Raw genomic sequence first — 56,073 nt, forward strand, 5'->3', positions numbered from 1 at the left:
CGGCGGTGCTGGGCGACGGCAAGGTGCGGGTGCGGCGCGAGACGGCCGGCCGCAAGGGCAAGGGCGTGACGGTGGTGCTGGGGCTGCCGCTGACGGCGGCCGAGCTGACCGAGACCGCCAAGAAGCTCAAGGCCGCCTGCGGTACCGGCGGCACCGTCAAGGACGGGACGGTCGAGATCCAGGGCGACCACGTGGACAAGGTCATGGCCTGGCTGACGCAGGCGGGGTATGCGCCGAAGAAGGCGGGCGGGTGAGGTCAGCGTGCGATCGCGCGGAGCAGCGAGGTGACGACGAAGCTGGCCTCGCGCTGTCGTAGTACTCGTCGATCTTCGGCGTCCGCATCCGCCTCGATTTCGAATCGAGCCACCGCCACGGGGCCGTCCTTGAGATGCCCTTCCGCGTGCGGATCGTCGACGAAGTGATGCGCCAGCAAGCGCAAGGCGTCGCGCACAGCATCGCCGTGGGCGCCGCCCATCGCTCTGCGGAAGTCTTCGGCCGCGAGATCCATGGCCTTGGCGTGCTCCAGGCAATAGACGAGGTCATGCGCATCCTTGCGCTCCCAGCGCTGATGGAAGGCGAACGCCTTCAAGGTCGTGAACGCCACCAGGTCCGCATGCTTGAAGGTCTGCGTCACCACGCCATTCCCGTTCAACGTGTCGGCGGTGATCGACATCGTTTCGAAGTGATCGAACACGATGGCTGAATGCGGAATGTTGATCGCACTGATGTTGCCTTCCGTCGGCAGGGCCTCGACACGCTTCTGTCCCGGCATGTCGGCCAGGAACTCCAGCTGTAGCAGGGCGTGGCCCACGCGCACTTCCCATCGCCAGTTGATGCGCTGACCCTTGTCGTTGATCCCCCGCTCGAAACCCAGCTTCTTGAGGTTGTCCTCGAGCGAGCGGTAAGCGTCGACGGTCGCGAGCAGGGACGTCTCCACGACGACATCGACGTCCTGCGTCCCCGCATGTTCAGGGACTTCCGGTGGACGGCCCTTGACGAGATAGCGCGGTGTCAGTCCGCCCACAAGCACGATGGAATCGGCCCATGGGCCGAGTCCGCGCATGAGCGTGACGAGCACGCGCTCGCAGTCGATGGTCGTTTGAACGCCGTAGGCATCGGCGGTCTGAGGCTTGTTCACGAAAAGCTCCTTGCTTCAGAAGCCCAGCACTTGCTCCCGCAGAAAGCGGCCTGCGTCCGGGCCGCGGCCGGACGCGACCATCAAGTCGACGTAGGTCTGAACAGGGGAGGCGCAGAGGACCTCGCCTCGCCGCTGTACGAAGGGCACGCCTGCGGGTTCGACTTCCACCACGTGCAGGTTCGCGCCTTGATCCACTTCGCGGATGTCGGTGCGCATGAGCAGATCCGCCAGCCAGTCGGAGGTTGCGCGCACAGTCGTGATCGACCACGCCGTCAGGTACGGCGCATAGAACGAGGCAGCCGCCTCGGCGGTCAGCGCATAGGCGGACGGCGAGGCTTCGATCGCCGTGGAGGACTCGTTGATGAGCTGCAGAAGTCCATCTCCTTTTCGCCCCGGGACGAAGAACTTGCGGACGCGACGCTGCGCGAGCTGCGCTTGCTCCTGGGCGACCCAGGCGTCGAGCAGGGACGCCGGCTTGTCCAGGCGTCGGACCTTTGCAGGGCCGAGCCCTTCAGAGATGACCACCTCCTCCTGCTCAAGGTGCGTGAGCAGCTTCGAGACGTTGGCGGTCGAAATGCCGCTCGCCATGGCCAGTTCCTTGACCGAGCACCAGCGGTCCGGCGCAAGCAGCAGCGCATGGAGCACTGGCGTCCGTGCCGCCGTGAAGAGCTTCAGACGAGGGAGCCGACGTGCACTCGGTGAGGCAGGGGCATCGACGATCACGTAGGCCTCATCGAACGGGAGTCGAAGCTTGCCGTCATCGGCATGGCTGCCGATGCCTGCTTCCAACAGAAGCGCCCGGGCGGACTCCGAGAGGTGATTGGCGCTGACGACCACACGCGTCGAACTCGGCTTGGTCGACGCCCAGCGTTCGATCAGTCCGCGCGCTTGCCGCGGGTAGACCTCGGACTTCACGTCGACCACCAGCGACAACGGCTTGCCGCGAATGCGCAGGTCGATGACGGCGTCGTGCTCGGCGGCGCGCGGAGCCGCTTTCACCTCGACGCGTGTCACATGCGGCAAGCCTCGCAGGGCGTCGACGAGCACCGCTGCTCGCTGTCGCGCCTGCTCTGATCGCCAATCGGAGTGGCTCATATTTCCAATTTACCGGTTATTTCCTGGACTGGAAATATCTGGAGTATGAGAAATATCGATGCGATTGGCAAGGCTCTCGGTCAACCGTTTTCGTACGGAACAGCTTCGGCTTGGCGCCCACCATGCCGCATCCGAGGGGCCCCCGTGGACACAGCGGCCCAAACCGCGACGTATGCACGCGTGCCGCGCCGCTGCGAGGCCTAAGGTGAGCTCATCGGATCCGGCCTCCCACGGGTCCGCGGAGTCCAGCCATGAGTCCATCCCAATTCAGCGCGCTCCAGGGCGACCTGCCGCTGCGCGGCCAGTCCCGCGACCGCTTCCTGTTGCGATTCGAGTCGCTCTTCCATCCCGGACGCGGCCTCTCGTTCCCCTGCGACGAGTTTGGCCATGTCGCGCTGGACCAGCTCAGCGACCACGCGCGCGAGAACTACCTCTTCGCCCGAGCCGTCGTCGGCCACGAGTACGCCACGCCGGTCATCCAGCGCAGCGACGAGTGATCAGCGCGCGGCGAGCGTCGCCGCGTCGTACTGCCATGGCGTTCATGCGGCGGATGTTAGGCGCCGGGAGTGCGGGACAATGCGCGTTTTCCGAATTACCCCAGCGTGAACCGTCCATGAGCGACTCCACCCGCCCCGAACTGCCCGATCATCTGTCGATCGACCCCCGCAGCCCCCACCACGTCGCCGCCGTCTTCGAGCACGACATCGGCATCCTCTTCAACGGCAAGGAGCGCAAGGACGTCGAGGAGTACTGCATCTCCGAAGGCTGGATCAAGGTGCCGGCCGGCCGCACGCTGGACCGCAAGGGCCAGCCGATGATGATCAAGCTCAAGGGCAAGGTCGAGGCCTTCTACAAGTGATGGCACAGGCCCGGGCCCGAACCCGGGCCTGAGTTCGAGCCCGAGCCCGAGCCAGGACTCCGGCTCAGGTTCGCGGCCAGCTGATGGCCACCCACAGGCCGCCGCCCTCGCGATTGCCCATCGCGATGCGGCCGCCATGCGCCTCGACGATCTCCCGCGCGAGCGCCAGACCCAGCCCCGTCCCGCTGCGCTTGGTCGAGTAGAAGGGCAGCAGCGCCTGCGACAGCTGCGTCTCCGTCATGCCCGGCCCGCGATCGGCGATCGCGATGCGCCAGTCCTCGCGCGGCGCGCTGACCGACAGCGTCACCTCGTCCGCCGCGCCGCCCGATTCGTGCGCGTTCTTCAGCAGATTGATCAGCGCCTGCTCCAGCTGCGCCGCGTCGAAGCGGCCCGGCGAAGCGGGCAGCTCGCCCTCGAGCCGGAACCGGAAGTGCGCGCCCAGCGTGTCGATGAAGGGCAGCCACTCGACGCTGGTCAGCACCGGCGCCGGCAGCTTCGCGAAGCGCGCATAGCCTGACAGGAAATCGTGCAGATGGCGCGCGCGATCGCCGATGCTGGCGAAGACGCCCGGCACCCGCTCGTGCTGCCCGCGCCGCGCCAGCTCCGCGCCGCTGTGCGCCAGCGACGAGATCGGCGCCAGCGAGTTGTTCAGCTCATGGCTGATGACGCGGATCACGCGCTTCCAGCTCGCGACCTCCTGGCGCGACAGCTCGCGCGTCATGCGTCGAAGCAGCCGCAGCCGATGCGGCTGTCCTTGCAGACGGAAGTCCCGCATGGACAGGTGGTAGCGCTCCTCCTGACCGTCCTGCGTGACGCTGAACAAGCCGTCCTGCGCGCCCGCGAAGGCCTGGCGCAAGTCGTCCGGCGCGTCGTCGAGCAACTCCATCAGCGTCCGGCCGGCCAGGCTGCGGCCCTGATCCAGCAGCTGCCGCGCCGCGATGTTGGCGTAGGCGATGCGCTCCTGCGCGTCGGTCAGCACCAGCGCCACCGGCGTGTTCTGCACGACCGTATCGAGCAGCAGCTCGCGCTGCGCCAGATGGCGACGCTGCTCGCGCAAGGCCTGGCCCAGCTCGCTGTGCAGGCGCATCAGGCTGGACAGCTCCGACAGCCCGCCCGGCGCGTCGCCGACGATGGCGCTGCCGAACTCGCCGTCCCGATAGCTGAGCACCGTGCTCTCCAGCGCGCGCAGCAGCCTCATCAGCGGCGCCAGCAGCGCGCTGGCCAGCGCCCAGGCGATCGGCAGCAGCAGCAGGAAGGTCAGGCCGAGCGCGGCCCAGCTCCAATGCGCGGGCGGCTCATAACCCAGCGCATGCAGCAGCGCGGGCATGGGCCACACCGTGAGCCACGCATGGATGAGCAGCCCCATCGCCGCGCCCGCCACCAGGAACAGCGCCAATCGCAGCCGCAGCGAGCGGCGCCAGTGCGCGTGGCCGGTCAGGCCGCCCATCAGGCGTCCAGCCCGTAACGTTCCATGCGCCGGTACAGCGCTTGACGCGACAGCCCCAGCGACTGCGCCGCGCGGCTCACCACGCCGGACGCGGCCTCCAGCGCGGCCAGCACGACCTCGCGGCTGGGCTCGTCCAGGTTGCGCGCGGCGGCGTTCAAGGTCGAGGCCGCTGGCAGCGCCAGATCGGCCGCGGCGATCACGCGGCCAGAAGTCAGCAGCGCGGCACGTTCGATCGCGTTCTTGAGCTCGCGCACATTGCCCGGCCACGCGTGCGCGAGCAGGGCCTCGCGCGCGTCGTCGCCCAGCGTGGCGCGCCCGGCCAGGAAGAACTCGGCCAGCGGCAGGATGTCCTGCGGGCGCTCAGCCAGTCCCGGAAGCGCCACTTCGATGACGTTGAGCCGGTAATACAAGTCCTCGCGGAAGGTCCCGGCGCGCACCATCGCGCGCAGGTCCGCATTGGTCGCCGAGATCACCCGCACCGTGGTCTGCCGCGTGCGGCTCGACCCCAGGCGCTCAAAGCGGCCCGTCTCCAGCACGCGCAGCAGCTTGACCTGACCGGCCAGCGGCAGGTTGCCGATCTCGTCCAGGAACAGCGTGCCGCCGTCGGCGGATTCGAAGCGGCCCTCGCGCGCCCGCGCCGCGCCGGTGTAGGCGCCGCTGTCCGCGCCGAAGAGCTCGGCCTCGATCAGATCGCCGGGCAGCGCGCCGCAGTTGACCGCGACGAAGGGCCCGTCCGCGACCGCCGAGTTGCCGTGCACGATGGCCGCGATGCGTTCCTTGCCGCTGCCGTTGGGACCGGTGATCAGCACCGGCGCCGCCGAGCGCGCCACTTGGCAAGCCAGCTCCACGCAGCGCAGCAGGGCCGGGGATTCCGCCACCAGACCGTCGAGCCGGTAGCGGTCGCGCAGCGCGTCGCGGCGCTGACGGTGCTCGTGGCGCGACTGGCGCAGCTCGCGGCTGTTCTCGCCCAACTCCAGCAGGTTCTCGACCGTGGCCAGCAGCTTGGCGTCGTCCCAGGGCTTGGCCAGATAGTCGGCCGCGCCCGCCTTGACCAGCGCCACCGCCTGCTCCAGCTGCGTCCATGCGGTCAGCAGGATGATGGGCAGGTCCGGGTGGCGGTCGCGCAGCTGATGGAAGAGCGCGCGGCCTTCCTCGCCCGAGGTCGTGTCCGCGCTGAAGTTCATGTCCTGGATGACCAGGTCCACGCGGCGCTCGGCGAGCTGGCTCAGACCCTCGGCGGGGGAGGCGGCATAGAGCGGCTCGATGTCGTGCAGCGAAAGCAGCAGCGACAGCGCCTCGCCGACGCCGGCGTGGTCATCGATGATCAGGACGGTTCTCATGGGCAGCGCAGCATAGCGCTCTCCTCAGCCGCCGCGCAGCGCCACCACCGGCGGCAGCGCCGCGGCGCGCCGGGCCGGCGCCAGCACCGCGATCTGGCCCAGCGCCCACAGCACCACCGCGCCGATGGGCAGGTAGACGAAGGGCAGCCGCGGCAGCTCGTAGTTGCGCATCAGCAGCAGGCTGATGCCGTAGGCGCCGACCATGCCCAGCACGATCCCCGCGCTGGACAGCAGCAGGTTCTCGGTCTGGAAGTAGCGCAGGATCTGGCCGCGCGTGGCGCCCAGCGCGCGCCGCGTGCCGATCATGCGCGTGCGCTGCTGCACCCAGAAGCTGGCCAGCCCGACGATGCCGAAGGCCGTCACCACCAGCAGGCCCACGCACACGCCCGCCAGCAGCATCACCATGGAGCGGTCCTGGCGGTAGTAGTTCTGGCGCTGCTTGAGCAGGGTCTCCTGATCGCGCACGACGCGGCGCAGGCCGGGGCTGTTGCCCAGCAGCTTGGCCGAGGCCGCTTTCATGACGACCTCGGGATCCGCGCCCGGCGCGACGCGGATGAGGAAGGTGCCGCCACGGAAGCTGGGCTGGACCGGCATCAGCATCGTGTACTGCGAGTTCTCGTCCTCCGAGCCCGGATTCGGCGAGGGCAGCTCGGCCACCACGCCCACCACCCGCTGCGGCTGCTGACCGTAGACGTACAGGGCCTTGCCCAGCGCGGATTCCCCGGGCCACAGCAGGTCCGCCATCCGCTTGTTGATGATCACCGCCGGCACGCGCGGATCGGGGTTGGCGTCCAGCGACGACCCCGCCACGTACTCCTCCGGCATGAAGTCCCGGCCCGCCACCAGCTTCAGCCCCGCCGTGCGGATGAAATCCGGACCGGTGGTGTAGTGGCCGGCGACCACGCGGCTGCGGGCCTGCTCGCCCGCCTCGGTGCGCACGCCCGAGTTGTTGGAGCTGCGCCCGTAGGCGTACTGATTGGTCAGCGTCGCCGAGGCAACACCTGGCACCTGGAGCAGCGCCGCGAGGTCGGACTTGGTTTGCGGCTCCGGATTCTCGACGCGGGTCATGCTGGACAGCGAGACCGTGATGAGCTCGCTCTCGGCCATGCCGGTGTCGGCGTTGATGCGCTCCACGCGCTGGAAGATCAGGAACAGCGCGTTGCAGACGATGGCGCAGGTCAGCGCGATCTGCAGCACGATCAGTCCCGCGGCGGTCTTGTGACGCTTGAGCGTCGAGAGGATGGGCAGGATGTCCATGAGGGTCTCCTCACTGCGTCTTGAGCTGGATGGCGGGCGTGATCTGGCACGCGCGCCAGGCGGGCAGCAGCCCGGCGAGCAGGCTGGCCAGCAGCGACACGCCCAGCGTGGTCGCCAGCATCGACCAGTCCAGCCGCGCCAGCTGTGCGTAGTCCGAGGGGCTCTGGCGCACGAACCACAGGCCGCCCCAGGTCAGCAGCAGGCCCAGCAGACCGCCTGCGATGCCCAGGCTGCCGGCCTCCACCAGGAACTGCAGGAAGATCTGCGAGCGCGGCGCGCCCAGCGCGCGGCGCACGCCGATCTCGCCGCTGCGCCGCAGGCACTTGGCCAGCAGCAGACCCACCGTGTTGGTCAGGCACACGATCAGGAAGCCGAAGGCCAGCCAGACTTGCAGCTTGATGTCGCTGGGCACGACCTTGCGGATGCTGAGCCAGTCCATCACCGCGCTCAACTTGGGATTGGGCGGACGCTCGAAGCGACCGGCCTGGCGCTGCAGGTCGGAGTACTGCGTCAGATAGGTCTTGTAGTCCGTCACCTGCTGCGGCGTGTCCAGCTGCACCCAGTACTGCAGCCAGGCGCAGGACGCGTTGAGCGCGCGCGGGTCGACGCCGTCGGTGCGGCCCCAGCAGTTCATGTTGCCGGAGGCGCCCAGGCGCAGCGCGAGCGAGGTCGCCAGCGGGATGTAGACGTCCGCGGCCTTGGCGTACTCGCCCAGCGTCAGGTCGAAGTAATGCGGGGCGGGGCGCCAGGGCGCGAGCACGCCCACCACGGTGAAGTCCTTGTCGCGCAGGCGCACCGTCTTGCCGCGGCTGTCCTGGCCGCCGAAGAGCTTGTCGTTGAGCGTGCTGGAGATCACCGCCACGCGCGCCTCGGCCGTGTCGTCCGCGGCGGTCCAGGCTTGGCCGTAGCGGAAGGGGGGCTCGAACATCGCGAAGAAGTCCGACGAGGTGTAGCGGCCGCCGGTGAAGAAGGGCGGTTGCGCGGCGTCGCCGGAGCCGGCCGGATCGATGGCGATGAAGGCCCCGGTCATCGCGACCTGGCGCACGGCGCGCTTCTCGCGCAGCAGGGTCTCCGCGTCCAGGCGCGTGAGCTGCAACGTGGGCTCGTCGCCGGGCTTCCAGTCGCGGGTGGACTCGGCGTCCAGCTGCACGTTGAACAGCTTTCCACTCTTGTGCGGGATCGGGTCGCCGGACATGACGTGGAACAGCGTCAGCGTCGTCATGCAGGCGGCCACGCCCATCGCGATGGACAGCAGCATCAGCGCCGTCAGCCCGCGATGCGCGCGGAACGCCCGGAAGCCCAGTTCGAGGTAGTAGGTCAGCATCTCAGGTCCTCCGGTCTCAGCGATCGAGTCGGGCGGTGGTCATCGCGGGCGTCGCCGCCGATGAAGGGGACGTGGTCGGCGTCGTCGACGATGTCGAAGAGGCGGGAGCGGTCGGCGCGGTGGGAGGCGCGACGAGCAGGGTGTTCACCGCCGCGAGCTGCGGCTCGGCCAGTGCGCCGGCCGCCTGCTGCAGCAGCAGCTTGGACAGCACGTAGCGGTGGCGCGCCTGCTCCCAGGCGTTGCGCGCGTTGCTCTGCGTCTGGATGGCCAGCAGCAGATCGGTCATCGTGCGCAAGCCCAGGTCCAGCCCGCTGCGGGTCGAGGCCAAGGCCTTCTCTGCCGCCTGAACCGCGGCGCCGGCCGTGCGCATCTGGCTCAGCGCGGACAGCACGGCCTGGTACTGCGCCTGCGTCTCGCGCGTCATCGCCCGGCGCGAGCCTTCCAGGTCCTCGCGCAGCTGCTCGCGCTGGTAGATGGCCTGGCGCTTCTGCGACTCGACCGCGCCGCCCGCGAAGATCGGGATGGTCAGCTTCAGGCCGATGGTCGAGTTGTAGCGGCCGGCGTCCTGCGGCGCGACCGCGTTGCCGGCCAGCCGCTGGCCATCGAGCCCCACGCTCAGCGTCGGCAGATGCGCGGCGCGCGCGGCGGCCACGCGCTGATCGCTGGCGGTGACGCCCAGCGCTGCGGCCTGCAATGAGGGGTTGTCGCGCAGCGCCTGCGCGACCCAGGCCTCGGGATCGGCCGGATCCGGCATCAGCATCGCCAGCTCCGGCGCGAGCGGACGCAGCGCTCCCGGCATGCGGCCGGTGATCTGCGCCAGCGCCTGACGGGCGTCGGCCAGTTCCTCGCGCACCTGCGCGGTGTTGCCTCGGGCGAGCTCGTAATAGGCGCGGGCCTGCTCGACATCCAGCGCGGCGGACAGCTGCGCCTCAAAGCGCGATTGCGCCTGCGCGACCTGCTGGCCGTAGACGTCCTCGATGGCCTGCGCGGTCTGCAGCGCGGCCTGCGCGGTGAGCACGCCGAAGTAGGCGCGCGCGACGCGGGCGCACAGGTCGGCCTCGGCGGCGCGCACGCGCGCGTCCTCGGCATCGACCAGCGTGCGCGCGGCGTCCCAGCCGCGCAGCCTGCTCAGGTCCACCAGCACCTGGCTGAGGCTGTGCGTCACCTGGTGCAGGCGCGAGCCGTCGTCCTGGTTGCGCAGTTCCGCGAGCTGAGCGCTCCACTGCGGCAGCAGCGCCGCGCGGGCCTGGACGGCGAGCTCGCCCTGTTGGCCACGCACCGCGCGCGCACCGGCGAGCACGGGGTCGGCGGCACGGGCCTGGTCGTAGATCTCGAGCAGGTCCTCGGCGCGCGCGGCGGCCGGGAAGCAGCAGCCGGCGCAGATCAGCGCGATCGCGGTCAGCCAGGGCAGCGAACGCATCCGCGCGGAAGGGAAGGGCAGTCTCATGATGTCCTTGTCGGCGTCGCGCTCAGACGGCGGTGGGCGCGGCGGCGCGCAGCATCGCGGCGTCCATGTGCAGCTCGGCGGCGATGTCCACGACCTGGCCGTCGATGACGTGCACGTTGCGCTGGGCGCGCGCGGCCAGCTGCGGATCGTGGGTGACCATGACGATGGTGGCGCCGTCGCGGTGCAGCTCCTCCAGCAGGTCCATCACGCTGCGCGCCATCGCGCTGTCCAGGTTGCCGGTGGGCTCGTCGGCGAGCAGCAGACGCGGCCCTCCCGCCAGCGCGCGGGCGATGGCCACGCGCTGCTGCTGACCGCCGGACAGCTCGGCCGGATAGTGGCGCTCGCGGGCCGACAGACCGACGCGGGCCAGCGCGTCACGCGCGCGCTGCTGGCGCTCGGCGGCCTTCATCCCGCGATAGCGCAGCGGCACCTCGATGTTGTCCAGGACGTTGAGGTCGGGGATCAGGTTGAAGGCCTGGAAGATGAAGCCGATCTTCTCGTTGCGCATGCGCGAGCGCTGCGTGTCGTTCATGCCGCTGACGTCGACGCCGTCGAGCTCGTAGCGGCCGCCGGTGAAGGCCTCCAGCAGACCGGCGATGGTCAGGAAGGTCGTCTTGCCCGAGCCCGACGGCCCGGTCACGGCGACGAACTCGCCCTCGCGCACTTCCAGGTTGAACTCGCGCAGGGCGTAGGTCTCGATCATCTCCGTGCGGTAGACCTTGGACAGCGATTGCATCTTGAGCATGGGGTTCCTCGCGGCGTCGGGGGATGGGACGGGTGGGACGGATGGGGGGATGAAGGTCATTGGCTGAGCGTCACGCGCTCGGCGGCGTCGAAGGCTTGGGCGCCGGAGATGACGACCTTGTCGCCCGGCTTGAGCCCCTCCAGCACCTCGACCTTGGACAGGCTCTGCGCGCCGAGGCGGATCGCCCGCTTGACCGCCTGGCCGTCCTCGACGACGTAGGCGAAGCGGCCGCCGCCTTCCTCGACGAAGCTGCCGCGGGCCACGGTCAGCACCTTGTCGCGCTTGTCCAGCAGCACGCGCACCGACAGGCGCTGGTTCTGCCGCAGCTGATCGGGCGTGGCGCCGTCGAAGCGGATGCGCGCGGCGACCTCGTTGTTGACGACCTCCGGCGAGACCGTGCTCACCAGACCGCGCCACTGCCGGCCGTTGCCGGAGATCTCGCCGGGCATGCCGATGGCCAAGTCGCGGGCGAAGCTCTCGGGCACCTGCATCTGCACTTCCAGCGCCGTCAGGTCGACGACGGTGAGCAGCCCGGCGCCGGCGGCGACATTGGCACGCTCGGCCACCAGCAGCTGACCGACCTGACCGTCCACCGGAGAGCGCAGTTCCAGCTCGGCGACCTGGCGCTCCAGGTCCTGCACCAGCAGCAGCTGGCGCTGCAGGGCCTGCTGCTTGGCTTGCAATTCGAACTTGAGGCTGTCGTCCTTCAGGCCCAGGCCGGCTTCGGCGTGGGCGGCGGTGATGCGTGCCTTCTCCAGCGCGTCGCGCGCTTTCTCGACCTGCATGCCGGCCACGGCGCCGGCTTCGAAGGCCTTGGTCTGGCGGGCCAGATCGTTGCGGGCAGTCTGCAGGTCGATGCTGGCGTTCTCGTAGCTCGAGCGCAAGGCCGCGCGCTGCTCGCGGCCGTCGACCTCGGCGCGCAGGGCCTCGGTGCGCAGCGCGTCGGCGTTGCTGCGCTCCTGGGCGAGTTTGGCGCGCAGGTCGGGGCTGTCGATCTCGCCCAGCAGCTGATTCTTGGCGACCTTGTCGCCGGCTTTCACCCGCAGCACCAGGTTGCCGCCGTGCAGCGCGTAGACGGTGGGGCTCATCGCGGCGACCACCTTGCCCTCGCCGGCGACGTCGCGCACCAGGGGGCCGATCTCGACGGCGGCGATGCCCAGCCGCGCCAGGCTGACGGAGTTGCCGCTGCCCATCATCCGCTGCACGGCGGGCGCGGCGGCGAAGGCGGCGACCAGCAGACCCGCACCAGCCAGCGCCAGCCACAGGCGGCGGCGTCCCTGGGGGCGAACGAGCGGGCGGTCCTGGCCGGAGGTGTCGCGAATCATGAGGTGTCCGAGGGGGCGAGTGGAATCGGGTGCTCTGATCGCAAGCGCCGTGCCAGTCCTTGCCCTCCACGAATTCCCTTTGAAATCAAGACCTTGACGCGGAGGCGGGGCGGGCTGCGAGTGTCCGCGGACAGTCGGTCGGACAGTCGGCCGGACAGTCGGCCGGACAGTCGGCCGGACAGTCGGCCTGACTGTCTGGCGGACAGGCCATGAAAAGGGGCGCTCGAGGCGCCCCTGGGTCCGGCCGACGGTGGGGCGCCGAGGCCCTACTTGCCGAAGCTGTCCCGCAGCCCGGTGATCTTGTTGAACACCGGCGCGTCGGCGCGGTGGTCGACGCGATCGGAGACGAAGTAGCCATGACGCTCGAACTGCACTTTCGTGTCCGGCGCCGCGTGCCTGAGCGAGGGCTCCAGATAGCCGCGCACGACGCGCTTGGCGTCGGGGTTGATGAGCTCCAGGAAGTTGCGCTCGCCGGCGTCGGGCTGGGCCTCGGTGAACAGGCGGTCGTACAGGCGCAGCTCGGTGGACACGCCCTCATGCGCGCCCACCCAGGTGATCACGCCCTTGACCTTGACCGCGTCGGCGCCCGGCGTGCCGCTCTTGGTGTCGGGTACCAGGTCGGCCAGGACCGCGGTGATCTTCCCGTCGGCATCCTTCTCGCAGCCGACGCACTCGATCACGTAGCCGTACTTCAGGCGCGCCTTGTTGCCGGGGAACAGGCGGTGGTAGCCCTTGACGGGGACCTCCATGAAGTCCTCGCGCTCGATCCACAGCTCGGGGCCGAGGCTGAACTGTCGCGTGCCCAGTTCCGGGACATGCGGATGCGCGGGCGCGGAGCAGGGCTCGCGATGGTCCAGCGAGCCGAAGATTTCCGCGTAGTTGCGCAGCTTCAGCGGGACCGGGTCCAGCACCGCCATCGCGCGGGCGGCCTTGCCTTCGAGGTCGGCGCGCAGATAGCCGTCCAGCACCGAGTAATCGATCCAGGCGTTGGTCTTGGAGGCGCCGGTGCTCTCGACCATCGCGCGGATGGATTCGGGCGTGTAGCCGCGGCGGCGCATGCCGACCAGCGTGGGCATGCGGGGATCGTCCCAACCGTCCACGTGCTTCTCTTCGACCAGCTGGCGCAGCTTGCGCTTGCTGGTGACGATATAGGTCAGGTTCAGGCGGCCAAACTCGTATTGATGCGGGAGTGGGCGGGCCAGCAGGCCGCCTTCGGCCAGGCGCTCGAGCAGCCAGTCATAGAACGGGCGCTGATCCTCGAACTCCAGCGTGCAGACGCTGTGGGTGATGCATTCCAGCGCGTCCTCGATGGGATGCGCGTAGGTGTACATCGGGTAGATGCACCACTGGTCGCCGGTGTTGTGGTGGGTTGCGCGGCGGATGCGGTACAGGGCCGGGTCGCGCAGGTTGATGTTGGGCGACGCCATGTCGATCTTGGCGCGCAGCACCATCGAGCCGTCCGGGTGCTTGCCGTCGCGCATCTCGCGCAGGCGCTGCAGGTGCTGCTCGGGCGTGCGGTCGCGGAAGGGGCTGTTCTTGCCGGGCGTACCGAAGTCGCCGCGGTTGGCGCGCATTTCCTCGGGGGACTGCTCGTCGACGTAGGCCAGGCCCTGCGACACCAGGTACTCGGCGGCGCGGTACATGAAGTCGAAGTAGTTGCTGGCGTAGAAGAGGTGGCTGGTCTGTTGGCCCCGGCCGTCCGGCGCGTCCCAGCTCCAGCCCAGCCACGCGACCATTTCCTTGATCGCGTCGACGTACTCCTGCTCTTCCTTCTCCGGGTTGGTGTCGTCGAAGCGCAGATGGCAGATGCCGTCGTAGTCACGCGCGAGGCCGAAGTTCAGGCAGATCGACTTGGCGTGGCCGATGTGCAGGTAGCCGTTGGGCTCGGGCGGGAAGCGGGTGCGGATCTTGGCGGGGTCCAGCGGACCGGCGGCCTGATGGGCCGCGTCGCCCGGCGTGCCGGCGAAGTGGCGCTGCGGCTGGAAGCCCTGTTCCAGGTCGCGCTCGATGATGGCGCGCAGGAAGTTGCTGGGCTTGACGGCCGCGCCGTCGGTCTTGTCGGTCGTCGGCGTACCGGCGGTCTTGTCGTGGCTGGACATCGAAGTAGGGAGTCTCGATAGAGGCCGGAGATTCTACGTGGGCAGGGAACCCCTGCACTTTTAGGGATCGCCCCTCAAGAATCGTTAGAAGGAGTCGGCTGTGATAGCCGCAGTGGGCAGTGGTGGCAGGACAGGCTGGTTCTGATACTCCCGGCTTTGATCTTGAACATCGCAGACGACCGCCCATGCAGCAATCCCGACCCGACCCGATCCGCTCTCTCCGCTCGCCCGCCGCCGCTCGCGCGGGCATGTCCTCCGTCGACGTCCCCGTCATTGCCGCGGCGCATCTCCGTGATCCGCACCGCAGGCGCGAGAACGACGACGCACAGTCGCTCGATGAGGAGGCCGCGCCGTCGTCCGAATCGGGCGAGACCCTCACGCCCTTGCCGGAGGTGGTGGCTCAGCCGCCCGTCGGCGGTGAGTCCGGCGCTGAGTCCGGTGATACGTCGGGAGGCAACGGCAAGGACGAGAAGTCGACCGAGAAGTCGATCGCGGCCCTGGTGACCTGGCTGCTGGGCGCGGCGTTGACGGCGGGCTCCGCCGCAGCGGTCGGGGGCGGCTCCGGCAGCGAGGCCAAGCCGCCACCTGAGCCCAAGCCGGAACCGAAGCCCGACACGAAGCCGGACACGACACCCGACACGACGCCCAACACGAAGCCCGACACGAAGCCCGACACGAAGCCGGACACGAAGCCGGACACGACACCCGACACGAAGCCGGACCCCGAACCGCCCGTGGCCACGCCACCCGCACCTCAACTCACGCTGCATGCGCCGGGAGCCGTCCGCGACGGCCTGCTCAGCGCAGCGGGCGAGATCCGCGTCGGCGCGCTGGAAGCGGGCGCCCACTGGGAGTTCTCGGTCGACGGGGGCAAGACCTGGCGCGCGGGCAGCGGCAGCGCGCTGAGCCCATCCGCGCTTGGCGCCGATGGCAGCAAATCTCTGCTGGCGGTGCAGATCAACGATCGCGGGGCGCGCAGCGCGGCGGCCGAGCTCAAGTTCGACATGGACACGATCGCCCCGTCCGGTCCCGGCTTGGCGCTGGTGACGGATTCCGGGATTTCGCCCTCCGACGGCCACACGAACGACGGCACTGTCCGCGTCGATGGCCTGGAGGTGGGCGCGCGCTGGCAGTACAGCCTTGATGACGGTGCGACGTGGTCGACCGGCATGGGCTCGACGATCGAATCCGCCCGGCTTGGGGCCGATGGCGTCAAGCACCTGCGGGTACGCCAGACCGATCAGGCGGGCAACGAAGGCCCGAACACCCACTTGCGGGTGGAGCTCGACACCCAAGCGACGGAGGTGACGCTGGCGCTGGCCAACGATACGGGCTCCGTCGGCGATCGCATCACCAGCGATGGGGCCCTCGTGGTCAGCGGTCTTGAGCCGGGAAGCAGCTGGGAGTACCGCACCGGCTCCGGCGATTGGAGGACCGGCAGCGGTGATCGCATCGCGGCGAGCGAGTTCAGCGTGGATGGGCGTTACAAGGTCGAGTTGCGGCAGACCGATCTCGCCGGAAACATCAGCGTCGCGACGCTGGACTTCACGCGCGACAGCCGCGCCGACCGGCCCACGGCGACGCTTGCGACAGACACCGGAGCCGCCAACGACGGGCTCACGAATGACCCGACGATCGACGTCGCCAACCTGGAGTCGGACGGATCCTGGGACTATCGGATCAATGGGGGGACCTGGCAGGGCGGCAGCGGGTCGCGAATCCAGAAATCAGCGTTCGATGGCGTCGCTGACGGCAGCCAGGTGGTGGACGTCCGGCAGACGGACGTGGCAGGTAACCTGGCCTCGACCTCGCTGAACTTCCAGCTCGATCGCACGGCGCCCGCCGCTCTGACGGCGGCCCTGGCCAGCGACACCGGCACCAAGGGTGACTCATCACCCGCGACGCGACCCTGAGCATCACCGGCTTCGAACTCGGGACGACCTGGTCGTACCGCATCGATGGGGGCAACTGGATCCGGGGGGACGGCCACTCGATCGACGCCAGGGCTTTCACGGCCGATGGCCTGCACAAGGTCGATCTGCGGCAGACCGATGCCGCGGGCAACGAGGCGGGCTCGCAATTCGAGTTCACTTTGGATCTCAAGGCCGAGGTGCCGGTGCTGGCTCTGATCCGCGACACTGGTGTGAGCGACACCGACGGGGTCTCCAGCGATGGCCGTGTCCAGGTGTCAGGCCTGGAGCGGGGCGCGACCTGGGAGTACAGCTTTGACGGCCTGGACTGGACGGCGGGGGCGGGCACTTCGATCGCGGCGGCGGCCTTCGGCGCGGACGGCGCCAAGCGTGTACTGGTGCGGCAGACCGACGGGGCCGGCAATCTGAGTCAGGCCGCGGAACTGAGGTTCACGCTGGACACCCAGGCCCCCTTGCCGGGATACGCCCTGCACAGTCAGGCGCGCGACAACTATCCCAACGTCGACGCGATCGAGCCGCTGTTCCACACCGGCAGCACAGTGAACCGCCAGACCTGGGTCGAGGTGAGCCTGGAGGCGGGAGCCACGCAATGGTCCTACGGCTTCGATGGCAGCGCGGACATTATGGTGGGAGGCCGCGACGGACGCTTTGATCTGAGCGGTCTGACCACGGAGGGCACGCACGAGATTCGCATCCGGCAACAGGACACCGCCGGCAACTGGAGCGCGGACCGGGCGTTCAACGTGACCGTGGATCTGACAGCGCCCACTGTGACGGGGAAGTATGCGAGCGCACTGCCGGATGCCTCGCGAGCCAACGGTTTCGGGTTCAACGCGAATGAAGCGGTGCAGGTGCTGTTCATTCCCTTCGATACCGCCAATGACGGCAGCGCGCAGAGCTATCTTCAGAACTGGCGACAGCGCGGGCTGCTGGTCGAACCGGGTCAGGAATCCTTCAGGCCGTTCTGGCGGGACGCCGCGGCGGGCTTGCATGTCGTGGTGGCCGTCGACAAGGCCGGCAATGCGTCGTTCGTGTCGATGAAGGGCGAGTCTTCTTCCTCCAACCGAGAGGTCCATCTGGTCGAGTTGTTCGGGTACAGCGCGTTTCGGGACATTCGTGTCGTGGATGCTCTACCGGAGCAGCCCGGTGGTCCGTCGATCGCGCGCGCCTCCGGCGCTACGGATCATCTTTTCGGCAGCGCGGCCGCCGATGTGTTCGCGTTCGCCCATTCTCAAACGGGCATCGATTGGATCCACGGCTACCACCGCGGGCAAGGGGATCTGGTGGAACTTGGCGGACTGCAGTTCAATGTCTCGTCGGCTGCAGACATCGCTCGCTACATTCGCAAGGACTTCGTCGCCGATGGCACGATCTCGCTGTGGATCGACTACGACGGACGGGGAGAGACGGCCGCCAACAACTTCGATCTGCGCATCCTGGTCACGGCCGAGGCCGGTACCGAACTGCTGATGCGCACGGGGACCGGCGCGACCTTCGTCATCTGAGGCACAAGCTCACATCGCCCTGAACAGATGCCCGTACATCCGGCTCACCGCCAGCTTCTCCGGCCGGCGGCGCAGCCGCAGGGTGAGCTTGCCGGACTCGTCGCGGTGGACGCGATCGATGGCGTCGACATGGACGATGTGGCCGCGGTGGACCTGCCAGAAGCGCTGTGCATCGAGCTGCGGGAGCAGCTCGCGCAGCGAGATCCGCACCAGGTACTCCTGATCGGCGGTCATCACGCGGACGTACTTGTCCGCGGCTTCCAGATAGACGACCTCGTCCAGCGGCACCATCACGATGGCGTCGCCGACGCCGACCTGCAGGTGGCGCAGCGGGGGCGTCGAGCTCAGCGGGGCGCTTGAATTGTCGCCCGCAGCCGAGCCGCCGACCGGCGCGGCGACCGCCGTCCCGGACGATGCACCGGCGGCCGGTACCGCACCGACGGCCAGCAAACCTCGCAACTGCTCGATCGCCGATTCCAGCGCGGCCGGCGGCGTCTGCCGCTGCGCGAGCGCCGCCTGCAGCCGGCCCACCGTCTGCGCGAGCCGTTCCCGCTGCACCGGTTTGAGCACGTAATCCACGGCCGCGCGCTCGAAGGCCTGGAGCGCGAACTGGTCGTAGGCGGTCACGAAGACGAGCAGCGGGAAGGGCGTCCCGTCCGGCCAGTCGTCGGCGAGCTGCGCCGCAGCCTCCAGCCCGGTCATCCCCGGCATGCGAATGTCGAAGAAGCAGACCTCGGGCCGATGGCGCAGCGCCAGCGTCACCGCTTCCTCGCCATGCGCGGCCATGGCGACCACGTCCAGCGTCGGCCACAGGGCCTTCAGTTCCTGTCGCAGGTGCGCGGCCAGCAGTTCTTCGTCTTCGGCGATGAGGGCGGTAGGCATGGAGGGCTCAGTTCGAAGTGAAACGGGAAGCGGGCGTGGCGGGCGGCGCGAAAGAGGGCGTGGCGGCGCTCGGCATGGCGGGGATGGGCATGCGGATGCGCGCCAGGGTGCCACCGCCGTCTCGGCGCCGGACCTCGAGCCCGGCCTCGTCGCCGCAGGCGACGGACAGCCGCTCGCGGACCTGGGTCGTGCCGAAGCCGCCGCCGGGCGCCGGACGCGCGGCCGGATCGAAACCGGCGCCATCGTCCTCGACGTCCAGCAGCAGGCACTCGCCGTCGCGACCGGCGCGCACGGTCAGCGTGCCGCCGCCGACATGCGGCTCCAGGCCGTGCTTGATGGCGTTCTCCACCAGCGGCTGCAGCAGCAGCGGCGGCACGCTGAGCGACTCCAGCACGGGCGGCAGCTCGAACACGAAGCGCAGCCGCGATCCCATTCGGACCTGCATCAGCGCCAGGTAGTCCTGCAAGCGGGCGAACTCGTCCTTCAGCGTGTGGCGCTCGGCGCGGGAGGCCGACAGCGTGGCGCGCAGGAAGGCGATCAGGTGGTCGAGCATCGCCTGGGCGCGCTCGGGATCCATGCCGATCAGCACCCGCAAGTTGGCCAGGGTGTTGAACAGCATGTGCGGCTCGAGCTGCGATTCGAGCAACCGCAGCTGGGTCTCGGCGGCTTGGCGGCGGAGCGTCTCGGCGTGGGCCTCGGCGTCGGCCAGGCGGTGGCGGGAGAGCAGGAAGACCGTCGCGATGAAGCCCGGCACCAGCGACACGACCAGCACGGCGACCGCGCTGCGCCAGGGGACCGAGGTCAGGTTGCGCTCTTGCAGGCCGGTGACGAGGTTGCCCATCTCGACACCGAAGATGTAGCCGGTGGGCGTGCCCAACAGCAGCGACAGGACCATCAGCGGCCAGCCCGGCCACCCGGTCCAGTCCTGGGGCTGGCGTGGGACACGACCCAGGCGGCTGAGCGCGGCGCGGCGGAGCCAGGCCAGGCCGTAGCGCAGCACGTTGATGCTGAAGGTGCAGCCCAGCGAGATGAAGGCGCAGTAGATCAGCGTCAGCACCGGCGGCTGGCGGAACACCGCGACCAGCACCAGCGAGATGGCCACCGCGATGGAGACCACGATCGTCAACTGCTTGAGCAGCCAGCGGGCGGTCAGCGGCTTGGCGACGGTGTGCTTCGGGGGCATGAGCGGAGCGTGGGGCGGGCTGGAGGGCAAGGTGGTGGCGATCATCGCTGACTTCCGAGGGGGCACAGGAGCGCTCAGCGCGGTGGCCACGATGACGCCCGGGCGGTGTTGCTCCCTCTCCCGCTTGCGGGAGAGGGCAGGGGAGAGGGTCTTCAGACCGCCACCGCCCCGGTGCCACGCGGACGCGCGCTCAGGATGTTGATCGAGCGTCCGAGGAAGCAGCCGCTCAGCAGACCGAAGGCGACGCTGGTGCCGGCGACGAAGGCCATCTGATGCGCGACGGCCGGATGCATGGCCAGCGTCATCGCCGCATAGGCCTTCAGCACGAAGATGCTCAGCATCACCACCAGCGGGAACCAGCTCCCGCGCACGTGGAAGCGGTCGGTCGCGGTGTCGAAGTTCACCTGGCCGGGCCAGCCGATGACGCGGATCAGCGAGACCCCGATGGCGATGCCCGCGGCCCAGGCCAGTCCGGCGACGCTGAACAGGCCGGAGGCGCTGTTCACGCCCCAGATCCCGAAAGCCAACCAGACCAGCGGCAGGATGACGACGCGCTTGGTCGACATCGTCATCGGGCGCGACATCCGGACGCCCATGGCGACGATGGCGGCCAGGATGCCCCAGACGAACAGGGGGATGTGGGCCAGGATGTCGAGGAGCGAGGGGGCGTGTTGCATGGTGGTCTCCGGCTGAAATCGCGGTTGGGATGACGCGACTGTCGGGGACCGGAGACTTGGCGCCCATCGCCCTGCGACGAAGCGCGGGGAAATGGCGCGAGTGGTGGGATCGAGGCGCGAGCGGTCAAGCTCAGCGCCCGAGCTTCCTCAACGCTTGCGCTTGGCGCCGCCGCCCAGCAGGCTGCCCAGCACGCCGCGGACGATCTCCCGTCCGACCGAGGAGCCGATCGAGCGAAGCGCCGACTTCGCGGCCGTCTCGGCCAGGCCCTCGTGCCGGCCGCCGCGCGGACCGGTGGAGCCGAACAGCACGTCCTTCAGACCGTCCAGCATCCCGCCACCGGCCTCCTGCTGCGGCGCCGGCGCGCCCGTCGCCGGGCCGGTCCGGCCGCGGAAGACCGACGACCCCTCGTCGGCCAGGGAGCCGCCGCCCTGCGGCGCGGGCGCCGTGCCGCCGGCTTCTGAGCGGCCCGCCGCCGCCGGCGTCGCCGCCGCGCGTCCGGTCAGGCGCTCATAGGCCGACTCGCGGTCCACCTGCTTCTCATAGACGCCCGCCACCAGCGATCCGGCCATCAGCGCCTTGCGCTGCTCCGGCGTGATCGGGCCGATCTGGCTGCCCGGGGGCAGGACGAAGACGCGCTCGGTGATGCAGGGCCGGCCCTTCTCGTCGAGCAAGCTGATCAGCGCCTCGCCGACGCCCAGCTCGGTGATGGCCATCGCGATGTCCAGCCCGGCCTTGGGCCGCATGGTGTCCGCCGCCGCCTTCACCGCCTTCTGATCGCGGGGCGTGAAGGCGCGCAGCGCGTGCTGCACCCGGTTGCCCAGCTGGCCCAGCACCGTGTCCGGAATGTCCAGCGGGTTCTGCGTCACGAAATAGACGCCCACGCCCTTGGACCGGACCAGCCGCACCACCAGCTCGATGCGCTCGACCAGCGCGGCCGGGGCGTCCTTGAACAGCAGATGGGCCTCGTCGAAGAAGAACACCAGCTTGGGCTTGTCCAGATCGCCGACTTCCGGAAGCGTCTCGAACAGCTCCGACAGCATCCACAAAAGGAAGGTCGCGTACAGCCGCGGGGCCGCCATCAGCTTGTCGGCCGCCAGGATGTTGATCACGCCCAGGCCGTCGGCCGTCTGCATGAAATCGTGGATGTCCAGCATCGGCTCGCCGAAGAACTTGTCTCCGCCTTGCGCCTCGATCTGGAGCAGGCCGCGCTGGATCGCCCCCACGCTGGCCGCCGAGACGTTGCCGTACTGCGTCGTGAACTGGCTGGCGTTCTCGCCGACATGGGCGAGCATCGCCCGCAGATCCTTCAGGTCCAGCAGGGCCAGGCCCTGGTCGTCGGCGATCTTGAAGACCATCTGCAGCACGCCGGCCTGGGTCTCGTTCAGCGCCAGCATCCGCGACAGCAGCAGCGGGCCCATGTCGGAGACCGTCGCGCGGACCGGGTGGCCCTGCTCGCCGAAGACGTCCCACAGCGTCGTGGGGCAGGCGGCGGACGTCGGGGGCTCGATGCCGCGCTCCTGCAGCACGGCCAGCAGCTTGGTCGACGGATGGCCCGGCTGCGAGATCCCGGTCAGGTCGCCCTTGACGTCCGCCAGGAAGACCGGAACGCCCATCTGGCTGAAGGATTCGGCCAGTTTCTGCAGGCTGATCGTCTTGCCCGTGCCGGTCGCGCCGGTGATCAGACCGTGGCGATTGGCCAGCGCGGGCAGCAGCTGACATTCGATGTCGCCGTGGCGGGCCAGCAGGATCGGGTCGGCCATGCGGAATTCTCCAGAGGCAAAAAGCTAAAATCGCAGTCTAACGAAGCAACCACAGCACCGGCCCGGAGTTTTCTCCGGGCCGTTGTCACAGGAGAACCAGGACATGGCAGGGCATTCCAAATGGGCCAACATCCAGCACCGCAAGGGCCGCCAGGACGAGAAGCGAGGCAAGGTGTGGACCCGTCTGACGCGTGAGATCATCGTGTCCGCCCGCGCCGGCGGCGCCGACATCGCGATGAATCCGCGCCTGCGTCTGGCGATCGAGAAGGCCAAGGCGGCCAACATGCCGGCCGACAACATCAAGCGCAACGTCGACAAGGCCACGGGCAATCTGGACGGCGTCACGTACGAGGAAATCCGCTACGAGGGCTACGGCATCGGCGGCGCGGCCGTCATCGTGGACTGCATGACCGACAACCGCGTCCGCACCGTGGCCGAAGTGCGTCACGCCTTCAGCAAGTACGGCGGCAACCTGGGCACGGAAGGCTCCGTCGCATTCCAGTTCAAGCACTGCGGCCAGCTGGTCTTCGCCCCCGGCACGTCGGAGGACAAGGTCATGGAAGTGGCGCTGGAAGCCGGCGCGGAAGACGTGGTCACGGACGATGACGGCGCCATCGAGGTGCTGACCGCGCCCGGCGACTTCGAAGCCGTGAAGAACGCGCTGGAAGCGGCCGGCCTGAAGGCCGAGATCGCCGAGGTCACGATGCGTGCCGAGAACACCATCGATCTGACCGGCGAGGACGCGGCCCGCATGCAGAAGCTGCTGGACGTCATCGAGGACCTGGACGACGTCCAGGAGGTCTATCACAACGCGAGCATTTCCGAATGAAGGTCCTGGTCCTCGGCAACGGCGGCCGCGAGCACGCGCTGGCCTGGCGGCTGGCGCAAGGCGAGCGCGTCAGCCAGGTCTTCGTGGCCCCCGGCAACGGCGGCACGGCGCGCGACAGCAAGCTCAAGAACGTCCCCCTCACCGATGTGAAGGCGCTGGCCGACTTCGCGCAGGAACACAAGATCGCGCTGACGGTGGTCGGACCGGAAGCGTTTCTCGCCGCCGGCGTGGTCGACGAGTTCCGCGCCCGCGGTCTGCGCATCTTCGGCCCGACCAAGGCGGCCGCGCAGTTGGAGAGCTCCAAGGCCTTCGCCAAGGAGTTCATGAAGCGCCACAACATCCCGACCGCCGCCTACGAGACCTTCTCGGATGCGGCGCAGGCGCATGCCTACGTGGACGCGCAGGGCGCGCCCATCGTCATCAAGGCCGACGGCCTGGCGGCGGGCAAGGGCGTCGTGGTCGCGATGACGCTGGCCGAGGCGCATGAGGCCATCGACTGGATTCTGGCCGACAACAAGCTGGGCGTGGTCCACAACGAAGGCGGCGCGCGCGTCGTCATCGAGCAGTTCCTCGAGGGCGAGGAAGCCAGCTTCATCGTGCTGTGCGACGGCCGCAACGTGCTGCCCCTGGCCACCAGCCAGGACCACAAGCGCCTGCAGGACGGCGACCAGGGCCCGAACACGGGCGGCATGGGCGCCTACTCGCCCGCGCCGGTGGTGACGCCCAACGTGCACGCCAAGGTGATGCACGAGATCGTGATGCCCACGATCCAGGGCATGGCCCGCGACGGCATCCCCTTTACCGGCTTCCTCTACGCCGGCCTGATGATCGACGCGCAAGGCCAGCCCCGCACGATCGAGTTCAACACCCGCATGGGCGACCCCGAGACGCAGCCGATCATGATGCGTCTGAAGAGCGACCTGTTCGAGGTGCTGATGCATGCGACCGACGGCACGCTGGATCAGGCCGAGCTGCAATGGGACCGCCGCGCCGCGCTGGGCGTGGTGATGGCCGCCAGCGGGTATCCGCTGTCGCCGCGCAAGGGTGACGTGATCACCGGACTGCCCGAGGATTCGGAGGAGGCGATGGTCTTCCACGCGGGCACGACACAGCAGGGTGAGCAGCTGGTCACCAGCGGCGGCCGCGTGCTGTGCGTGACGGCGCTGGGCGAGTCCGTGCGCCATGCCCAGCAGCATGCGTACCAAGCGCTGACCTCGATCCAGTTCGACGGCAAGCAGTTCCGTCAGGACATCGGCTACCGCGCCATCAAGCGCTGAGGCGACGGCCTGTTGTCCAGCACCTCGACCAGAACCTCGTCCTGAACGCGACCGACCTACGCCGATCTTGAGCTCCGATCAACCGTCCTTCCCTGCGGCGCCGACCCGCGGCCCGCGCCGCTGGACCGGGCCGCTGACGCCGTTCCTGAACGGCAGCGCGCTGGCCACGGCGGTGCTGCGGCTCTTCGGCTGGCGCGTGGTGTGCCAGGGCTTGCCTGCGCGACAGGGCGTGGTGATGGTCTATCCGCACACCTCGAACTGGGACTTCCCGATCGGCGTGCTCACGAAATGGAGCCTGGGTTTCCAGCTCAAGTTCTGGGCCAAGGACAGCCTGTTCCGGCTGCCGGTCTTCGGTCACTGGATGCGCGCCATCGGCGGCGTGGCGATCAACCGCCGCGCGGCCAACGGCATGGTGGGCGACACGGCGCGGCAGTTGCGCGAGGCCAAGGCCCGCGACGAGCACTTCTGGCTCATCGTCGCGCCCGAGGGCACGCGCGGCTATACGGATCACTGGAAATCCGGTGCGTATCAGGTGGCCGTGCAGGCGGGGGTTCCGGTGGGGCTGGCGTCCTTCGACTACGCGACCAAGTGCGTGGTGTTCACCGACTTCGTCGAGGTCAGCGGCGAGCCGAAGCGCGATTTCGCGCTCTTCGCCGAAGTCCTGAAGGGACGTCGCGGCAAGCGCCCCGATCAGGCCGGACCGATCCGGCTCAAGCCGCAAGCCAAGGACGCGTCGCAGGACGGAGCGATGGGAGACAAGACATGAATACGCAAGTGGTGCGCGACTATCTGCTGGGACTGCAGCAGCGCATCGTCACGACGTTGGAGCGGCTGGACGGCCAGGACTTCCTCATGGACGCCTGGCAGCGCGAGCCCGGCGGCCGGCTCGAGGGCGACGGCGTGGTCCGTCTGATCGAGAACGGCGGCGTCTTCGAGCGCGGCGGGGTGAACTTCTCGCACGTGCGCGGCCGGGTGCTCCCCCCTTCCGCGACGGCGCATCGGCCGGAGCTGGCCGGCGCCCCGTTCGAGGCCATGGGCGTGTCGCTGGTCCTGCACCCGCACAACCCCTTCGTCCCGACGGTCCACATGAACGTGCGCATGTTCGCGGCGCTCCCGGTGGACGCGGCGCCGGTGGTGTGGTTCGGCGGCGGCATGGACCTGACCCCGTACTACGGCTTCGAGCGCGACGCCCAGCACTTCCATCGGACCTGCCGCTCGGCACTGGAGCCGCATGGCGAGGACCTCTATCCGCGCTTCAAGCAGTGGTGCGACGAGTACTTCTTCCTCAAGCACCGCAACGAGCCGCGCGGCGTGGGCGGCATCTTCTTCGACGATCATGCGGAAGGCGGCTTCGACGCGGCCTTCGGCATGCTGCAGTCGGTGGGCGACGCCTTCATTCCGGCCTACGAGCCCATCGTCGATCGCCGACACGGCCTGGCCTACGGCGAGCGCGAGCGCGACTTCCAGGCCTACCGCCGCGGGCGCTATGTCGAGTTCAATCTGGTCTTCGATCGCGGCACGCTGTTCGGGCTGCAGTCGGGCGGACGCACCGAATCCATCCTGATGTCGATGCCGCCCGTCGCGCATTGGCGCTACGACTGGCATCCGGAGGAGGGCTCGCCCGAGGCCAAGCTGTACAGCGACTTCCTCCGCCCGCGCGACTGGGCGGACGAGTCGCCCACGCACCTGTGGTTCTGAGGAGCGGTCCGGCGTGAGCGACAACAAGACCGCCGCGAGGCAGGTCGGCTGGTTTGGCGGCTCGTTCGACCCCGTGCATCGGGCGCATCTGGCACTGGCGCGCGCGGCGCTGGAGCGGCTGGCGCTGGACGAGGTGCGCTGGGTCGTGGCCGGACAGCCTTGGCAAAAGGCCGGGCGCCGGATGGCGTCGAGCGAGGACCGGGCCGCGATGGTGCGGCTCATGATCCAGGGACCGGACGGCGACAGCCGCTTCATCCTGGACGATCGCGAACTGAAGCGCGCGGGACCGAGCTACACGCTCGACTCGGTGCGCGAGTATCAGCAGGCGCGGCCCCAGGACGGGCTGTGGCTGGTGCTGGGACAGGACCAGTTGGCCGGCTTGACGAGCTGGCACGGCTGGGAGGAACTGGTCGAGCGCATGGGGCTGGCGGTGGCCGCCCGCGCGCAGGACGAGGTGAGGGCGCCGGCGGCGCTGCTGGAACGGCCGCATCGGCTGGTCCGGCTGGACATGCCGGTGCTGCAATGGTCATCCACCGAGGCCCGCCAGCAGGCGGCCCGGGGTGCTGACGTGAGGCCCGTGGTGGGCGAAGCGGTCGCGGGTTATATTGCCCGCCACCGTCTCTACAGTGAGAGCTGAATGGACATCAAGAAACTGCAACGTGCCATCGTCGATGGTCTGGAAGACGTCAAGGGCCAGGACATCGTGGTCTTCGACACCGAGCGCCTGTCGCCGCTGTTCGAGCGCGTGATCATCGCCTCCGGCACGAGCAACCGGCAGACCAAGGCGCTGGCCTCCAGCGTCCGTGAGACGGTCAAGTCGCGCGGCATGCAGGTGATGCGCACCGAGGGCGAGGACAACGGCGAATGGATCATCGTGGACTGCGGCGCGGCCGTGGTGCACCTGATGCAGCCGGCGATCCGCCAGTACTACCACCTGGAAGAGATCTGGGGCGGCAAGCCGGTGAAGATGAAGGTCGCCAACGGCGAGACCCGCCTGGTGAAGGCGTCCGAGCCGATGGACGACGAGGACGACGCGCCCAAGGCGAAGAAGGCCGCGAAGAAGCCGGCCAAGGCCAAGTCGGCCGACGGCGAGACGGTGCCCTCCGCGTCGAAGAAGGCGCCCACGCGTGCCACCGGCAGCAAGTCCGCCGCCGCCAAGTCCGCGAAGCCGGCGACCAAGACCGCCGCCGCCAAGCCGGCTGCCAAGAAGACCGCGACCAAGACGGCAGGGACGAAGTCCGCCGCCGCCAAGCCCGCGACCAAGACCGCCCGCAAGCCGGCCGTGAAGGCCGCGCCGGTGGAGACGGTGAAGGTCGGCAGCAAGAAGCCGGCGATGAAGAAGGTCTCGCCCAAGGTGACCGCGGCGGCCAAGCCCGCGGCGAAGAAGCCGGCCGCCAAGGTCGCCAAGCCGGCGGCCAAGAAGACGACGGTCAAGACCGGCACGAAGTCCAAGGCCAAGGCCTGATCCCGTGCGGCTGGTGTTGTGCGCGGTCGGCCAGAAGATGCCGGCCTGGGCCGATGAGGCCTACGAGGATTTCGCCAAGCGCTTCCCGCCCGAGATGCGGCTGGAGCTCAAGGCGGTGAAAGCGGAGCCGCGCACCACCGGCAAGTCCACCGAGCAATTGATGGCCGCCGAGGCCCTGCGCCTGGATGCCGCCTGCCCCAAGGGCGCGCGGCGCGTGGTGCTGGACGAGCGCGGCGATCGCGTCACCTCCAAGCAGCTCGCGCAGCGCATCGAAGCCTGGCGCGGTGACGGTCGCGACGTCGCGATCTTCATCGGCGGGCCCGATGGGCTGGACGACAGCATCAAGTCGCGCGCCGACGAGAAGCTGCGGCTCTCCGACCTGACCTTGCCGCACGCCTTTGTTCGGGTGCTGCTCGCCGAAGGCCTGTATCGCGCCTGGTCGGTGATGGAAGGTCATCCGTATCACCGCGAGTGAGCGCCCGTCAGGGCGTCCATCAGCACTCCCGTCCCCATGAGCGCCGACACCTCCGCCCCCATCGCTACGCCCGCCGCCTTCGTCTACCTCGCCTCTCAGAGTCCGCGTCGTCGCCAGCTGCTGGAGCAGATCGGCATCCGCCACGAGCTCTTGCTGCCCGGCGCCGACGAGGACGCCGAGGCGCTGGAAGCGGTGTGGGAGGGCGAGTCGCCCGACGACTATGTGCGCCGCGTCACCGAGGCCAAGCTCGAGGCGGCGCTGCGCCGCCGTGAGCGCCGCGGCCTGCCGCCGGCGCCGGTGCTGTGCTCCGACACGACGGTCGCTTTGGGGCCGCGCATCCTGGGCAAGCCGGACGACGCGGCCCATGCCCAAGCCATGCTGGCGGACCTCTCGGGTCGCGAGCATCGCGTGCTGACGGCGGTCGCGCTGGGTCTGCCCGACGGTCGGGTGCTGTCGGCGGTCAACGTGTCCCAAGTCCGCTTCGCCGAGATAGGCGCGGCGCGGCTGCGGGCTTACGTCGCATCCGGCGAGCCGATGGGGAAGGCCGGGGCTTATGCGATACAAAGCCAGGCCGCCGCCTGGATCGCACATATCGACGGCAGTTATTCGGGCATCATGGGCCTTCCGCTGTACGAGACCGCGCAACTGCTTCGACGAGCCGGCTTCGAGGTCTGAAAGAGGGCGGGTCCCCAGGGGCCCGGCGAGCGCTGCCGCCAGCCTTGAGGCTGACGAGAGCGCTTGGAGCACAAGAACATGGAAGACATCCTGATCAACTGGACCCCGCAGGAGACGCGGGTGGCCATCGTCGAGAACGGCGCCGTGCAGGAACTGCACGTCGAACGGACGCTGGAACGGGGCCTGGTCGGCAACGTCTATCTCGGCAAGGTGGCGCGCGTGCTGCCCGGCATGCAGTCCGCCTTCATCGACATCGGCCTGGAACGCGCGGCCTTCCTGCACGTGGCCGACCTGCATCTCAACGGGGTGCATCCGCGCGGCCATCATGGGGAGAACGGTCAGGCCGTCCCCATCGAGCGCCAGGTCTACGAGGGGCAGGCCTTGACCGTGCAGGTCATCAAGGACCCGATCGGCACCAAGGGCGCGCGGCTGTCGACGCAGATTTCCATCGCCGGCCGGCTGCTGGTGCATCTGCCGCAGGACAACCACATCGGCATCTCGCAGAAGATCGGCTCGCCCGAGACGCGCGATGCGCTGCGTTCGCGCATGATGGCGCTGGTCAGCGCCGGCGTCAGCGACGGCAACACCGGCGGCTTCATCCTGCGGACCAATGCCGAGGAGGCGGATGACGAGGAGCTCGGCGCTGACATCGCCTACCTGCGCAAGACCTGGAACTCGATCCGCGACAAATCGCTGACGCTGCCGCCAGGAAGCCTGCTCTATCAGGACCTGAGCTTGGTCGAGCGCGTGCTGCGCGATCTGGCCAGCGAGCGTACCAACTCGATCCGCATCGACTCCAAGTTGCAGTATGAAGTGGTGCGCGCCTTCGGCGAGACCTACATGCCGGCGGCGACCGCCAAGCTCGACCTGTATCGGGGCGAGCGGCCGATCTTCGACCTGAACAACATCGACGCGGAGATCGTCCGGGCGATGGCGCGGCGGGTGGATCTGAAGTCGGGCGGCTACCTGATCATCGACCAGACCGAGGCGATGACCACCATCGACGTGAACACCGGCGGCTTCGTCGGTGCGCGCAACTTCGACGACACCATCTTCAAGACCAACCTGGAGGCGGCGGGCTCGATCGCGCGCCAGCTGCGGCTGCGCAACCTGGGCGGGATCATCATCGTCGACTTCATCGACATGACCCGCGAGGAGCACAAGACCGCGGTGCTGCAGGAGTTCCGCAAGCAGCTCAACCGCGACCGCACCAAGGTCACGGTGGGCGGCTTCACGCAGCTGGGGCTGGTCGAGCTGACGCGCAAGCGCACGCGGGAGTCGCTGTCACGGATGTTGTGCGAGCCGTGCCCGACCTGCGACGCCCGCGGTCAGGTCAAGACGGCGCGGACGATCTGCTACGAGATCATGCGGGAGATCCTGCGCGAGTCGCGGCAGTTCAATCCCAAGGAGTTCCGCGTCGTCGCGGCGGCCAACGTCGTGGAGATGCTGCTCGACGAGGAGAGCCAGCATCTGGCCGGGCTCTCGGACTTCATCGGCAAGCCGATCTCGCTGACCGCCGAGCCGACCAATCAGACCGAGCATTACGACATTGTGTTGATGTGAGCCGGCGCGCCGTGAGGGCGCCTAGGAGGTCGGTTTTGCGGAAGCGGCTGCTTCAGCGAACGCCCGCGGTGCGGGCGGGCAGGGGCGTGGTGCTCGGCGGCACCACATCGGGACGGATCTCCCACAGCTCCGAGCCGGTCTGCGCCAGCATCAGCTGCACCCGCGAATCGGCCAGCACGTCGCGCAGCTCCGCGCGCAGGCGCGCCGCCAGCTTGCGCGGCATGCGCGGCGGCGCGAGCACCGCGTTCCAGTCGCCGCCCTGCAGGTCGCCGAAGACCGGTGGCTCCAGGTACTCGCCACGCGGTGGCAGTGCGGGCAGGGGTTGATCCTCGCGCGGCGGCGGCAAGGCGCGCGGATGCGCAAGGCCTGGCGCCCAGGCGCTCAGCGTGTGCAGCGCGAGCGGCGCTTGGCGGGGCTCGGCCATGGCGGAGTAGGTGGTGTCGCCCAGCGTGCCGGCCCGCACCACCGTCACGAAGGGAAGCTGACCGATGCGCAGCAGCGTCGTGAAGTTGTCAGGGGTGAGCGCTTGGGGCGATGCGGTTTCGCTCGCGATCGGCGGCGGCGGGTCAAGCAGCACCCGCGTGGTCAGCAGCAGCAAGCGGCCGTCGGGCGCCGCGGTCGCGACCCAGCGCGCCGCGGTGTAACCCTGGCGCTCGATCAGGTTGACGACCTCCACCGGGTGGCCCGCGCGCTCCGACCAGACCCGCGCGATCATGCGCGCCGCATGATCCGGACCGCTGCCCGCGCTGAACGGGACCGCGAGGGTCAGGGTTTGCGCATCGCCGGATGAGGCGCTCGGCGCCGCGGTGGACGGCGTGAGTTCATCGGCCCGTGCGGGCATCGAGAGCAGCGCCTGGAACAGACAGGCGACGACCAGCCAGCACAGCCCGATGATCCAGGCTCGGTGGGACAAGAAGCGCTGCTTCAGCGCCTCCTTGAACGAGCGCCAGCGTGACCGGCCCCATGACTGCATGACCTGCATTGATTGCATCGGTGACTCCTGACCTGTATCGCGGGCGAAGCGGGCATTCTCAAAAGTCACCGAGATCGCCGCCATGACCGCAAACAGTCGATAAGGCCTGGCGACACGTCGAAATGAGCAGGTCCCTGACCTGTCCGATGAGCCATCCCGGGAGTCATCCCAGGCGCCGTCCCGGGAGCGATCCTTGCCGACGGCTTTGCCCTTTGTAACCACAGCGATCTGTAACACGGACGCGGGCCTCGGGCACAATCGGGGCTCCTTTCGTTCTGCAAGCCGATGAGCACCAAAACGAACGCCATCTCCCGCCGCGCGACCGTCCCCTCCGGCGTCGCGTCCGTCTCTCTCCAAGACCCCATCACGTCCTCCGGGACCACGCGCCGCTCGCTGCTGAGCGGCGCCGCCACGCTGGGCGTCGCGCTGATGGCTGGCACGCCGGCCTGGGCGCAGTTCCGCGTCGAGATCGCCGGCGTCGGCGCCAGCCGCGTGCCCATCGCCATCAGCGATTTCAAGGACGAAGGCACGACCGGTCAGCCGCTCGCCGCCATCATCCGCGCCGACCTCGAGCGCAGCGGCCAGTTCAGCCTCGTCCCGGGGCAGGCCGGCATGACCGAGACCTCGCAACCGCAATTCGTCGACTGGCGCGCCCGTGCCGCCGACGCGCTGGCGGCGGGCTCCGCGACGCGTCTGGCCGATGGCCGCTTCGACGTGCGCTACCGCCTGTGGGACGTGGTCAAGGGCAGCGACCTGGGCAGCGAAAGCGTCCCCGTCGTGGCCGCCGATCTGCGTCTGGCCGCGCACAAGATCGCCGACGCGATCTATCAGAAGCTCACCGGCGAGCGCGGCGTCTTCGCGACCCGCCTGGTCTACGTGAACAAGGCCGGTCCGCGCTATTCGCTGCGCGTGTCCGACGCGGACGGCGAGGGCGAGCAGACCGTGCTCAACAGCCCGGAGGCGATCATCTCGCCGGCCTGGTCGCCGGACGGCAACGAAGTGGCCTATGTGTCCTTCGAGACCCGCAAGGCGGTGGTCTGGATCCAGGATCTGCGCACCGGCAAGCGCCGCAAGATCGCGGACTTCCGCGGCAGCAACAGCGCCCCGGCGTTCTCCCCGAATGGCCAGCAGCTGGCGATGACGCTGTCGCGCGACGGCGGCTCGCAGCTGTTCCTGATCAACAAGGACGGCTCGGGCGTGAAGCGCCTGACGCAGACCTCGGCGATCGACACCGAGCCGGTGTTCTCGCCCGATGGCGCGTCGATCTACTTCGTCAGCGACCGCGGCGGCGCCCCGCAGATCTACCGCATGGCGGCCAGCGGCGGCAGCGCCGAGCGCATCACCTTTGCCGGCAACTACAACATCAGCCCGTCCATCAGCCCGGACGGCCGCACGATGGCCTACATCACGCGCGTGGGCGGCGGCACCTTCAAGCTCTGCGTCATGGACCTGGGCAGCGGTCGGGTGCAGCAGATCACCGACACCAGCGACGACGAGAGCCCCAGCTTCTCCCCGAACGGCAAGCTGATCGTCTACGCGACGCGCGCCGGCGGCCGGGACGTGCTGATGACCTCGACGCTGGACGGCAAGGTCAAGGCCAAGCTGGCCACCCCCAACGTCGCCGACATCCGCGAGCCCGCCTGGGGCCCGTTCGGCAACTGATGAATTGATGACGTGACTGCGCCCGCGCCGCACACGGGCATGCGCTTTGCCTACGTTGGCGTCGCGCTTCGCCCGTCTTGTGCGAGCCGCGAGCGTGTTCATGCATAGGGACTTGCGCGAGGTGTCGTCTGCCTCGCATTTGTGTTAGCCAATGATTCACAATTGCTGTTTTTGCGGCTTCACCGGCGGCGCAGTTGGCCGGCTGGTCCTGCATTTCTCCCCCGCCTTTCCTTGACCCATAGGAGCGAACGCCCATGAAATTCGAAAAACTGATGCTCGGCCTGGTGGCCGCAGCCGCCCTGTCCGCCTGCAGCTCCACGAAGCTGGATGAGCCGGCTCCGGTCGAAACGAAGGCCCCGCCGGTCCAGACCCAAACCCCGCAAGCCGATCCGAACGCCGGCTCGCAGCGTCCGGTGCAGACCGTGGACCTGGGCGCCCAACTGGACGCCGCCGTGTCCAACCAGCGCGTCGTGTTCTTCGACTTCGACAGCTTCGTCGTCAAGGACGAGTACCGCAGCCTGATCGAAAACCACGCCAAGCGTCTGAACAACAAGAAGACGCTGCAGCTGTCGCTGGAAGGTCACGCCGACGAGCGCGGCGGCCGCGAGTACAACCTGGCCCTGGGCCAGAAGCGCGCCGAGGCCGTGGCCAAGTCGCTGACCCTGCTGGGCGTGTCGTCCGCCCAGGTCGAGCCGGTGAGCTTCGGTAAGGAGCGTCCGGCCGATCCGGGCCACAACGAAGAGGCCTGGGCCAAGAACCGTCGCGTCGAACTGCGCGACAAGTAAATCGGTGACATGAGCATGCTGCGTCTTTCTCGATTCTCTCGACTCTCCGTCGGCCGCGATCTGGGCGCCGTGGCGCAAGCCGCCGCGCTGACCGTGGTGCTCGCTTTGGGCGTGGCGGGGCAACCCGCGCGCGCCGCGCTCTTCGAGGACGACGAGGCCCGCAAGGCCATCCTCGATCTGCGAACCAAGCAGGCGCAGAGCGAGGAAGCGCAACGTGCTCGCATCGCTGATCTGCAGAGCCAGCTCGAGACCGCCCGGCGCGGTCTGCTGGATCTGTCCGGACAGATCGACTCGCTGCGTTCGGAGCTCGCCAAGATGCGCGGGCAGAACGAACAGCTGGCGCGTGATCTGTCCGACACCCAACGCAAAGTGGCCGACCAGTCGGCCACGCTGGACAACCGGCTGCGCCCGCTGGAGCCGCAGAAGGTGTCCCTGGACGGCAAGGAATTCCAGGCCGATCCCGAAGAGAAGCGCCAGTTCGACGCGGCCATGGGTCAGATCCGTCGCGGCGACTTCAACGAGGCGGTGTCCGCCTTCTCTTCCTTCCTGACGCGTTTCCCGGCGAGCGGCTACAGCGACTCGGTGCGCTTCTGGCTGGGCAATGCGCAGTATGGGAAGCGCGATTACAAGGGCGCGATCGCGACCTTCAAGGCCTTCGTGACGGCGAACCCGGAACATCCCCGCGCCGCCGAGAGCCTGCTGGCCATCGCCAACTGCCAGATCGAGCTCAAGGACAACAAGTCCGCCCGCAAGACGCTGGACGATCTGCAGAAGGCCTATCCCGGCACCGAAGCGGCCAAGGCCGCCAAGGAACGCCAGGCCGGCCTGCGCTGACCCGCCCACTTTCCCGCCGCGAGACGCGCATCGGCGCGTGACGATCTTGACCCTCGACTCCGGGCACGGGCCCCTCGACCCTGACGCCGCGCACGCCGACGCGGAGCGCCGCTTCGGCGGTCTGCGCCGCCTGCATGGCGACCGTGATTACGCGCGGCTGCGCGCGGCGCGTTTCTGCGTCGTGGGACTGGGCGGCGTGGGCTCGTGGGTGGTGGAGGCGCTGGCCCGCATGGGCGTGGCGCGGCTGGTGCTGGTCGATCTGGACCATGTCGCCGTGTCCAACATCAATCGCCAGGTGCAGGCGCTGGGCAGCACGCTGGGCATGGCCAAGGCCGAGGCGCTGAAGCAGCGTATCGCCGACATCCATCCGGGCTGCGACGTCATCACCATCGAGGACTTCGTCGACGAGACGAATTGGCCCGCGCTGCTGGGCGGCGTGGAGGTCGACGGCATCGTCGACGCCTGCGATCAGGTGCGCGCCAAGGCGCAGCTCGCCGCTTGGGCGAGGGCGCGCAAGCTGCCGCAGATCTGCATCGGCGCGGCGGGCGGCAAGCGTCGCCCGCAGGACGTGGAAATCCTGGATCTGTCCGAGACCACGCATGATCCGCTGCTGGCCAGTTTGCGCCAGCGGTTGCGCAAGTTCCATGCGGGCGAGCGGCAAGGGAAGATGGGCGTGCGCTGCGTCTTCTCGCGCGAGCCGGTCACCCGCCCCGAGGGCGTGGAGGCCTGCGACATCGACGGCAACCTGAACTGCCATGGCTATGGCTCGAGCGTGGCGGTCACGGCGGGCTTCGGCATGGTGGCCGCGGCGGAACTGGTGACGCAGTATTTGAAAGCACTTGCGCACCAGCAAAAAAGCGTCCTATAATCTGCGGCTCTGCTGAGGGGCAAACACCTCGAAGCGCAGCAAAGGAGATGGGCGCAATCCGGTCTTCTTCGCTTGAAGCAGAGCTTCGGGTCGTTAGCTCAGTCGGTAGAGCAGCGGACTTTTAATCCGTTGGTCGCAGGTTCGAATCCTGCACGACCCACCAGTCGCTTCAGTTGGATATTCTTGGGGGCTCTTAGCTCAGTTGGTAGAGCAGCGGACTCTTAATCCGTTGGTCGAAGGTTCGAATCCTTCAGGGCCCACCAACCGCACACTCTGCAAAGTTTTCGATTGAGAATCTTGCAAGCGGTCTGAATATCTGACATACTCTCGGTCTTCGCAGCGATTCAATCGAATCGTTGAGGAAGCAAAGAATTTCGGGCTCTTAGCTCAGTTGGTAGAGCAGCGGACTCTTAATCCGTTGGTCGAAGGTTCGAATCCTTCAGGGCCCACCAAATAAAAGGGGTTGCAGCGCAAGTTGCAACCCCTTTTGTCATTCCCGCTAGACTTCGCGCCAATCTCGGCGCCCCGGTTGCGAGGCGTCGTTTCCGATCGAGTTTCAACGATTCCCTCCGCCATGTCCCAAATCCAAGAAGCCTCGCTGCTGCAGGCGCTGCAACAGGTCGTCGACCCCAACACCGGACGCGATTTCGTTACGACGAAACAACTGCGCAACCTGAAGGTGCAGGGCGACGCGGTCAGTTTCGACGTGGAGCTGGGCTACCCCGCCGCCAGCCAGATCGACGGCCTGCGCACAGCGCTGGTCGGCGCGGCGCGCACGGTGCCGGGCGTCGGCAATGTGAGCGTCGGTCTGACGTCCAAGATCATTGCGCACGCGGTCCAGCGCGGCGTGCAACTGCTGCCCGGTGTGAAGAACATCGTCGCGGTGGCCTCGGGCAAGGGCGGCGTCGGCAAGAGCACCACCGCCGCGAATCTGGCGCTGGCGCTGTCGGCCGAGGGCGCCAAGGTCGGTCTGCTGGACGCCGACATCTACGGCCCCAGCCTCCCGCTGATGCTGGGCATCCACGGCCGGCCCGAGAGCACCGACGGCCAGACCATGGAGCCGCTGGAATCGCACGGCCTGCAGCTGATGTCCATCGGCTTCCTGGTCGAGGACGACCAGGCCATGGTGTGGCGCGGCCCGATGGCCACGCAGGCGCTGGAGCAGCTGCTGCGCCAGACGCGCTGGCGTGATCTGGACTATCTGATCATCGACATGCCCCCGGGCACCGGCGACATCCAGCTGACGCTGTCGCAACGTGTGCCGGTGAGCGGCTCCGTGATCGTGACGACCCCGCAGGACATTGCGCTGATCGATGCGAAGAAGGGCCTGAAGATGTTCGAGAAGGTCGGCGTGCCGATTCTGGGCATCGTCGAAAACATGGCCATCCACATCTGCAGCAACTGCGGTCATGCCGAGCACATCTTCGGCAGCGGCGGCGGTCAGCGCATGGCGGACCAGTACGGACAGGAGCTGCTGGGCTCGCTGCCGCTGGCACTGTCCATCCGCGAGCAGGCCGACAGCGGCAAGCCCACCGTGGTGGCCGAGCCGGACAGTCCGCATGCGCAAGCCTACAAGGCCATCGCGCGCAAGGTCGCGGTGAAGCTGGCGGGGCAGGCCAAGGACTACTCGAGCAAGTTCCCGACGATCACGATCTCGAAGAACACCTGACCCCTTCCACCCCAGCCCGGAAGGCCGCTCACCGCGGCCTTTTTGCATGCTGCGGTGCAACGAGAAACGAGGGCTCGCCGATGCGCTCAAAGTTTCCGGTGCGCTGAGCGTCGCGCCCGCGCGCTCCGGGGTGATCCCGTATTGGACAAAGCCCATTGTTTATGTCGAAATAGCCGCGCGGGCCGCGTGTCGGCCGCGTGATTCACCCCAGGCCGGCAACGACGCCGCCCCAGGAGGCAAGACATGGACATGAACCGGAGGCACTTCTTCCGGGTGAGCGGGGCGGCCGTCATGGGCTCCAGCCTCGTCGCGTTGGGATTCTCTCCAACCGCTGCGCTGGCCGAGACACGCCAGTTCAAGCTCGCCCGGGCGACCGAGACCCGCAACACCTGCCCCTATTGCTCGGTGGGCTGCGGATTGATCATGTACTCGCTGGGTGATCGCGCGAAGAACGTCCGCGCGAACATCATCCACATCGAGGGCGATCCGGATCACCCGGTCAATCGCGGCACGCTGTGCCCCAAGGGCGCCGGCCTGTTGGACTTCGTCCACAGCGAGAACCGCCTGAAGTACCCCGAGATCCGCGAGGCCGGGTCCAAGGAGTGGAAACGCGTGAGCTGGAACGAGGCGATGGACCGCTTCGTCAAGCTGCTCAAGGCGGACCGCGACGCCAACTTCATCGCGAGCAACGCTGACGGCAAGGTCGTGAACCGCTGGTTGTCCACCGGCATGATCTGCGCCTCCGCATCCTCCAACGAGTCGGGCTACATCACCCACAAGGCGATGCGCGCGACGGGGATGCTCGCGTTCGACAACCAGGCCCGCGTTTGACACGGACCGACGGTGGCCAGTCTGGCCCCGACGTTCGGCCGCGGTGCGATGACCAACCACTGGGTGGACATCAAGAACGCCGACCTCGTCCTGATCATGGGCGGCAATGCCGCCGAGGCTCACCCCTGCGGTTTCAAGTGGGTGATCGAGGCCAAGAAGCACAACAAGGCGCGGCTGATCGTCGTGGACCCGCGCTTCACGCGCTCGGCCGCGATGAGCGATTACTACGCCCCGGTGCGGGCGGGGTCCGACATCGCCTTCCTGGGCGGGGTCATCAACTACCTGCTGAGCAACAACAAGATCCAGACCGAGTACGTCCGGCATTACACGAACGCGCCCTTCATCATCAATGAGGGCTACAAGTTCGAGGAGGGCCTGTTCTCCGGCTACGACGAGACCAAGCGCGCGTACAGCAACGCGTCCTGGGCCTACGAGATGGACGAGAAGGGCTTCGCCAAGGTCGACATGACGATGGAGCACCCGCGCTGCGTGCTCAACGTCATGAAGCAGCATTACGCGCGCTACACGCCGGAGAAGGTCAGCGAGATCACCGGCACGCCCAAGGACAAGTTCCTCGAGGTCTGCCGGCAGATCGCCGAGACCTCCGCCCCCGGCAAGGTCATGACCATCATGTACGCGCTGGGGTGGACGCAGCACAGCCAGGGCTCGCAGATCATCCGCACCGGCGCGCTGGTGCAGCTGCTGCTGGGCAACATCGGTCTGCCGGGCGGCGGCATGAACGCGCTGCGCGGCCACAGCAACATCCAGGGCCTGACCGACCTGGGGCTGCTGTCGACCTCGCTGACCGGCTACATGTCGCTGGCCAAGGACTCCGAGCAGGATCTGGAGACCTATTACAAGACCCGCGCCACCAAGCCGCTGCGTCCCAACCAGATGAGCTTCTGGCAGAACTATCCCAAGTTCTTCGTCAGCCAGCAGAAGGCGTGGTGGGGCAAGGCCGCGACCAAGGAGAACGACTGGGCCTTCCACTACCTGCCCAAATGGGACAAGGGCTACGACGTGCTGCAGGCCTTCGAGCTGATGCACCAGGGCAAGATCAACGGCTACATCTGCCAGGGCTTCAATCCGGTGGGGTCCTTCCCCAACAAGAAGAAGATCGTCGAGAGCCTGTCCAAGCTGAAGTTCCTCGCGATCATCGATCCTCTGAACACGGAGACGGCGGAGTTCTGGAAGAACTACGGGGAGCACAACGACGTCAAGTCCGAGGACATCCAGACGGTGGTGTTCCGCTTCCCCAGCACCTGCTTCGCGGAGGAGGACGGCTCGCTGACCAACTCCGGCCGCTGGCTGCAGTGGCACTGGAAGGGCGCGGAACCCCCCGGCGAGGCCAAGGGCGACGCCGAGATCATCGCGGAGATCTTCCTGCGCCTGCGCGCGCTGTATCAGAAGGACGGCGGCGCCTTCCCCGATCCCATCGTCAACCTGACCTGGCCCTACAAGGTCCCCAACAGCCCCTCGCCTGAAGAGCTCGCGATGGAGTTCAACGGCAAGGCGCTGGCCGACGTGACCGACCCGAAGGACCCGACCAAGGTCCTGCAGAAGGCGGGCGAGCAGTTGTCCGGCTTCGGCCTGCTGCGCGACGACGGCACGACCAGCTCGGGCTGCTGGATCTATGCCGGCGCCTGGACACAGGCGGGCAACCAGATGGCGCGGCGCGACAACAGCGATCCGTGGGGCATCGGCCAGACGCTGAACTGGGCCTGGGCCTGGCCGGCGAACCGGCGCATCCTCTACAACGCCGCCTCGGTCGATCCGACCGGCAAGCCCTGGAACCCCAAGCGCCGGCTCATCAGCTGGATGGGCGACAAGTGGGGCGGCTCGGACGTGCCGGATATCCGGCCCGACGCCAATCCGAATGACGAGGACGCGGTGCGGCCCTTCATCATGACGGGCGAGGGCGTGGCCCGGCTGTTCGCGCCCAGCGGCATGGTGGACGGTCCGCTGCCCGAGCATTACGAGCCCTTCGAGTCGCCGCTGACGACCAACCCCATGCACCCGAACAACGCCAAGGCCAAGAACAATCCGGCCGGCCGCGCGTTCAAGGGCGATCGGGAGCAGTTCGGCACGCCGGACAAGTTCCCCTACGTGGCGACCAGCTACCGGCTCACCGAGCACTTCCATTACTGGACCAAGAACGTGCGCACCAGCGCGATCATCCAGCCGCAGCAGTTCGTGGAGATCGGCGAGGAACTGGCGAAGGAGAAGGGCATCGCCAACGGCGATCAGGTCAAGGTCAGCTCCATGCGCGGCTACATCAAGGCCGTGGCGGTGGTGACCAAGCGGGTGGCGTCCCTGGACGTCGGCGGCAAGCGGGTGCACACCGTGGGTCTGCCGAACCATTGGGGCTTCGTCGGTGTGGCCAAGCCCGGCTATCTCGTGAACACGCTGACCCCCTTCGTGGGCGACGCCAACACGCAGACGCCGGAGTTCAAGAGCTTCACCGTCAACATCGAGAAAGCCTGAGGAGCGCTGCCATGTCTTCATTGCAATCCCTGGACATCGCCAAGCGCTCCGCGACCACGCTGCCCAGCCCGGACGCGCGCAAGCACGTCACCGAGGTGGCCAAGCTGATCGACGTCTCGGCGTGCATCGGCTGCAAGGCCTGTCAGGTCGCCTGCATGCAGTGGAACGACCTGCGCGACGACATCGGCGAGAACCACGGCACCTACGACAACCCGCGCGACCTGTCGCCGCAGTCGTGGACCGTGATGCGCTACTCCGAGGTCGAGGTGCAGGAGAACAAGCTCGAGTGGCTGATCCGCAAGGACGGCTGCATGCATTGCGAGGATCCGGGCTGCCTCAAGAGCTGCCCGTCGCCCGGTGCGATCGTGAAGTACACGAACGGCATCGTGGACTTCATCTCCGAGCACTGCATCGGCTGCGGCAACTGCGTGACCGGCTGCCCCTTCGACGTGCCGCGGATCTCCAAGGCCGACAACAAGGCCTACAAGTGCAGCCTGTGCTCGGACCGCGTCGGCGTCGGCCTGGAGCCGGCCTGCGTGAAGGCCTGCCCGACGGGCGCGATCCAGTTCGGCTCGAAAGAGGACATGCACGAGTACGCCGCCGAGCGCCTCGTCGACCTCAAGGAGCGCGGCTATCAGAACGCCGGCGTCTACGACCCGCAAGGCGTGGGCGGCACGCACGTGATGTACGTGCTGCAGCACGCGGACCAGCCGGGCCTGTATCACGGCCTGCCCAAGGACCCGCAGATCAGTCCGCTGGTGTCGCTGTGGAAGGGCGCGGCCAAGCCGCTGGCGGTGGCCGCGATGATCGGCGCCGCGGTGGCGGGCTTCTTCCATTACATGAAGGTGGGCCCGCAGAAGACCGGACATGACGAGCCCGATCCGGACGAGGAACTCGCCTACGAGCGCGATCGAGAGATCCGCGCCGGACGCGCCCCCTCGTCCACCGGCCTGCCGCCGGACGGCGGCCTCTGATCAGCCAGGAGACCATCATGGCCTTGCTGCAACGCTATCGCGACAGCCAGCGGATCAACCACTGGATCGTCGTGCTGCTGTTCCTGTGCGCCGGGCTTTCGGGCCTGGCCTTCTTCCACCCCAGCCTGTTCTTCCTGACCAACCTGTTCGGCGGCGGTCCGTGGACCCGCGTCCTGCATCCCTACATGGGACTGGCCATGGTGCTGGCGTTCTTCTTCCTGGCGCTGAAGATGTGGCGCGACAACCTGTGGACCTCGGTCGATTCCAAGTGGATGCGGCAGAGCCCGGGCATGATCTCCGGCGCCCATAAAGAGGGCGTGCAGCCGGCCCACAAGTACAACGCGGGTCAGAAGATCGTGTTCTGGGTCATGGTGGTGTCGCTGCTGATCCTGCTGGTGACGGGCTTCATGTTCTGGCACGCCTGGTTCCCCGACGGGAACATCCTGATGCGGCGCATCGCGGTGGTGCTGCACTCGGCCTCGGCGGCGATCCTGATCCTGACCATCATCATCCACGTCTATGCGGCGATCTGGGTCAAGGGCTCGTTCCGGGCGATGACCCGTGGTACGGTCACCGACACCTGGGCCGCCCACCACCATCCGCTGTGGCACAAGGAAATGAAGGAACGTCCGCGCGCATGACCGCCAGCAGCACCATCCGCCTGATGACACCGGAGGAGATCGCGGTGAACGCGGGGCCGCGCGCGGCGCCGTTGCGACTCCCCGAACCCGGTCTCTTCGCCGAGCGCCAACTGCGTCTTCAACAACTCGCCGAAGGCCACGCGATGCGGGACTACCTGCTCTTCGTGGCCGAGTTGGCGCGGCATCAGCATGAGCGGCTCCAGCAGCCGCGCGCGCTGAAGCTGCCCGACGAGATGGCGCTGGGCGCCGCGATGGCGGGCGGGCAGCCCCCGCTGGATGCGCAGCTTCACAAGCGCGATCCGGTGTGGCGCGAGGAACTGCGCGCGCTGCTCGGCGCGCTGGCGGGCGGTGCGATTCCCGAGGCGGCCCGCACGCTGGTGACGCAGCTCGCACAGGCTGATGACGCGTATCTGGAGCAGCAGGCGAGCGCGCTGCTCGCCGGCGGCGCGCCGGGGCTGGACCCGGCCGCAGCGCCGCTGATCGCCGCCGCGCTGCAGCTGCACTGGACGCGTCTGGTGCAGCAGCTGCAGGCGCGCTTCGAGCAGGGCGATCACAGCGAGACGCTTGCGCCCTTCGGCCTGATCGACGATCCGACGGTGTGTCCCTGCTGCGGCTCGCGGCCGGTGGCCTCGATCACGCGCGTGGGCGCGGAGCAGTCGGGGCTGCGCTTTCTGGCCTGCTCGCTCTGCGGCACGCAATGGCATTACGTGCGCATCAAGTGCACGCACTGCCAGGGCACCAAGGGCATCAGCTTCCAGGCGCTGGTCGACGCGGACGACAAGAAGTCCGAAGTCGTCCAGGCCGAATGCTGCGAGACCTGCGGGCGCTACTTGAAGCAGGTCCACATGGAGAAGGATCTGCAGGTCGAGCCGCTGGCCGACGACCTCGCCACGCTGACGCTGGATCTGCTGGTCGGCGAACTGGGCGTGGTGCGCCACGGCTTCAATCCGATGCTGATCCTGGGCGAGGCCGACCCGCCACCCGATCCCGGAGGCCATTGAGCATGAAGCCCGAGGCATCCATGGTTCATGGTCCGACGGCAGGCTCCCCGGCAACGCCACAGGCGTCCGCGGCCCCCAAGGATCTCCCTTCCGTCGACCGGCTGTTGCGCTACCCCGCGGTCACGCCTCTGATGGCGCGTCACGGCCACGCCTTCGTCGCGGCCGAGGCGCGCCGGCTGCTCGACGACTGGCGGCGGCAGGCGCTTGAGGGCGCGCTGTCGCCGCGGCGTCTGCATGAGCTGCCGCATGAACTCGAACAGCGCTGCGTCGAGCGTCTGGCGCCACGCATGCGCCGCGTCCTCAATCTGACCGGCACCGTGCTGCACACCAACCTGGGCCGCGCGCTGCTGGCGGACGAAGCCTTGCAGCAGGTGCTGGCCTGCATGGGCTCGCCCAACAACCTGGAGTTCGACCTCGCACGCGGCGAGCGCGGCGACCGCGACAGCCTGGTCGAGGATCTGCTGCGCGAGATCACCGGCGCCGAGGCCGCGACCGTGGTGAACAACAACGCGGCGGCGGTGCTGCTGAGCCTGGCGGCGCTCGCCGGCGGCAAGGAGGCAGTGCTGTCGCGCGGCGAGCTGGTGGAGATCGGCGGCGCCTTCCGCATGCCCGACGTGATGTCGGCGGCGGGCGCGCGGCTGGTGGAGGTCGGCACGACCAACCGCACGCATGCGCGGGACTATCAGGCCGCCATCGGCCCGGACACCGCGCTGCTGATGAAGGTCCACACCAGCAACTACGCGATCCAGGGCTTCACCGCTTCGGTGAGCGAGGCGGAACTCGCGCCCATCGCGCATGCGGCGGGCTTGCCGCTGCTGACGGACTTGGGCAGCGGATCGCTGGTGGACCTGTCGCAATGGGGCTTGCCGGCGGAGCCGCTGCCGCAGCGCATGCTCGCCGACGGCTGCGACGTGGTGACCTTCAGCGGCGACAAGCTGCTGGGAGGACCGCAGGCGGGCTTGATCGTCGGGCGCAAGGACCTGGTGCAGAAGATCCGCAAGTTCCCGATGAAGCGCGCGCTGCGCATGTCCAAGCTGCCGATGGCGGCGCTGGAGGCGACGCTGCGGCTGTATCTGCAGCCGGATCGCTTGACGACGGATCTGCCGACGCTGCGGCTGCTCACGCGGCCGGTCGAGCAGATCCAGGCGCAGGGGGAGCGGCTGATCGAGAAGCTCTCGGAAACCGTCGCGCCGCGCTTCGCGGTGCGCGCGGCGTCGATGCGCGGGCAGATCGGCTCGGGCTCGTTGCCGGTGGAAACGCTGGCCTCGGCGGGTCTGGTGCTCACGCCGGTGCTGCCGGGCAAGCGCGGCGTGGGACGCGCGTTGGATGAGCTGGTGACGGCCTTGCGGGGGCTGCCGCTGCCGGTGATCGCGCGCGTGCAGGCGGATGAGCTGTGGCTGGATCTGCGCTGTCTGGATGAGGCGCGCGAGGAGCCGGAGTTCATCGCGCAGCTGCCGCGGCTGAGGGAGGCGCTGGCGTGATCGTCGGCACCGCGGGTCACATCGACCATGGCAAGACGACGCTGGTCAAGGCGCTGACGGGCGTCGACACGGATCGCTTGCCGGAGGAGAAGCAGCGCGGGATCAGCATCGCGCTGGGCTATGCGTACTTGGAGGTCGGCGCCGGGTCGTCGGCGGTGGCGGGCGTCGCTGAGGGCGTCGCTGAGGCCGGGGCGGCGAGTGGGTCGTCGAGCACCGCTGTGCGCATTGGCTTCGTGGACGTGCCGGGGCATGAGCGCCTGGTGCACACGATGCTGTCGGGGGCCACGGGCATCGACCATGCGTTGCTGCTGGTCGCCGCGGACGACGGCGTGATGCCGCAGACACGCGAGCACCTGGCCTTGCTGTCGCTGCTGGGTATCGCGCGCGGCACGATCGCGCTGACGAAGTGCGACCGCGTGGATGCGGCAATGCGGGCGCAGCGGCGGGAGGAGATTCGCGCGTTGGTGACGGGAACGCCGCTGGCGGAGGCGCCGATCTTCCAGGTCGCCGCCACGGCGGGCGAGGGTGTGCGGGAGTTGCGTGAGCATCTTGTCGAAGAGGCTCGGCAGTTGCCGGCGCGCGAGGTCGAGGGATGGGGGTTCAGGCTCGCGGTGGACCGGGTGTTCAGCCTCGCGGGCGTGGGGACGGTCTGCACGGGGACCGCGCATGCGGGGGCGGTCGCGATCGGCGATGAGCTCGTGTTGTTGCCGCCTGCGCCGGGCCAGGCGCCGCGGCGAGGGCGCGTGCGCAGCCTGCATGCGCAGAACGCCGCGGTGGAGCGCGCGACGGCCGGTCAGCGCGTGGCCATTGGGCTCGTGGGCATCGACAAGGATGAGGTGGCGCGCGGGCAGTGGCTCGCGGCGCCGGAGATTGCGCAGTGGACGGATCGGCTCGATGCGCGATTGCGGCTGTGGGCGGAGGAGACGAGACCGCTGCGCAGCGGGACGTCGGTGCATGTGCATGTGGGGGCGGAGCAAGTGACCGGGTCGGTCGCGGTGCTGGGGAGCGTCGATGGCGGGGCGCTTGACGCGGTGGCGCCGGGCAGTGAGGCGTTCGTGCAGCTGGTGCTGCATCGGCCGGTCGGTGCTTGGGCCGGTGATCGCGTGGTGCTGCGCGATGCGTCGGCGACGCGGGCGCTTGCGGGCGGCGTGGTGCTCGATCCGCAAGGGCCGGCGCGGTATCGGCGAACCGAGCAGCGCTTGGGGGAGTTGGTGGCGCTCGCCGCGCCGACGGTGGGGCAGCGGCTGAGCGGGCTGCTGCTCAGGGCGCCGATGGGCGTGGACCTGGCGCGCTTCGCGGCAGGGCAGGGCGTGGCGACGAAGGCGAGGGCGGGGCTGATTCGCGCGGAAGACCCTCTCCCCAGCCCTCTCCCGCACGGCGGGAGAGGGGGCCAAAGCGCACCGAGCGCTTCCAAGGACATCTCGCCATCCGCAGACAACGAGCCATCCGCTGACCGCGAGCCTTCCGACCCCCTCTCCCGCTTGCGGGAGAGGGCAGGGGAGAGGGTCTTCGGGCTGGAAGACCACGAGCCTTCCGACTCCCTCTCCCGCTTGCGGGAGAGGGCAGGGGAGAGGGTCTTCGGGCTGGAAGACCACGAGCCTTCCGACTCCCTCTCCCGCTTGCGGGAGAGGGCAGGGGAGAGGGTCTTCGAGCTCCCAGCGCATGAGCCCCTCGTCGGCGCCGTGGTCCCTGGCGCGGACGGTCCATCGTGGGCGCTGGGCGCGGCGCAAACGGCGCTATGGACGGACACGGCCTTGCAGCGCCTGGAGCGCTATCACCAAGAACAACCCGAAGAGCTCGGCCCCGATCTGGCACGCTGGCGCCGGCTCGCCGCGCCGCGCATGGCCGAGCCCCTGTGGCGCGCCCTGGTGCAGCGCATGGCGGCGTCGGGGCAGGTCGCCATCACCGGCGCGGCCGCGCATCGGCCCGAGCATGGCGTGCAGCTGTCGGCGCTGGATGAGCGGCTCGCGCAGAAGATGACGCCGGCCTTGATGACCGCAGGCTTCGAAGGCGCGTGGGCGCGCGACCTCGCCAAGCAGACCGCCGAACCCGAGGCACTGGTGCGCACGACGCTGGCGCGACTCGCGCAGCGCGGCGAGCTGTTCCAGGTCGTGAAGGACCTGTACTATGCGCCCCCGGCGATCCGGGACCTGGCCCGCATCGCCCGCGAGTCGGCCATCGGCGGTGACGTCACCGCCGCATCCTTCCGCGATCGCAGCGGTCTGGGCCGCAAGCGCGCGATCCAGGTGCTGGAGTTCTTCGACAAGGTCGGGCTGCTGAGGCGCGTCGGCGACGCGCATCGGCTCCGGACCGATTGCCGGCTGTTCATCGACGAAGACGCGCCGGGCGGAGTCGCCCACGCCTCGCATGCCGCATGAACAGGCCACGATCACAGGAAGGAAAACGACCCTGGTGGGTCGGCCAGACTTCAAATCTGGTGGGTGATGCCACGCATCGCCGGGTGGGTTCGACTCCCATTTCCTTCCGCCATCTTTCCCGCCATTCCCCTCGCGATCCCTCTCGCGATCCCTTCCTTCCTCACCACCCCTAGAGACCTCGCCATGTCCAAGCTTCTTCGCCAAGTCAGCCGTGTGCTGCAGGGCTTCGCCGCCGCCACCGTCGTCGCTGCCGCCGTCGGCGGCGCCGCGCAGGCGCAGACCGCGCCGCAGGTGCTGCGCGTGACGGCGATTCCGGACGAGTCACCGACCGAGCTCGCCCGCAAGTTCGCACCGCTGGGCAAGTACCTGCAGAAGGAACTCGGCGTGAAGGTCGAGTGGACCCCCGTCACCGACTACGCCGCGGCCGTCGAGGCCGTCGTGAACAAGAAGATCGACCTGGCCTGGTTCGGCGGCTTCACCTTCGTGCAGGCCAACGTGCGCTCCGGCGGCAAGATCGTCCCGCTGGTCCAACGCGAGGAGGACGAGAAGTTCCGCTCCGTCTTCGTTACCGACGCCCACTCGGGCATCACCAAGCTCGAGGACCTCAAGGGCAAGACGCTGAGCTTCGGCTCCGCGTCCTCGACCTCGGGTCACCTGATGCCGCGCTCTTTCCTGCTGGCGGCCAAGATCAACCCCGAGACCGACCTCAAGCGCGTGTCCTTCTCCGGCGCCCATGACGCCACCGTCGCGGCCGTCGCCTCGGGCAAAGTCGACGCGGGCGCGCTCAACATCTCGGTCTGGGAAAAGCTGGTCGCCGACAAGAAGGTCGACACGGGCGCGGTCAAGGTCTTCTACACGACGCCGCCGTTCTACGACTACAACTGGAGCGTGCACGCCGACATGCCCGCCGCGCTGCAGGCCAAGCTCAAGGCGGCCTTCCTCAAGCTCAGCCCCGCGACGCCCGAAGGCAAGGAGATCCTCGAGCTGCAACGTGCGACGAAGTTCGTGCCGACCCAGCCCGAGAACTACACCGGCATCAAGGCCGCCGCCGAGAACGCCGGACTGCTGAAGTAAATTGCTCCCATGCCTCTCCTGGAGCTGGACGGCCTGCATCTGCAGGCCGGTCCCAAGACCCTCGTCCAGCCGCTCTCGCTGAAGATCGAGACCGGCGAGCAGGTCGCGCTGATCGGCGCGTCCGGCGCCGGCAAGACCTCGCTGCTGCATGCGCTGGCGCTGGCCCTGCGACCGGCGACGGGCTCGCTGCGGCTGGTGGGGCAGGACGCCTGGACCTTGTCGCATCGCGACCGCCATTGGCTGCGTCGCGAGCTGATGCTGGCGCCGCAGCATCCGCCGCTGCCGCCGCGCCAGCGCGTGGCGACCGCGGTGCTCGCGGGCCGCTTGCCGGGCGCCTCCTTCGGCGAGAGTCTGCGCATGCTGTTCAGCCCCTCGGCCGAGCAGGCGCGTCTGGCCTTCGAGGCGCTGGACCGGTTGGAGCTGGGCAACCGTCTGTGGTCGCGCGTCGATCAGCTGTCCGGCGGCGAGCGCCAACGGGTGGCGCTCGCGCGGCTGCTGGTGTCCAAGGCGAGGCTGTGGCTGGTCGACGAGCCGCTGTCGGCGCTGGACCCGCAGCGCGCCCAGCGCGCGCTGTCCGTGTTGCAGGACGCGGCGCGGGCGCAGGACCGCACGCTGATCTGCAGCCTGCATCAGATCGATCTGGCGCGGGGTCTGTTCCCGCGCCTGATCGCCTTGCGCGAGGGCCGGCTCGTCTACGACGGTCCGCCGCAGGGCCTCGACGGGCAGCGGCTGGCCGAGCTCTACGCGGGCCTGGACGACGCTTCGCCCGCCATCGTCGAGCCGGACCCGGCGCTGCCGCGCAATCACGCGCAAGCGCTGGGCCGGTGACCCCGTGAGCCGGTGACGCGATGAGCGCCTTGATCGACCGCCCCTGGCAGCGCGACCCCGCCGCCACGCGCCGCATCGGCACGACGCTGGCCTTGCTCGCGCTGCTGTGGCCGCTGCTGGTCTGGTGCGAGTTCCGGCCCTGGGAGCTGCTCGACCCGCGCAGCCTGCGCGCGACCTGGCGCTTCGGCGTGCAGTTCCTGACGCCGCGCGTGGACGCGGAGTTCCTGTTGATGCTGGCCGCCGACACCTGGCGCACCGTCGCCATGGCCACGGTGGGCCTGGCGCTGGCTTGGGTCATCGGGGTGCCGTTGGCGCTGCTGGCGACGGCGCGGCTGTCGGTGTCCTCGCTGACGGGGCGCATGGCCAGGATGGCGGCCGCGCTGCGCTGGACGGTGCGCACGATGCTGGTGGTGCTGCGCTCGGTGCCTGAGCTGGTCTGGGCGCTGATGCTGGTGCGCGTGCTGGGCCTGGGGCCGGGCGCGGGCGTGCTGGCGATCGCGCTGTCCTACGGCGGCATGCTGGGCAAGGTCTACGCCGAGATTCTTGAGAGCGCCGACGCCACGCCCACGCAGGCGCTGCTGCGCGGCGGCGCGGGGCGCTTGCAGGCGCTGCTGTTCGGGACCTTGCCGGGCTGCGCGGACGAACTGGTCAGCTACACCGTCTATCGCTGGGAATGCGCGATCCGCTCGTCGGTGGTGCTGGGCTTCGTCGGCGCGGGCGGCTTGGGGCAGCAGCTGGACAACGCGACCAAGATGTTTGCCGGCGGCGAGGTCGCGACCATCCTGCTGGTCTTCATCGCCCTGGTCGCGCTGGCCGACCGCATCAGCGCCTGGCTGCGTCCGAGTCGCGCGGCGGGGCAGGGCGCCGAGCCGCACCAGATGCCGGGCCGGCCGCCGACGCGCGTGGGCCTGTGGCTGCTGCTCGCGGCGTTGCTCGCGCTGACGGTGGCGAGCTTCCTCAGCCTGCCGGTGCGATGGGGCGATCTGCTGGGGCTGGACGCGCTGGCGCAGATGGGGCGCTTCATCGCCGAGTTCTTCCCGCCGAAACTGGCGCCGGCCTTTCTGGCGCGTACTGGCGCCGGGGCGTTGGAGACGCTGGCGATGTCGGCGCTGGGCAGCGTGCTGGCGGCGGTCGCCGGGCTGGGGCTGGCCTTGCTCGCGAGTCGGCCGGCGGGGCCGGTGCGCGGGCTGTCGCGCTTGCTGCTGAACGCGCTGAGGTCGGTGCCGGAGCTGGTGTGGGCGGCGATCCTGCTGGTGTCGGCGGGCCTGGGGCCGATGCCGGGGACGCTGGCCTTGGCGCTGCACACGACGGGCGTGCTGGGCCGGCTGATGGCCGAGGCGCTGGAGAACGCGCCGCCGCAGACCGCGCAGGCGCTGCGCTGGGCGGGGGCCTCGCGCTGGCAGGTCTTCGCGTTCGCGACGCTGCCGCAGGCGGCGCCGCAGTTGCTCAGCTACACGCTGTACCGGTGGGAGAACAACATCCGCGCCGCGGCGGTGCTGGGCGTGGTCGGTGCGGGCGGGCTGGGGCAGATGCTCAGCGTCCACCTGAGCCTGTTCCAGATGTCCGAGACCTGCACCGTGCTGATCGCGATGCTGGCGTTGGTGATGCTGGTGGATGCGTGCTCGTATGCGGCGCGGCGGCGGCTCAATGCGTGAGCGTCAGAGGAGGGGGTGAGATGAACGACGGGGGATTGAAGCTGCTGCTGACGCGAGGCTCGGTGGGGCCCAAGCATTTGATGGAGCCCGGGCCGGATGAGGTTCAGCTGCGGCTGATGGTCGAGGCGGCGCTGCATGCGCCGGACCATGCGGGGCTGGTGCCGTTCCGGTTCAAGGTGGTGCGCGGGGAGGCGCGGCAGCGGATGTCGGCGCTGTATGGGGAGTCGGCGCGTCGGGCGGGGAAGGATGCGGCGGGGGTCGCGATGGATGAGGAGCGGGCGTTGTTGCCGCCGATGACGGTGGCTGTGATCGCGCGCATCGACATGGGCCATCCGCAGGTGCCGGCGCATGAGCAATGGGCTTGTGTCGGGGGGGCGTTGACGAACTTCCTCAACGCGGCGCATGGGCTGGGGTTCGGCGGGAAGATGCTCAGCGGGGCGAAGGCGCGGGATCCAGGGTTGGTGGCGGCCTTCTGCGAGCCGGGGGAAACGCTGCTGGGGTGGATCGCGCTGGGGACGCCGCGGGGTTCCGACAAGGTGGGGAAGGCGGCGAAGCTGAAGGCGGGGGCGGAGGGGGCGCTGCAGTTCTGGGAGGGGTGAGGGCGGCCTCGTGGACCGAGCGCTGCCACCCTCCCACCCTCTCCCCCGCCCTCTCCCGCCCCGCGGGAGAGGGAGTCACTCGTGGCGTGGCATTGAGGCCACCCGCCCCGCGGGAGAGGGAGTCACTCGTGCCGTGGTACCAAAGCTTTGAGCTGCCCCGAGAAGCGCTCGGTGCCCCATAGCCCCCTCGCCCGCATCGCGGGAGAGGGCGGGGGGAGAGGGACATCGTATGCCGTGAGCGCCCATCGCGACCTCGACCGGCGCCCAGCTACCCGTAGATATAGCTCTGCAACTGCGCAATCGTCAGTTCATCGTCCGCGATGATGTCGTCCATCAGATCGCGGATCGAGAGCATGCCCACCACTGTCGCGCCTTCGACCACCGGCAGATGGCGGATCTTGCGCTGGCTCATCAGCCGCATGCATTCCCGGCAATCGGTGTTCGGCTTGACCACGAAGACGTTGGGCGTCATCACGTCCTTGACCTGCGTGTGCCGCGAGTCCCGGCCCTGCAGCGCGATCTTGCGCGTGTAGTCCCGCTCGGAAAAGATCCCGAGCAGCCGGTCCTCCTGCATCACCAGCAGCGCGCCCACGTCGTGCTGCGCGAGCAGATGCAAGCCATCGAACACCGTCGCCTCCGGCGCAATGCGCCAGACGCTAGGACCGCGATTCTTCAGCAGATCGGACACCGGTTTCATGGGGCCTCCTGGCGAGCAAAAAGGGCGCGATCGAACAAGGTCGATTCAGCGCTGAGGCCCCGGCCTTCGTCCCAGGGCTGACGGCCAAGATAAGCGGCTTGGCGGCGCTGCGCAAGACCCGGCCCCATCGGGGTGAGACCTCTTTCCGGCTCGCCGCCCGCGTCACCCCCTTCAGGTGGAGCGGAACGCGCGAGCGGGGGAGGCGTGAATCACCTCGATCAGGTTCAGGCGGGATGGGTCAGATCGCGCAGGTGGGTCGGGCCGGCGCGGCGCTCGATTTCGGCCAGCAGGTCGCGGCCCCAGCCCAGCGCGAAGAGCGCCTCGCCGACGACGAACATCGGACCGACCAGCAGGCCGATCAGGTCGTCGACGAAGGCGGGTTTGCGGCCCTCGTAGTAATGGCCGATGAACTGGATCACCCAGCCCAGCAGAAAGCTGCCCAGGCCCCATGCCAGCCAGGAGGCGGTCGAGCCCGCCGCCAGCGGATGGGCCAGCGCCATCAGCAAGGCGTTGACCAGCGCGGTGCTCAGACCCAGCACCAGGTTGCCGCGCGTGAGGTACCAGATCGTCGCCGCGGCCCAGGCGATCCACGCGCCGCTGACGGTCCAGTCGGCAACGTGGAATTGCGCCCTCGCCAGCAGCACGCCGACGGCGAAAACGATCAGCGGGATCCCCACGAAGTGGGTCGCGATGTTGCGGCGGTCGCGGTGATAGGCCGCGTACTGCGCCATCAGGTCGGTGGCTTGTCGTGCCATGGCGGTCTCCGTTCGGATCTTGGAATCGATGTGTCAATGCTAGTGCGACAGGCTGGTTTGTGCCGTTCAAAATGCCGGACTGGCAACACTTGGTTTACCCCTATGCGAGCGGTGACAACGGCAATCCAGGCGCCGCGTCGGGCGATGACGGCGGCCCTCGTCGCGGCAGCGGCCCTGCTCGGCTGCGCGAGCCCGTCTGTGCCGGTCGCGGGGGGCGAGGTCGCGCCGGTGACGGCGTCCTCCTGCCCGAACTGGCTCGCCGCGCAGCAGCGCGGGGAAGGGCGGCTGTATGCGGTGGACGCCGCGTCTTCGGCGGTTCGCATCCATGTGTTCCGGGCGGGCCGGCTGGCCAAGGTCGGCCACAACCACGTGCTCGGGCTCGACCGCATCGACGGCCGGGTCTTTCTGCCGGCCGACGGGCTGAGCGGCGCGGGCGTGGAGCTCGGCTTCCGGCTCGATGACCTTGTGATCGACAAGCCCGAATGGCGCGCCGCGTTGGGCGCCGAATTCGCGAGTCGCCCCTCGGAGAGCGACATCGCCGGCACCCGCGCCAACCTGCTCAAGGCCGTCGACGGCGAGCGCTTCCCGGCGATCGCCGTCCGCAGCAAGGCGGTGGCCGGCGCGCTGCCGACGCTGGCCTTGCGGCTCGCCGTGTCTTGGCATGGGCGGGAACGGGTGCTCGATGTGCCGATGCGGGTCGAGCGTCCCGGCGGCGACGGCCCGCTGCGCGCGGTCGGCGGCCTGGTGCTGCGGCAGAGCGACTTCGGCATTGCGCCGTTCTCGGTCCTGGGCGGGTTGCTCGCGATCCAGGACGAATTGACCGTCGACGTCGACATCAGCGCGCGGCCCGCTGCGACCTGCGTCGGAGGCTGAGCCGGTTGAGCGCCCGCGGCCGCTCAGGACCGCAGGTCCAGGCTCATCAGGTCCTTCGCATAGAAGCGGCCGTCGGACAGGCGAATCGCGCGCGGCAGGTGACCGTAACGGGTGAAGCCGACGCGCCGGTAGAGCGCCATCGCCGGCGCGTTGCCGGCGGTGACGCTCAGCGTCAGCGTTTCCAGCAGCGGCTCGCGCTTGAGCAGCGTCAGCGCCTGGCGCAGCAGCAGGCCGCCGATGCCGCGGCCGGCGTGGGCGTCGTCGACCATCATCCCGATCAGATGCGCGACGTGGCGCACCTTGACGCGGTTCTCGTGCTCGACGGTGAGCGCGCCCACCAGCTGATCCCCGATCCACGCGCCCAGCGTGAACAGCGACTTGCCGCCCGCCTGCGGATGCAGCCGCGCGCGATAGCTGGCGGCCTCGCGGGCGCGCTCGGTGGCGGCGTCGGAGGTGAAGGCCTCCTCGTGAGCGGCCAGCATGGCGTCCCGCAGCGCCTTGTAGGCGACCAGGTCTCCTTCGCCCAGCAGGCGGAGCTGGACCAGGGCGTTGTCGGTGGCACTGGGTGCGCCGGCAGCACTGGCGGTGCTGGAAGTGCTGGCGGTGCCGGGGCCGCCGACGTGGGACGGGGCTGAGGGGTCAGCGGATCCCGGGCGGGAGTCGTTCGAGTTGCTCAAGCTCGCTCCTGTCGTTGATGTTGGCGAAAGCTCGCTCGTCCTGCGGCCGATCGAAGGCGACGAGCGCCAGCGGCAGCGTCCGCAGCCAGGCTTCGACACGCCGCTCGCCGGCGCGCAGCGCGGCCTCCAAGGCCTCACGATGCCGGACATGAATCAGGCTGGCCAGCGGTTGACTCCGCATCGGCTGCCCCGGGCCTTCACGGCCCAGCGCCATCGCGCAGTCCGGCGTCATCGCGCAGTCCCGCGCCATCGCGACGTCCGACGCCATTGCGCCGTCACGCGCTCCCCCGTGCGCATCACGCAGGCGAGACGCCCTCTCCCGCGGGGCGGGAGAGGGCGGGGGAGAGGGTGGGAGCGTCGCCGCGCTCAAGCCATCAACAAGCCGCTCCAACAGATCCTGGGGCAGCCACGGGCTGTCCCCGCTGACGCACAGCAGCCACGCCTCGGCGTCACGCGCCTCAAGCGCCTCCAGCCCCGCCAGGATCCCCGCCAACGGCCCCGGGAAGTCGGGCAGCGTATCCGCCAGCACCGGATGCCCGAAGCGGGCGTATGCCTGCGGATGCCGATTCGCGCTGATCAGCACCCGTGCGCCCGTCTGCGGCGCGATCCGCTCCAGCACATGCTCGACCAGCGGCCGTCCCAGAAACGCCTGCAGCGGCTTGTCCACGCCGCCCATGCGGGTGGCGCGGCCTCCGCAGAGGATGAGCGCGGTGGTGGCGTCGCGCGGATCGCGCATCAGCCGCCGATGTAATGCATCTCGACGCGCCGCGCCGATCCGGCCTCGGCGGCCGGCAAGGTCGCGCGCAGCTCCGAATAGCGGTCAGCGCGCCGCGTCCACAGCGCGCCCAACGCGGCGGCGATCTCCTCGTCGGTCCGAGGTTCGCCCTGCGCATCGCCGCGCAGCAGCCCACGCAGATCGTGGCCCGCACCCGCGAACAGGCAGGTGTAGAGCTGCCCCTCGGTCGACAGCCGCGCCCGGTTGCAGTCTCCGCAGAAGGCCTGCGTGACGCTGGAGATCAGGCCGATCTCCCCGCTGCCGTCCGCGTAGCCCCAGCGGGTGGCGGTCTCGCCCTCGACGGTGGGCGCCAGCGGCACCAGCTCGGCGTCCTCGCGCAGACGGGCGAGGACGTCCGAGGACGGCAGCACCTCGTCCATCCGCCAGCCGTTGCTCATGCCGACGTCCATGTACTCGATGAACCGCAGCGTCACCCCGGTGCCGCGGAAGTGGCGCGCCATCGGGACGATCTGGTCGTCGTTGGTGCCGCGCTTCACGACCATGTTGACCTTGATCGGTGCCAGTCCCACGGCCTGCGCCTTGGCGATGCCCTCCAGCACGTCGGCGACCGGGAAGTCCACGTCGTTCATGCGGCGGAAGATGGCGTCGTCCAGCGCGTCCAGGCTGACGGTGACGCGGCGCAGGCCGGCGTCCTTGAGCGCCTGCGCCTTGCGCGCCAGCAGCGAGCCGTTGGTCGTCAGCGTCAGGTCCAGCGGCTCGCCCTCAGGCGTGCGGATCTGAGCGAGCTGGGCGATCAAGGATTCGAGGTTGCGGCGCAGCAGCGGCTCGCCCCCGGTCAAGCGCAGCTTCTGCACGCCCAGGCCCGCGAAGATGCGCGCGACGCGGGCGATCTCCTCCAGCGAGAGGACTTCGTTGCGGGGGAGGAAGGGGTAATGCTTGTCGAAGACGTCCTTCGGCATGCAGTAGCTGCAGCGGAAGTTGCAGCGGTCGGTGACGGAGATGCGCAGGTCGCGCAGCGGCCGACCCCGCGCATCCAGCCACGGGCCCGTTCGGGCGGGTGGCAGCGGTTGCGGCACGGTCAGCGCCCGTCCCGCCTGGCGCAGGTCGAGCAGAGGGATCACTCCATCGGTCATGGGGTGGGATTGTGCCGCTGGCGGCGTCCACCTGCCCAGGCACGCCCATTCCGGCGCCCATCCCCTTCGTCACCCTGTAGGACCTTCCACTTGCCGTACGGCGTCCGAGGGAGTCGAATCACCCCATGAGCTTGACCCCCACGACCGTGGTCCATGCGGACCTGGCCAGCTTCGTCTCCTTCGGCGAAGCCCTCACCGACATGATCCGCGTCGGGCCTGACCAGTGGCACAGCCGCAGCGGCGGATCGCCCTGGAACGTCGCCATCGCGATGTCGCGGCTGGGCCAGCTCAGCGCCTTCGCGGGCGGGCTCAGCAAGGACCCCTTCGGGCAGGAACTCTGGCAGGCCAGCGTCGATGCCAACCTCGACCTGCGCTTCATCCAGCAGTTCGCCAAATCCCCGCTGATGGCTTTCGTCCATCAGGTCGACCCGCCCGAGTACGCCTTCGTCGGCGATGACAGCGCCGATC

General features: G+C 68.9%; 51 protein-coding genes and 4 tRNA genes (2 of these 55 only partly in view). 35 read left to right on the forward strand and 20 right to left on the reverse strand.

Going from position 1 to position 56,073, the window contains the following annotated elements; translation table 11 throughout:
• Positions 1 to 254, forward strand: the 3' portion of a protein-coding gene (locus tag ABDW59_RS03960) for a translation initiation factor Sui1 (protein WP_343628174.1). Its footprint begins 91 nt before the window's first position; only the last 254 of its 345 coding nucleotides appear in the window; its start codon lies off the left edge, out of view; its stop codon occupies positions 252 to 254.
• Between the two features lie 2 nt (positions 255 to 256).
• On the opposite strand, the gene ABDW59_RS03965 is transcribed toward ABDW59_RS03960, so the two are convergent.
• Positions 257 to 1,138, reverse strand: a complete 882-nt coding sequence (locus tag ABDW59_RS03965) for an antitoxin (protein WP_343628175.1) — start codon at positions 1,136 to 1,138, stop codon at positions 257 to 259.
• 15 nt (positions 1,139 to 1,153) lie between these two features.
• Positions 1,154 to 2,233 carry a MarR family transcriptional regulator gene (locus ABDW59_RS03970; protein ID WP_343628176.1) on the reverse strand — a complete coding sequence of 360 codons (1,080 nt, stop codon included), beginning with the start codon at positions 2,231 to 2,233 and terminating at the stop codon, positions 1,154 to 1,156.
• A 251-nt stretch (positions 2,234 to 2,484) separates the two neighbouring features.
• Between ABDW59_RS03970 and ABDW59_RS03975 the strand changes: the two genes are divergently transcribed.
• Together ABDW59_RS03975 and ABDW59_RS03980 are read left to right on the forward strand one after the other, a co-directional pair.
• Complete coding sequence (locus ABDW59_RS03975; RefSeq protein WP_343628177.1) at positions 2,485 to 2,730, forward strand: hypothetical protein; 246 nt, start codon at positions 2,485 to 2,487, stop codon at positions 2,728 to 2,730.
• 116 nt (positions 2,731 to 2,846) lie between these two features.
• Positions 2,847 to 3,092 carry a DUF3297 family protein gene (locus tag ABDW59_RS03980; protein WP_343628178.1) on the forward strand — a complete coding sequence of 82 codons (246 nt, stop codon included), beginning with the start codon at positions 2,847 to 2,849 and terminating at the stop codon, positions 3,090 to 3,092.
• A 64-nt stretch (positions 3,093 to 3,156) separates the two neighbouring features.
• On the opposite strand, the gene ABDW59_RS03985 is transcribed toward ABDW59_RS03980, so the two are convergent.
• From ABDW59_RS03985 to ABDW59_RS04020, 8 genes are all read right to left on the reverse strand, one after another.
• Positions 3,157 to 4,539: a PAS domain-containing sensor histidine kinase gene (locus tag ABDW59_RS03985; protein WP_343628180.1), complete on the reverse strand. Its 1,383-nt coding sequence runs from the start codon at positions 4,537 to 4,539 to the stop codon at positions 3,157 to 3,159.
• The gene (locus ABDW59_RS03990) at positions 4,539 to 5,879 is read right to left on the reverse strand and encodes a sigma-54 dependent transcriptional regulator (protein ID WP_343628181.1); all 1,341 of its coding nucleotides are present in this window, start codon (positions 5,877 to 5,879) and stop codon (positions 4,539 to 4,541) included. Before ABDW59_RS03990 ends, ABDW59_RS03985 begins: the two co-directional genes overlap by 1 nt.
• Positions 5,880 to 5,903: 24 nt before the next feature.
• The gene (locus ABDW59_RS03995; protein ID WP_343628182.1) at positions 5,904 to 7,136 is read right to left on the reverse strand and encodes an FtsX-like permease family protein; all 1,233 of its coding nucleotides are present in this window, start codon (positions 7,134 to 7,136) and stop codon (positions 5,904 to 5,906) included.
• A gap of 10 nt (positions 7,137 to 7,146) precedes the next feature.
• The gene (locus ABDW59_RS04000) at positions 7,147 to 8,460 is read right to left on the reverse strand and encodes an ABC transporter permease (RefSeq protein ID WP_343628183.1); all 1,314 of its coding nucleotides are present in this window, start codon (positions 8,458 to 8,460) and stop codon (positions 7,147 to 7,149) included.
• A 16-nt stretch (positions 8,461 to 8,476) separates the two neighbouring features.
• Positions 8,477 to 9,907: a TolC family outer membrane protein gene (locus ABDW59_RS04005; protein WP_343628185.1), complete on the reverse strand. Its 1,431-nt coding sequence runs from the start codon at positions 9,905 to 9,907 to the stop codon at positions 8,477 to 8,479.
• Positions 9,908 to 9,929: 22 nt separating this feature from the next.
• A complete protein-coding gene (locus ABDW59_RS04010) occupies positions 9,930 to 10,652 on the reverse strand; it encodes an ABC transporter ATP-binding protein (protein ID WP_343628187.1) in 723 nt (240 codons plus the stop codon).
• A gap of 56 nt (positions 10,653 to 10,708) precedes the next feature.
• Positions 10,709 to 11,977: an efflux RND transporter periplasmic adaptor subunit gene (locus ABDW59_RS04015; RefSeq protein ID WP_343628189.1), complete on the reverse strand. Its 1,269-nt coding sequence runs from the start codon at positions 11,975 to 11,977 to the stop codon at positions 10,709 to 10,711.
• Between the two features lie 266 nt (positions 11,978 to 12,243).
• On the reverse strand, positions 12,244 to 14,076 hold the full coding sequence (locus ABDW59_RS04020; protein WP_343628191.1) for a glutamine--tRNA ligase/YqeY domain fusion protein: 1,833 nt from the start codon (positions 14,074 to 14,076) through the stop codon (positions 12,244 to 12,246).
• Between the two features lie 185 nt (positions 14,077 to 14,261).
• Here ABDW59_RS04020 and ABDW59_RS04025 point away from each other — a divergent pair, with 185 nt between their 5' ends.
• On the forward strand, positions 14,262 to 15,989 hold the full coding sequence (locus ABDW59_RS04025) for a hypothetical protein (protein ID WP_343628192.1): 1,728 nt from the start codon (positions 14,262 to 14,264) through the stop codon (positions 15,987 to 15,989).
• A 179-nt stretch (positions 15,990 to 16,168) separates the two neighbouring features.
• Positions 16,169 to 17,512, forward strand: coding sequence for a hypothetical protein (locus tag ABDW59_RS04030; protein WP_343628194.1), 1,344 nt, complete (start codon positions 16,169 to 16,171; stop codon positions 17,510 to 17,512).
• 9 nt (positions 17,513 to 17,521) lie between these two features.
• Here ABDW59_RS04030 and ABDW59_RS04035 read toward each other — a convergent pair whose 3' ends face one another.
• The 4 genes from ABDW59_RS04035 to ABDW59_RS04050 form a co-directional block, all read right to left on the reverse strand.
• Positions 17,522 to 18,394: a LytTR family DNA-binding domain-containing protein gene (locus tag ABDW59_RS04035; RefSeq protein WP_343628195.1), complete on the reverse strand. Its 873-nt coding sequence runs from the start codon at positions 18,392 to 18,394 to the stop codon at positions 17,522 to 17,524.
• Between the two features lie 7 nt (positions 18,395 to 18,401).
• Positions 18,402 to 19,577, reverse strand: coding sequence for a histidine kinase (locus ABDW59_RS04040; RefSeq protein WP_343628196.1), 1,176 nt, complete (start codon positions 19,575 to 19,577; stop codon positions 18,402 to 18,404).
• 152 nt (positions 19,578 to 19,729) lie between these two features.
• Positions 19,730 to 20,254 (reverse strand): DUF6622 family protein, encoded by a 525-nt coding sequence (locus ABDW59_RS04045; protein ID WP_343628197.1) that lies wholly within the window; start codon positions 20,252 to 20,254, stop codon positions 19,730 to 19,732.
• A gap of 147 nt (positions 20,255 to 20,401) precedes the next feature.
• Complete coding sequence (locus tag ABDW59_RS04050) at positions 20,402 to 22,015, reverse strand: helicase HerA-like domain-containing protein (protein ID WP_343628198.1); 1,614 nt, start codon at positions 22,013 to 22,015, stop codon at positions 20,402 to 20,404.
• Positions 22,016 to 22,118: 103 nt separating this feature from the next.
• Between ABDW59_RS04050 and ABDW59_RS04055 the strand changes: the two genes are divergently transcribed.
• The 9 genes from ABDW59_RS04055 (at position 22,119) to rng (ending at position 29,997) form a co-directional block, all read left to right on the forward strand.
• Positions 22,119 to 22,844 (forward strand): YebC/PmpR family DNA-binding transcriptional regulator, encoded by a 726-nt coding sequence (locus ABDW59_RS04055; protein WP_343628199.1) that lies wholly within the window; start codon positions 22,119 to 22,121, stop codon positions 22,842 to 22,844.
• Positions 22,841 to 24,121 carry a phosphoribosylamine--glycine ligase gene (gene purD, locus ABDW59_RS04060; RefSeq protein WP_343628200.1) on the forward strand — a complete coding sequence of 427 codons (1,281 nt, stop codon included), beginning with the start codon at positions 22,841 to 22,843 and terminating at the stop codon, positions 24,119 to 24,121. Before ABDW59_RS04055 ends, purD begins: the two co-directional genes overlap by 4 nt.
• A gap of 67 nt (positions 24,122 to 24,188) precedes the next feature.
• Positions 24,189 to 24,887: a 1-acyl-sn-glycerol-3-phosphate acyltransferase gene (locus ABDW59_RS04065; RefSeq protein WP_343628201.1), complete on the forward strand. Its 699-nt coding sequence runs from the start codon at positions 24,189 to 24,191 to the stop codon at positions 24,885 to 24,887.
• Positions 24,884 to 25,819, forward strand: a complete 936-nt coding sequence (gene hemF, locus ABDW59_RS04070) for an oxygen-dependent coproporphyrinogen oxidase (RefSeq protein ID WP_343628202.1) — start codon at positions 24,884 to 24,886, stop codon at positions 25,817 to 25,819. The genes ABDW59_RS04065 and hemF overlap by 4 nt, the downstream gene beginning before the upstream one ends.
• Before the next feature lie 13 nt (positions 25,820 to 25,832).
• Positions 25,833 to 26,456: a nicotinate (nicotinamide) nucleotide adenylyltransferase gene (gene nadD, locus ABDW59_RS04075; protein WP_343628203.1), complete on the forward strand. Its 624-nt coding sequence runs from the start codon at positions 25,833 to 25,835 to the stop codon at positions 26,454 to 26,456.
• Entirely contained in the window at positions 26,457 to 27,284 is an 828-nt protein-coding gene (rsfS, locus tag ABDW59_RS04080; protein ID WP_343628204.1) for a ribosome silencing factor, read from the forward strand.
• Positions 27,285 to 27,288: 4 nt separating this feature from the next.
• On the forward strand, positions 27,289 to 27,759 hold the full coding sequence (gene rlmH, locus ABDW59_RS04085) for a 23S rRNA (pseudouridine(1915)-N(3))-methyltransferase RlmH (RefSeq protein WP_343628205.1): 471 nt from the start codon (positions 27,289 to 27,291) through the stop codon (positions 27,757 to 27,759).
• A gap of 36 nt (positions 27,760 to 27,795) precedes the next feature.
• Complete coding sequence (locus ABDW59_RS04090) at positions 27,796 to 28,434, forward strand: Maf family protein (protein WP_343628206.1); 639 nt, start codon at positions 27,796 to 27,798, stop codon at positions 28,432 to 28,434.
• Positions 28,435 to 28,512: 78 nt separating this feature from the next.
• Positions 28,513 to 29,997 (forward strand): ribonuclease G, encoded by a 1,485-nt coding sequence (gene rng / locus ABDW59_RS04095; RefSeq protein WP_343628207.1) that lies wholly within the window; start codon positions 28,513 to 28,515, stop codon positions 29,995 to 29,997.
• 52 nt (positions 29,998 to 30,049) lie between these two features.
• Here the strand turns inward: rng and ABDW59_RS04100 are convergent, their stop codons facing one another.
• Positions 30,050 to 30,988 carry a hypothetical protein gene (locus tag ABDW59_RS04100; RefSeq protein ID WP_343628208.1) on the reverse strand — a complete coding sequence of 313 codons (939 nt, stop codon included), beginning with the start codon at positions 30,986 to 30,988 and terminating at the stop codon, positions 30,050 to 30,052.
• A gap of 411 nt (positions 30,989 to 31,399) precedes the next feature.
• Between ABDW59_RS04100 and tolB the strand changes: the two genes are divergently transcribed.
• The 19 genes from tolB (at position 31,400) to ABDW59_RS04195 (ending at position 50,734) form a co-directional block, all read left to right on the forward strand.
• Positions 31,400 to 32,632 (forward strand): Tol-Pal system beta propeller repeat protein TolB, encoded by a 1,233-nt coding sequence (gene tolB / locus ABDW59_RS04105; protein ID WP_343628250.1) that lies wholly within the window; start codon positions 31,400 to 31,402, stop codon positions 32,630 to 32,632.
• 254 nt (positions 32,633 to 32,886) lie between these two features.
• Entirely contained in the window at positions 32,887 to 33,417 is a 531-nt protein-coding gene (gene pal, locus ABDW59_RS04110; RefSeq protein WP_343628209.1) for a peptidoglycan-associated lipoprotein Pal, read from the forward strand.
• A 9-nt stretch (positions 33,418 to 33,426) separates the two neighbouring features.
• Entirely contained in the window at positions 33,427 to 34,251 is an 825-nt protein-coding gene (gene ybgF / locus ABDW59_RS04115) for a tol-pal system protein YbgF (protein ID WP_343628210.1), read from the forward strand.
• A gap of 43 nt (positions 34,252 to 34,294) precedes the next feature.
• Positions 34,295 to 35,119 (forward strand): tRNA threonylcarbamoyladenosine dehydratase, encoded by an 825-nt coding sequence (locus ABDW59_RS04120; RefSeq protein WP_343628251.1) that lies wholly within the window; start codon positions 34,295 to 34,297, stop codon positions 35,117 to 35,119.
• A gap of 87 nt (positions 35,120 to 35,206) precedes the next feature.
• A tRNA-Lys gene (locus ABDW59_RS04125) sits at positions 35,207 to 35,282 on the forward strand.
• Positions 35,283 to 35,306: 24 nt separating this feature from the next.
• A tRNA-Lys gene (locus ABDW59_RS04130) sits at positions 35,307 to 35,382 on the forward strand.
• Positions 35,383 to 35,495: 113 nt separating this feature from the next.
• A tRNA-Lys gene (locus ABDW59_RS04135) sits at positions 35,496 to 35,571 on the forward strand.
• A gap of 122 nt (positions 35,572 to 35,693) precedes the next feature.
• Positions 35,694 to 36,788 carry an iron-sulfur cluster carrier protein ApbC gene (gene apbC, locus ABDW59_RS04140; RefSeq protein ID WP_343628211.1) on the forward strand — a complete coding sequence of 365 codons (1,095 nt, stop codon included), beginning with the start codon at positions 35,694 to 35,696 and terminating at the stop codon, positions 36,786 to 36,788.
• Between the two features lie 243 nt (positions 36,789 to 37,031).
• Positions 37,032 to 40,103, forward strand: a complete 3,072-nt coding sequence (gene fdnG / locus ABDW59_RS04145; RefSeq protein ID WP_343628212.1) for a formate dehydrogenase-N subunit alpha — start codon at positions 37,032 to 37,034, stop codon at positions 40,101 to 40,103.
• Between the two features lie 11 nt (positions 40,104 to 40,114).
• Positions 40,115 to 41,077 (forward strand): formate dehydrogenase subunit beta, encoded by a 963-nt coding sequence (gene fdxH, locus ABDW59_RS04150; RefSeq protein WP_343628213.1) that lies wholly within the window; start codon positions 40,115 to 40,117, stop codon positions 41,075 to 41,077.
• A 17-nt stretch (positions 41,078 to 41,094) separates the two neighbouring features.
• Entirely contained in the window at positions 41,095 to 41,718 is a 624-nt protein-coding gene (locus ABDW59_RS04155) for a formate dehydrogenase subunit gamma (protein WP_343628214.1), read from the forward strand.
• On the forward strand, positions 41,715 to 42,719 hold the full coding sequence (gene fdhE, locus ABDW59_RS04160) for a formate dehydrogenase accessory protein FdhE (RefSeq protein ID WP_343628215.1): 1,005 nt from the start codon (positions 41,715 to 41,717) through the stop codon (positions 42,717 to 42,719). Before ABDW59_RS04155 ends, fdhE begins: the two co-directional genes overlap by 4 nt.
• A gap of 20 nt (positions 42,720 to 42,739) precedes the next feature.
• Positions 42,740 to 44,200 carry an L-seryl-tRNA(Sec) selenium transferase gene (selA, locus tag ABDW59_RS04165; RefSeq protein WP_343628216.1) on the forward strand — a complete coding sequence of 487 codons (1,461 nt, stop codon included), beginning with the start codon at positions 42,740 to 42,742 and terminating at the stop codon, positions 44,198 to 44,200.
• The gene (gene selB, locus ABDW59_RS04170) at positions 44,197 to 46,578 is read left to right on the forward strand and encodes a selenocysteine-specific translation elongation factor (RefSeq protein ID WP_343628217.1); all 2,382 of its coding nucleotides are present in this window, start codon (positions 44,197 to 44,199) and stop codon (positions 46,576 to 46,578) included. The genes selA and selB overlap by 4 nt, the downstream gene beginning before the upstream one ends.
• A gap of 16 nt (positions 46,579 to 46,594) precedes the next feature.
• A tRNA-Sec gene (locus tag ABDW59_RS04175) sits at positions 46,595 to 46,690 on the forward strand.
• A 71-nt stretch (positions 46,691 to 46,761) separates the two neighbouring features.
• Positions 46,762 to 47,652 (forward strand): putative selenate ABC transporter substrate-binding protein, encoded by an 891-nt coding sequence (locus ABDW59_RS04180; protein ID WP_343628218.1) that lies wholly within the window; start codon positions 46,762 to 46,764, stop codon positions 47,650 to 47,652.
• 9 nt (positions 47,653 to 47,661) lie between these two features.
• Positions 47,662 to 48,480 (forward strand): ATP-binding cassette domain-containing protein, encoded by an 819-nt coding sequence (locus ABDW59_RS04185; RefSeq protein ID WP_343628219.1) that lies wholly within the window; start codon positions 47,662 to 47,664, stop codon positions 48,478 to 48,480.
• Positions 48,481 to 48,500: 20 nt separating this feature from the next.
• Positions 48,501 to 50,135 (forward strand): phosphonate ABC transporter, permease protein PhnE, encoded by a 1,635-nt coding sequence (gene phnE / locus ABDW59_RS04190; protein WP_343628220.1) that lies wholly within the window; start codon positions 48,501 to 48,503, stop codon positions 50,133 to 50,135.
• A 20-nt stretch (positions 50,136 to 50,155) separates the two neighbouring features.
• Positions 50,156 to 50,734 (forward strand): nitroreductase, encoded by a 579-nt coding sequence (locus ABDW59_RS04195; RefSeq protein WP_343628221.1) that lies wholly within the window; start codon positions 50,156 to 50,158, stop codon positions 50,732 to 50,734.
• 268 nt (positions 50,735 to 51,002) lie between these two features.
• Here the strand turns inward: ABDW59_RS04195 and ABDW59_RS04200 are convergent, their stop codons facing one another.
• Together ABDW59_RS04200 and ABDW59_RS04205 are read right to left on the reverse strand one after the other, a co-directional pair.
• The gene (locus ABDW59_RS04200; RefSeq protein ID WP_343628222.1) at positions 51,003 to 51,431 is read right to left on the reverse strand and encodes a CBS domain-containing protein; all 429 of its coding nucleotides are present in this window, start codon (positions 51,429 to 51,431) and stop codon (positions 51,003 to 51,005) included.
• A 224-nt stretch (positions 51,432 to 51,655) separates the two neighbouring features.
• Positions 51,656 to 52,186, reverse strand: coding sequence for an Mpo1-like protein (locus tag ABDW59_RS04205; protein WP_343628224.1), 531 nt, complete (start codon positions 52,184 to 52,186; stop codon positions 51,656 to 51,658).
• 36 nt (positions 52,187 to 52,222) lie between these two features.
• Between ABDW59_RS04205 and ABDW59_RS04210 the strand changes: the two genes are divergently transcribed.
• Complete coding sequence (locus tag ABDW59_RS04210) at positions 52,223 to 53,059, forward strand: hypothetical protein (RefSeq protein WP_343628225.1); 837 nt, start codon at positions 52,223 to 52,225, stop codon at positions 53,057 to 53,059.
• Positions 53,060 to 53,082: 23 nt separating this feature from the next.
• On the opposite strand, the gene ABDW59_RS04215 is transcribed toward ABDW59_RS04210, so the two are convergent.
• From ABDW59_RS04215 to moaA, 3 genes are read right to left on the reverse strand one after another with little or no spacing between them, the layout of a single operon-like run.
• Positions 53,083 to 53,736 (reverse strand): GNAT family protein, encoded by a 654-nt coding sequence (locus ABDW59_RS04215; RefSeq protein ID WP_343628226.1) that lies wholly within the window; start codon positions 53,734 to 53,736, stop codon positions 53,083 to 53,085.
• Positions 53,699 to 54,472: a molybdenum cofactor guanylyltransferase gene (gene mobA / locus ABDW59_RS04220; protein WP_343628227.1), complete on the reverse strand. Its 774-nt coding sequence runs from the start codon at positions 54,470 to 54,472 to the stop codon at positions 53,699 to 53,701. Before mobA ends, ABDW59_RS04215 begins: the two co-directional genes overlap by 38 nt.
• Positions 54,472 to 55,605: a GTP 3',8-cyclase MoaA gene (gene moaA, locus ABDW59_RS04225; protein ID WP_343628228.1), complete on the reverse strand. Its 1,134-nt coding sequence runs from the start codon at positions 55,603 to 55,605 to the stop codon at positions 54,472 to 54,474. Before moaA ends, mobA begins: the two co-directional genes overlap by 1 nt.
• Positions 55,606 to 55,730: 125 nt before the next feature.
• Between moaA and ABDW59_RS04230 the strand changes: the two genes are divergently transcribed.
• Positions 55,731 to 56,073 carry the beginning of a carbohydrate kinase gene (locus tag ABDW59_RS04230; protein WP_343628229.1) on the forward strand. It continues 620 nt past the right edge of the window, so only the first 343 of its 963 coding nucleotides appear in the window; it begins with the start codon at positions 55,731 to 55,733; its stop codon lies beyond the right edge, outside the window.

Origin of the sequence: Roseateles sp. (genome assembly GCF_039595295.1) — a bacterium.
Lineage (GTDB): Bacteria > Pseudomonadota > Gammaproteobacteria > Burkholderiales > Burkholderiaceae_C > Roseateles.

Excerpts from the sequence above, each read along its gene's own strand:
- ABDW59_RS04055 (WP_343628199.1), top strand. The coding sequence starts at position 22,119 with ATGGCAGGGCATTCCAAATGGGCCAACATCCAGCACCGCAAGGGCCGC.
- ABDW59_RS04025 (WP_343628192.1), top strand. The coding sequence starts at position 14,262 with ATGCAGCAATCCCGACCCGACCCGATCCGCTCTCTCCGCTCGCCCGCC.
- rsfS (WP_343628204.1), top strand. The coding sequence starts at position 26,457 with ATGGACATCAAGAAACTGCAACGTGCCATCGTCGATGGTCTGGAAGAC.
- phnE (WP_343628220.1), top strand. The coding sequence starts at position 48,501 with ATGAGCGCCTTGATCGACCGCCCCTGGCAGCGCGACCCCGCCGCCACG.
- ABDW59_RS04015 (WP_343628189.1), bottom strand. The coding sequence starts at position 11,977 with ATGATTCGCGACACCTCCGGCCAGGACCGCCCGCTCGTTCGCCCCCAG.
- ABDW59_RS04020 (WP_343628191.1), bottom strand. The coding sequence starts at position 14,076 with ATGTCCAGCCACGACAAGACCGCCGGTACGCCGACGACCGACAAGACC.
- ABDW59_RS04210 (WP_343628225.1), top strand. The coding sequence starts at position 52,223 with ATGCTAGTGCGACAGGCTGGTTTGTGCCGTTCAAAATGCCGGACTGGC.
- ABDW59_RS04005 (WP_343628185.1), bottom strand. The coding sequence starts at position 9,907 with ATGAGACTGCCCTTCCCTTCCGCGCGGATGCGTTCGCTGCCCTGGCTG.
- pal (WP_343628209.1), top strand. The coding sequence starts at position 32,887 with ATGAAATTCGAAAAACTGATGCTCGGCCTGGTGGCCGCAGCCGCCCTG.
- ABDW59_RS03990 (WP_343628181.1), bottom strand. The coding sequence starts at position 5,879 with ATGAGAACCGTCCTGATCATCGATGACCACGCCGGCGTCGGCGAGGCG.
- ABDW59_RS04200 (WP_343628222.1), bottom strand. The coding sequence starts at position 51,431 with ATGAAACCGGTGTCCGATCTGCTGAAGAATCGCGGTCCTAGCGTCTGG.
- fdhE (WP_343628215.1), top strand. The coding sequence starts at position 41,715 with ATGACCGCCAGCAGCACCATCCGCCTGATGACACCGGAGGAGATCGCG.
- ABDW59_RS04195 (WP_343628221.1), top strand. The coding sequence starts at position 50,156 with ATGAACGACGGGGGATTGAAGCTGCTGCTGACGCGAGGCTCGGTGGGG.
- ABDW59_RS04205 (WP_343628224.1), bottom strand. The coding sequence starts at position 52,186 with ATGGCACGACAAGCCACCGACCTGATGGCGCAGTACGCGGCCTATCAC.
- ABDW59_RS04035 (WP_343628195.1), bottom strand. The coding sequence starts at position 18,394 with ATGCCTACCGCCCTCATCGCCGAAGACGAAGAACTGCTGGCCGCGCAC.
- ABDW59_RS03980 (WP_343628178.1), top strand. The coding sequence starts at position 2,847 with ATGAGCGACTCCACCCGCCCCGAACTGCCCGATCATCTGTCGATCGAC.
- mobA (WP_343628227.1), bottom strand. The coding sequence starts at position 54,472 with ATGCGCGATCCGCGCGACGCCACCACCGCGCTCATCCTCTGCGGAGGC.
- ABDW59_RS04000 (WP_343628183.1), bottom strand. The coding sequence starts at position 8,460 with ATGCTGACCTACTACCTCGAACTGGGCTTCCGGGCGTTCCGCGCGCAT.
- ABDW59_RS04040 (WP_343628196.1), bottom strand. The coding sequence starts at position 19,577 with ATGCCCCCGAAGCACACCGTCGCCAAGCCGCTGACCGCCCGCTGGCTG.
- ABDW59_RS04045 (WP_343628197.1), bottom strand. The coding sequence starts at position 20,254 with ATGCAACACGCCCCCTCGCTCCTCGACATCCTGGCCCACATCCCCCTG.
- tolB (WP_343628250.1), top strand. The coding sequence starts at position 31,400 with ATGGCTGGCACGCCGGCCTGGGCGCAGTTCCGCGTCGAGATCGCCGGC.
- fdxH (WP_343628213.1), top strand. The coding sequence starts at position 40,115 with ATGTCTTCATTGCAATCCCTGGACATCGCCAAGCGCTCCGCGACCACG.
- ABDW59_RS04050 (WP_343628198.1), bottom strand. The coding sequence starts at position 22,015 with ATGGCCGACCCGATCCTGCTGGCCCGCCACGGCGACATCGAATGTCAG.
- ABDW59_RS03975 (WP_343628177.1), top strand. The coding sequence starts at position 2,485 with ATGAGTCCATCCCAATTCAGCGCGCTCCAGGGCGACCTGCCGCTGCGC.
- ABDW59_RS04100 (WP_343628208.1), bottom strand. The coding sequence starts at position 30,988 with ATGCAATCAATGCAGGTCATGCAGTCATGGGGCCGGTCACGCTGGCGC.
- apbC (WP_343628211.1), top strand. The coding sequence starts at position 35,694 with ATGTCCCAAATCCAAGAAGCCTCGCTGCTGCAGGCGCTGCAACAGGTC.
- ABDW59_RS04185 (WP_343628219.1), top strand. The coding sequence starts at position 47,662 with ATGCCTCTCCTGGAGCTGGACGGCCTGCATCTGCAGGCCGGTCCCAAG.
- ABDW59_RS03970 (WP_343628176.1), bottom strand. The coding sequence starts at position 2,233 with ATGAGCCACTCCGATTGGCGATCAGAGCAGGCGCGACAGCGAGCAGCG.
- moaA (WP_343628228.1), bottom strand. The coding sequence starts at position 55,605 with ATGACCGATGGAGTGATCCCTCTGCTCGACCTGCGCCAGGCGGGACGG.
- selA (WP_343628216.1), top strand. The coding sequence starts at position 42,740 with ATGGTTCATGGTCCGACGGCAGGCTCCCCGGCAACGCCACAGGCGTCC.
- ABDW59_RS04090 (WP_343628206.1), top strand. The coding sequence starts at position 27,796 with ATGAGCGCCGACACCTCCGCCCCCATCGCTACGCCCGCCGCCTTCGTC.
- hemF (WP_343628202.1), top strand. The coding sequence starts at position 24,884 with ATGAATACGCAAGTGGTGCGCGACTATCTGCTGGGACTGCAGCAGCGC.
- ABDW59_RS03995 (WP_343628182.1), bottom strand. The coding sequence starts at position 7,136 with ATGGACATCCTGCCCATCCTCTCGACGCTCAAGCGTCACAAGACCGCC.
- ybgF (WP_343628210.1), top strand. The coding sequence starts at position 33,427 with ATGAGCATGCTGCGTCTTTCTCGATTCTCTCGACTCTCCGTCGGCCGC.
- ABDW59_RS04155 (WP_343628214.1), top strand. The coding sequence starts at position 41,095 with ATGGCCTTGCTGCAACGCTATCGCGACAGCCAGCGGATCAACCACTGG.
- ABDW59_RS04180 (WP_343628218.1), top strand. The coding sequence starts at position 46,762 with ATGTCCAAGCTTCTTCGCCAAGTCAGCCGTGTGCTGCAGGGCTTCGCC.
- rng (WP_343628207.1), top strand. The coding sequence starts at position 28,513 with ATGGAAGACATCCTGATCAACTGGACCCCGCAGGAGACGCGGGTGGCC.
- ABDW59_RS04010 (WP_343628187.1), bottom strand. The coding sequence starts at position 10,652 with ATGCTCAAGATGCAATCGCTGTCCAAGGTCTACCGCACGGAGATGATC.
- ABDW59_RS03985 (WP_343628180.1), bottom strand. The coding sequence starts at position 4,539 with ATGGGCGGCCTGACCGGCCACGCGCACTGGCGCCGCTCGCTGCGGCTG.
- purD (WP_343628200.1), top strand. The coding sequence starts at position 22,841 with ATGAAGGTCCTGGTCCTCGGCAACGGCGGCCGCGAGCACGCGCTGGCC.